The organism is Nitratireductor arenosus, from assembly GCF_009742725.1.
Classification (GTDB): Bacteria; Pseudomonadota; Alphaproteobacteria; order Rhizobiales; family Rhizobiaceae; genus Mangrovimarina; species Mangrovimarina arenosa.
In genome coordinates this window covers 57672-115342 of sequence record NZ_WPHG01000005.1, presented here as the reverse complement: position 1 = coordinate 115342, position 57671 = coordinate 57672, and the positions used below count along the sequence as shown (strand labels likewise).

At 65.2% G+C, this 57671-nt stretch carries 56 protein-coding genes (1 of these 56 only partly in view); 28 read left to right on the top strand and 28 right to left on the bottom strand.

Annotation, left to right across the window (positions count from 1 at the left end):
* Positions 1-306: 306 nt before the first annotated feature.
* The 5 genes from GN330_RS19290 to GN330_RS19270 are packed head-to-tail and all read left to right on the top strand — an operon-like array spanning position 307 to position 5789.
* Positions 307-1062: a GntR family transcriptional regulator gene (locus GN330_RS19290; protein ID WP_246188761.1), complete on the top strand. Its 756-nt coding sequence runs from the start codon at positions 307-309 to the stop codon at positions 1060-1062.
* A gap of 59 nt (positions 1063-1121) precedes the next feature.
* Positions 1122-1982, top strand: a complete 861-nt coding sequence (locus GN330_RS19285) for an FAD binding domain-containing protein (protein WP_156714515.1) — start codon at positions 1122-1124, stop codon at positions 1980-1982.
* Positions 1982-2467 (top strand): (2Fe-2S)-binding protein, encoded by a 486-nt coding sequence (locus GN330_RS19280; protein WP_156714513.1) that lies wholly within the window; start codon positions 1982-1984, stop codon positions 2465-2467. The genes GN330_RS19285 and GN330_RS19280 overlap by 1 nt, the downstream gene beginning before the upstream one ends.
* The gene (locus GN330_RS19275; protein WP_156714511.1) at positions 2464-4770 is read left to right on the top strand and encodes a xanthine dehydrogenase family protein molybdopterin-binding subunit; all 2307 of its coding nucleotides are present in this window, start codon (positions 2464-2466) and stop codon (positions 4768-4770) included. The genes GN330_RS19280 and GN330_RS19275 overlap by 4 nt, the downstream gene beginning before the upstream one ends.
* 2 nt (positions 4771-4772) lie before the next feature.
* On the top strand, positions 4773-5789 hold the full coding sequence (locus tag GN330_RS19270; protein ID WP_156714509.1) for a CobW family GTP-binding protein: 1017 nt from the start codon (positions 4773-4775) through the stop codon (positions 5787-5789).
* 184 nt (positions 5790-5973) lie between these two features.
* Here GN330_RS19270 and GN330_RS19265 read toward each other — a convergent pair whose 3' ends face one another.
* The 9 genes from GN330_RS19265 to GN330_RS19225 all read right to left on the bottom strand — a co-directional run bounded on the left by GN330_RS19265 (position 5974) and on the right by GN330_RS19225 (position 15150).
* Complete coding sequence (locus GN330_RS19265; RefSeq protein ID WP_343040935.1) at positions 5974-6585, bottom strand: UbiX family flavin prenyltransferase; 612 nt, start codon at positions 6583-6585, stop codon at positions 5974-5976.
* 12 nt (positions 6586-6597) lie between these two features.
* Positions 6598-7989 (bottom strand): UbiD family decarboxylase, encoded by a 1392-nt coding sequence (locus GN330_RS19260; protein WP_156714507.1) that lies wholly within the window; start codon positions 7987-7989, stop codon positions 6598-6600.
* Positions 7990-8063: 74 nt separating this feature from the next.
* Positions 8064-9005: an amidohydrolase family protein gene (locus tag GN330_RS19255; protein WP_156714505.1), complete on the bottom strand. Its 942-nt coding sequence runs from the start codon at positions 9003-9005 to the stop codon at positions 8064-8066.
* A gap of 41 nt (positions 9006-9046) precedes the next feature.
* On the bottom strand, positions 9047-9973 hold the full coding sequence (locus GN330_RS19250; RefSeq protein ID WP_156714503.1) for an amidohydrolase family protein: 927 nt from the start codon (positions 9971-9973) through the stop codon (positions 9047-9049).
* A 417-nt stretch (positions 9974-10390) separates the two neighbouring features.
* The gene (locus tag GN330_RS19245) at positions 10391-11158 is read right to left on the bottom strand and encodes an ABC transporter ATP-binding protein (RefSeq protein ID WP_246188771.1); all 768 of its coding nucleotides are present in this window, start codon (positions 11156-11158) and stop codon (positions 10391-10393) included.
* 181 nt (positions 11159-11339) lie between these two features.
* Positions 11340-12170: an ABC transporter permease gene (locus GN330_RS19240; RefSeq protein ID WP_425487184.1), complete on the bottom strand. Its 831-nt coding sequence runs from the start codon at positions 12168-12170 to the stop codon at positions 11340-11342.
* Positions 12171-12235: 65 nt separating this feature from the next.
* Positions 12236-13249, bottom strand: a complete 1014-nt coding sequence (locus GN330_RS19235; RefSeq protein WP_156714499.1) for an ABC transporter substrate-binding protein — start codon at positions 13247-13249, stop codon at positions 12236-12238.
* Positions 13250-13602: 353 nt separating this feature from the next.
* Positions 13603-14547, bottom strand: coding sequence for an acetamidase/formamidase family protein (locus GN330_RS19230; RefSeq protein ID WP_156714496.1), 945 nt, complete (start codon positions 14545-14547; stop codon positions 13603-13605).
* A gap of 144 nt (positions 14548-14691) precedes the next feature.
* Entirely contained in the window at positions 14692-15150 is a 459-nt protein-coding gene (locus tag GN330_RS19225; protein ID WP_156714494.1) for a DUF302 domain-containing protein, read from the bottom strand.
* A 163-nt stretch (positions 15151-15313) separates the two neighbouring features.
* Here GN330_RS19225 and GN330_RS19220 point away from each other — a divergent pair, with 163 nt between their 5' ends.
* Entirely contained in the window at positions 15314-16222 is a 909-nt protein-coding gene (locus GN330_RS19220; RefSeq protein ID WP_156714492.1) for an MBL fold metallo-hydrolase, read from the top strand.
* 2 nt (positions 16223-16224) lie between these two features.
* Here GN330_RS19220 and GN330_RS19215 read toward each other — a convergent pair whose 3' ends face one another.
* From GN330_RS19215 to GN330_RS19205, 3 genes are all read right to left on the bottom strand, one after another.
* Positions 16225-17322: a YeeE/YedE thiosulfate transporter family protein gene (locus tag GN330_RS19215; RefSeq protein WP_343040933.1), complete on the bottom strand. Its 1098-nt coding sequence runs from the start codon at positions 17320-17322 to the stop codon at positions 16225-16227.
* A gap of 65 nt (positions 17323-17387) precedes the next feature.
* On the bottom strand, positions 17388-17753 hold the full coding sequence (locus GN330_RS19210; RefSeq protein ID WP_156714490.1) for an ArsR/SmtB family transcription factor: 366 nt from the start codon (positions 17751-17753) through the stop codon (positions 17388-17390).
* Entirely contained in the window at positions 17750-18115 is a 366-nt protein-coding gene (locus tag GN330_RS19205) for a transcriptional regulator (RefSeq protein ID WP_156714486.1), read from the bottom strand. The genes GN330_RS19210 and GN330_RS19205 overlap by 4 nt, the downstream gene beginning before the upstream one ends.
* A gap of 102 nt (positions 18116-18217) precedes the next feature.
* On the opposite strand from GN330_RS19205, the gene GN330_RS19200 reads away from it, so the two are divergent.
* The 11 genes from GN330_RS19200 (at position 18218) to GN330_RS19150 (ending at position 28068) form a co-directional block, all read left to right on the top strand.
* On the top strand, positions 18218-18952 hold the full coding sequence (locus GN330_RS19200) for a cytochrome c biogenesis CcdA family protein (protein ID WP_156714484.1): 735 nt from the start codon (positions 18218-18220) through the stop codon (positions 18950-18952).
* Positions 18953-18962: 10 nt separating this feature from the next.
* Positions 18963-19550, top strand: coding sequence for a SoxW family protein (locus tag GN330_RS19195; RefSeq protein WP_156714481.1), 588 nt, complete (start codon positions 18963-18965; stop codon positions 19548-19550).
* Positions 19551-19680: 130 nt separating this feature from the next.
* Complete coding sequence (gene soxX, locus GN330_RS19190) at positions 19681-20139, top strand: sulfur oxidation c-type cytochrome SoxX (RefSeq protein ID WP_156714479.1); 459 nt, start codon at positions 19681-19683, stop codon at positions 20137-20139.
* Between the two features lie 23 nt (positions 20140-20162).
* A complete protein-coding gene (soxY, locus tag GN330_RS19185) occupies positions 20163-20618 on the top strand; it encodes a thiosulfate oxidation carrier protein SoxY (RefSeq protein WP_156714477.1) in 456 nt (151 codons plus the stop codon).
* Positions 20619-20637: 19 nt separating this feature from the next.
* Positions 20638-20964 carry a thiosulfate oxidation carrier complex protein SoxZ gene (soxZ, locus tag GN330_RS19180; protein WP_156714474.1) on the top strand — a complete coding sequence of 109 codons (327 nt, stop codon included), beginning with the start codon at positions 20638-20640 and terminating at the stop codon, positions 20962-20964.
* A 77-nt stretch (positions 20965-21041) separates the two neighbouring features.
* Positions 21042-21896, top strand: a complete 855-nt coding sequence (gene soxA / locus GN330_RS19175; RefSeq protein WP_425487183.1) for a sulfur oxidation c-type cytochrome SoxA — start codon at positions 21042-21044, stop codon at positions 21894-21896.
* A gap of 103 nt (positions 21897-21999) precedes the next feature.
* Positions 22000-23691 (top strand): thiosulfohydrolase SoxB, encoded by a 1692-nt coding sequence (gene soxB / locus GN330_RS19170; RefSeq protein ID WP_156714472.1) that lies wholly within the window; start codon positions 22000-22002, stop codon positions 23689-23691.
* Positions 23692-23788: 97 nt separating this feature from the next.
* A complete protein-coding gene (gene soxC / locus GN330_RS19165; protein WP_156714470.1) occupies positions 23789-25045 on the top strand; it encodes a sulfite dehydrogenase in 1257 nt (418 codons plus the stop codon).
* Entirely contained in the window at positions 25029-26171 is a 1143-nt protein-coding gene (locus GN330_RS19160; protein ID WP_156714468.1) for a c-type cytochrome, read from the top strand. Before soxC ends, GN330_RS19160 begins: the two co-directional genes overlap by 17 nt.
* Positions 26172-26213: 42 nt before the next feature.
* On the top strand, positions 26214-26636 hold the full coding sequence (locus GN330_RS19155) for a c-type cytochrome (RefSeq protein WP_156714466.1): 423 nt from the start codon (positions 26214-26216) through the stop codon (positions 26634-26636).
* A gap of 163 nt (positions 26637-26799) precedes the next feature.
* The gene (locus tag GN330_RS19150; protein WP_156714464.1) at positions 26800-28068 is read left to right on the top strand and encodes an NAD(P)/FAD-dependent oxidoreductase; all 1269 of its coding nucleotides are present in this window, start codon (positions 26800-26802) and stop codon (positions 28066-28068) included.
* Positions 28069-28174: 106 nt separating this feature from the next.
* Here the strand turns inward: GN330_RS19150 and GN330_RS19145 are convergent, their stop codons facing one another.
* The 11 genes from GN330_RS19145 to ehuB form a co-directional block, all read right to left on the bottom strand.
* A complete protein-coding gene (locus GN330_RS19145) occupies positions 28175-29272 on the bottom strand; it encodes a YeeE/YedE thiosulfate transporter family protein (protein ID WP_156714461.1) in 1098 nt (365 codons plus the stop codon).
* Positions 29273-29434: 162 nt separating this feature from the next.
* Positions 29435-30805: an aspartate aminotransferase family protein gene (locus GN330_RS19140; RefSeq protein WP_156714459.1), complete on the bottom strand. Its 1371-nt coding sequence runs from the start codon at positions 30803-30805 to the stop codon at positions 29435-29437.
* Between the two features lie 9 nt (positions 30806-30814).
* Positions 30815-31966: a M24 family metallopeptidase gene (locus GN330_RS19135; RefSeq protein ID WP_156714457.1), complete on the bottom strand. Its 1152-nt coding sequence runs from the start codon at positions 31964-31966 to the stop codon at positions 30815-30817.
* A 7-nt stretch (positions 31967-31973) separates the two neighbouring features.
* A complete protein-coding gene (locus GN330_RS19130) occupies positions 31974-33458 on the bottom strand; it encodes an NAD-dependent succinate-semialdehyde dehydrogenase (RefSeq protein ID WP_156714455.1) in 1485 nt (494 codons plus the stop codon).
* 116 nt (positions 33459-33574) lie between these two features.
* Complete coding sequence (locus tag GN330_RS19125) at positions 33575-34069, bottom strand: Lrp/AsnC family transcriptional regulator (protein WP_156714453.1); 495 nt, start codon at positions 34067-34069, stop codon at positions 33575-33577.
* Between the two features lie 11 nt (positions 34070-34080).
* Positions 34081-35073 (bottom strand): cyclodeaminase, encoded by a 993-nt coding sequence (locus GN330_RS19120; protein ID WP_156714451.1) that lies wholly within the window; start codon positions 35071-35073, stop codon positions 34081-34083.
* On the bottom strand, positions 35063-36073 hold the full coding sequence (eutB, locus tag GN330_RS19115) for a hydroxyectoine utilization dehydratase EutB (RefSeq protein ID WP_156714448.1): 1011 nt from the start codon (positions 36071-36073) through the stop codon (positions 35063-35065). The genes GN330_RS19120 and eutB overlap by 11 nt, the downstream gene beginning before the upstream one ends.
* Before the next feature lie 55 nt (positions 36074-36128).
* On the bottom strand, positions 36129-36905 hold the full coding sequence (ehuA, locus tag GN330_RS19110) for an ectoine/hydroxyectoine ABC transporter ATP-binding protein EhuA (RefSeq protein WP_281349460.1): 777 nt from the start codon (positions 36903-36905) through the stop codon (positions 36129-36131).
* Between the two features lie 10 nt (positions 36906-36915).
* Complete coding sequence (gene ehuD / locus GN330_RS19105) at positions 36916-37584, bottom strand: ectoine/hydroxyectoine ABC transporter permease subunit EhuD (protein ID WP_343040929.1); 669 nt, start codon at positions 37582-37584, stop codon at positions 36916-36918.
* Positions 37581-38252: an ectoine/hydroxyectoine ABC transporter permease subunit EhuC gene (gene ehuC / locus GN330_RS19100; protein ID WP_156714446.1), complete on the bottom strand. Its 672-nt coding sequence runs from the start codon at positions 38250-38252 to the stop codon at positions 37581-37583. Before ehuC ends, ehuD begins: the two co-directional genes overlap by 4 nt.
* An 87-nt stretch (positions 38253-38339) precedes the next feature.
* Entirely contained in the window at positions 38340-39185 is an 846-nt protein-coding gene (ehuB, locus tag GN330_RS19095; protein WP_156714443.1) for an ectoine/hydroxyectoine ABC transporter substrate-binding protein EhuB, read from the bottom strand.
* Positions 39186-39381: 196 nt separating this feature from the next.
* On the opposite strand from ehuB, the gene doeA reads away from it, so the two are divergent.
* Genes doeA through GN330_RS19080 form a run of 3 tightly spaced genes read left to right on the top strand, consistent with a single transcriptional unit; the run spans position 39382 to position 42475 of the window.
* Positions 39382-40566, top strand: a complete 1185-nt coding sequence (gene doeA / locus GN330_RS19090; RefSeq protein WP_156714441.1) for an ectoine hydrolase DoeA — start codon at positions 39382-39384, stop codon at positions 40564-40566.
* A gap of 5 nt (positions 40567-40571) precedes the next feature.
* Positions 40572-41732 carry an acetylornithine deacetylase gene (argE, locus tag GN330_RS19085; protein WP_156714439.1) on the top strand — a complete coding sequence of 387 codons (1161 nt, stop codon included), beginning with the start codon at positions 40572-40574 and terminating at the stop codon, positions 41730-41732.
* Positions 41729-42475, top strand: a complete 747-nt coding sequence (locus GN330_RS19080) for a GntR family transcriptional regulator (protein ID WP_156714437.1) — start codon at positions 41729-41731, stop codon at positions 42473-42475. The genes argE and GN330_RS19080 overlap by 4 nt, the downstream gene beginning before the upstream one ends.
* Before the next feature lie 31 nt (positions 42476-42506).
* Here GN330_RS19080 and GN330_RS19075 read toward each other — a convergent pair whose 3' ends face one another.
* The 5 genes from GN330_RS19075 to GN330_RS19055 all read right to left on the bottom strand — a co-directional run bounded on the left by GN330_RS19075 (position 42507) and on the right by GN330_RS19055 (position 47544).
* The gene (locus GN330_RS19075; RefSeq protein WP_156714435.1) at positions 42507-43778 is read right to left on the bottom strand and encodes an FAD-dependent oxidoreductase; all 1272 of its coding nucleotides are present in this window, start codon (positions 43776-43778) and stop codon (positions 42507-42509) included.
* A gap of 134 nt (positions 43779-43912) precedes the next feature.
* Positions 43913-44767: an ABC transporter permease gene (locus GN330_RS19070; protein WP_156714433.1), complete on the bottom strand. Its 855-nt coding sequence runs from the start codon at positions 44765-44767 to the stop codon at positions 43913-43915.
* Between the two features lie 6 nt (positions 44768-44773).
* Entirely contained in the window at positions 44774-45541 is a 768-nt protein-coding gene (locus GN330_RS19065; protein WP_343040927.1) for an ABC transporter ATP-binding protein, read from the bottom strand.
* A gap of 31 nt (positions 45542-45572) precedes the next feature.
* On the bottom strand, positions 45573-46607 hold the full coding sequence (locus GN330_RS19060) for an ABC transporter substrate-binding protein (RefSeq protein ID WP_156714429.1): 1035 nt from the start codon (positions 46605-46607) through the stop codon (positions 45573-45575).
* Positions 46608-46716: 109 nt separating this feature from the next.
* A complete protein-coding gene (locus tag GN330_RS19055; RefSeq protein WP_197435242.1) occupies positions 46717-47544 on the bottom strand; it encodes a shikimate dehydrogenase family protein in 828 nt (275 codons plus the stop codon).
* A 121-nt stretch (positions 47545-47665) separates the two neighbouring features.
* Here GN330_RS19055 and GN330_RS19050 point away from each other — a divergent pair, with 121 nt between their 5' ends.
* From GN330_RS19050 to GN330_RS19015, 8 genes are all read left to right on the top strand, one after another.
* Positions 47666-48562, top strand: a complete 897-nt coding sequence (locus GN330_RS19050) for a LysR family transcriptional regulator (protein ID WP_156714427.1) — start codon at positions 47666-47668, stop codon at positions 48560-48562.
* A gap of 159 nt (positions 48563-48721) precedes the next feature.
* On the top strand, positions 48722-49894 hold the full coding sequence (locus GN330_RS19045; RefSeq protein ID WP_156714426.1) for a chorismate-binding protein: 1173 nt from the start codon (positions 48722-48724) through the stop codon (positions 49892-49894).
* Between the two features lie 129 nt (positions 49895-50023).
* Positions 50024-51142: a 2Fe-2S iron-sulfur cluster-binding protein gene (locus GN330_RS19040; protein WP_156714425.1), complete on the top strand. Its 1119-nt coding sequence runs from the start codon at positions 50024-50026 to the stop codon at positions 51140-51142.
* Positions 51139-53478 (top strand): mechanosensitive ion channel family protein, encoded by a 2340-nt coding sequence (locus GN330_RS19035; protein ID WP_156714424.1) that lies wholly within the window; start codon positions 51139-51141, stop codon positions 53476-53478. Before GN330_RS19040 ends, GN330_RS19035 begins: the two co-directional genes overlap by 4 nt.
* Positions 53479-53701: 223 nt before the next feature.
* On the top strand, positions 53702-54922 hold the full coding sequence (locus GN330_RS19030; protein WP_156714423.1) for a glycosyltransferase family protein: 1221 nt from the start codon (positions 53702-53704) through the stop codon (positions 54920-54922).
* Positions 54919-56187: a glycosyltransferase family 4 protein gene (locus GN330_RS19025; RefSeq protein WP_156714422.1), complete on the top strand. Its 1269-nt coding sequence runs from the start codon at positions 54919-54921 to the stop codon at positions 56185-56187. The genes GN330_RS19030 and GN330_RS19025 overlap by 4 nt, the downstream gene beginning before the upstream one ends.
* A complete protein-coding gene (locus tag GN330_RS19020) occupies positions 56184-57335 on the top strand; it encodes a glycosyltransferase (protein ID WP_156714421.1) in 1152 nt (383 codons plus the stop codon). The genes GN330_RS19025 and GN330_RS19020 overlap by 4 nt, the downstream gene beginning before the upstream one ends.
* A gap of 52 nt (positions 57336-57387) precedes the next feature.
* On the top strand, positions 57388-57671 hold the start of the coding sequence (locus GN330_RS19015; RefSeq protein ID WP_156714420.1) for a glycosyltransferase family 4 protein. It continues 856 nt past the right edge of the window; only the first 284 of its 1140 coding nucleotides appear in the window; it begins with the start codon at positions 57388-57390; its stop codon lies beyond the right edge, outside the window.

Here is a 57671-nt window from a genome sequence, read left to right as displayed (position 1 = left end):
ACGCGGCCGAGCCGACATCGGCGAGGGCAATGCGTACGAATAAATAAATTTACGAATAATCATAGACCAGAAGATCGATCAACCTATAGAACGGGTTATATATATTTTATTATATGAAATATTATTTCGACACCAGTTGATATATACTTGCAATGAACGGAAATTATTCGCAAAATAGCCAAAATTACCCGACGATGCGGATATGAGAATTTAACTAATTGGTATCATTATATTTTTAGCCATTGAAAATTTTGTTGACAATCTGTACTTAATGAATAGATTGTCAACAATCTTGATGGAGGTCGCATGTCGGAATCCCCCTTTCGCGTCAGACCCGGTCACGCCGCTGCAACGCCCGGCGCATCGATGAGCGGACCGGAGGCCGAGGAGCGCGTCGTCAGCGCGGTGGTCGAGGCCATCCTCGGGCACAGGATCGCGCCCGGCACGCGGCTGATCGAACGTGAACTCGCCAGCTATGCCGGCGCCAGCCGCTCCGCCATCCGTAATGGTTTACTTACGCTTGCTCATGCCGGCCTTGTCGAACTCAGTCCCAACAAGGGCGCCACCATCGCGATGTGCTCTCCGGGGGAGGCACGGCAGATTTTCGAGGCGCGCATCGTGATCGAGGCAGCCGTGCTCGACATTGTCGCGCACACGCTCAACGACGCCGGTCGCGCCAGGCTCGACGCCTTCATCGACGAGGAAAGCACAGCCTACGAAGCCGGACGCATGGAGGAGGCCCGCCACTTATCGCGGCGTTTTCATCTGCTTGTCGCCGAACTCTCCGGCAACGACGTTCTGACGGGTTTCGTGCGCGACCTCATCAATCGCCAACCGTTGCTGTCGTGGACGCGCGAGGCGCGCAAGTCGCGATTTTGCGGCAACGAGGCACACCAGCGGATCGCCGACGCGCTGGCGCGCGGCGACGGCGCCGAGGCCGCGCGCCTCAACACCGAGCATTTGCGCGAGCTCGAACGGGAGCTTCGCACAGACCGCGACAGCGCGATCAAGTCTGTCGGCGGGGACGAGGCTGGGCAGGACCCGCGGCCGCGGCCCGCCTGACCACCCGCGCCCGCCGACAATGTCGCTAGAGAAAAAGCATATAAAGGGATGGAGCCGAGATGAGACGTTTTGACTATTACCAGCCGGAAAGCCTCGAAGAGGCTTCCGCGCTCATGGCCGATCTCGGGTCCGAGGCCAGCGTCATCGCCGGCGGCACCGACCTTCTGGTCGAGATCAAGGAGGAACTGCGCAAGCCGCTCCACGTCGTCGACATCAAGAAGATACCCGGTCTGAAAGACTACCGCTACGACGCCGAGGCCGGCCTGCGCTTCGGCGCTTTGGTCGCCGCGCGCGAACTGGAAATCTGGGCGCCGGTGATCGAACACTATCCCAACCTGCGCACCGCCGTCAGCGCGCTCGGTTCGATCCAGGTCCGCAACCGCGCCACCGTGGTCGGCAATGTCTGCCGCGCCTCGCCATCGGCCGACACGATTCCGCCGCTGGTCGCCGACGGCGCTTCGCTTTCCGTCTACAATCGCGGCCAGGAACGGCACATCCTGGTGGAGGACCTTTTTACCGGTCCCGGCCGCACCGTCCTGGTGCCCGGCGACATCGTCACCGGCATTTCCGTGCCGCCGTCACGCCCGCAAAGCGGCCGCGCCTACATCAAGCATGGCCGCCGCAAGGCGATGGAGCTCGCAACCGTCGGCGTCGCCGTCAGCCTCGAGCGCGATGGCAACACCTGTACGGAGATCCGCATCGCACTCGGCGCGGTCGCGCCGACCCCGATCCGCGCTCGCAACGCCGAGGCGCTTCTGCGCGGCCGCGCCATCGACCCGGCCGCCATCGCCGCGATCGCCGATGCGGCGATGGCCGAATCCACACCGATCAGCAATGTGCGCGCAAGCGCCGCCTACCGCCGCGAGATGGTCGGCGTTTTGACCCGGCGCGCCATTGGCCAGGCCATGGGAGGAATTTGATGACCCGTATCGTCACGATGACTGTTAATGGAGAGGAACGCGAGCTGCCCTCCCCCGTCAATCGCACCCTGCTCGACGTGCTGCGCGCCGAAGGCGGCTTGACCGGCACCAAGAAGGGCTGCGACGTCGGCGATTGCGGCGCCTGCACCGTCATCATGGACGGCAAGCCCGTCAATGCATGCCTGGTGCTGGCTGTCGAGGCCGAAGGCGCCGACATCCTGACCATCGAGGGCCTGCAGCACGGGCCCGACAGGCCGCATCTGCTGCAGGAAAAGTTCATGGAACACGGCGGCGCCCAGTGCGGTTTCTGCACGCCCGGTATCGTCATGATGGCCAAGGCCCTGCTCGACGAGACCCCCGCCCCGAGCGAGGACGAGATCCGCTTCGCGCTGGCCGGCAATATCTGCCGCTGCACCGGATACACCAAAATCATCGAGGCCGTTCAGGACGCTGCCGACGAGATGAACAAAGCGAGGGCCCAATGACTGTTCACGATCATCCCGTCGCGACCAAACAAAGCTTCTCGGTTGTCGGCAAGAGCGTCAAGCGCTCCGACACGCTGGAAAAGGTTACCGGCAGCGCCATCTATGCCGGCGACATCATCCTGCCCGGGATGCTGCACGGCAAGATCAAGCGCTGCGACATCGCCCATGCGCGCATTAAGTCGATCGACACGTCCAAGGCGCTGGCGCTCAAGGGCGTCAAGGCCGTGCTCACGCACGAAAACGTGCCGCGCGTGCTGCACTACGGCTCGCCGCATCCGCGCTCGGCCTCCGTCACCAAGGATCAGTACATCCTCGACGACCGCGTACGTTACTGGGGCGAGGGCGTGGCCGCGGTCGCGGCCGTCAGCGAAGAAATCGCCGAAGAAGCGCTCGGCCTGATTAAGGTCGAGTACGAGCCGCTACCGGCCGTCTTCACCGTCGAGGACGCGCTGAAACCCGACGCGCCAGCGATCCACGACAACGGCCTGGACAACAACAACGTCCTGCCGCCGGTGATCGTCGAACGCGGCGACATCGAGAAAGGTTTTGTCGAGGCCGACCTCGTCATCGAGGGTGAATACGAACTCGGCCGCCCGACCGCCGCCTATATGGAACCCAATATCTGCGTCACCCAGTGGGACGGCAACGGCAAGCTTACCATCTGGAGTTCGACCCAGACCGCCTTCATGGTGCGCGGCGCGCTGGCCGAAGTGCTCGGCGTGCCGCTGAACAAGGTCCGCGTCGTGGTCGACCACATGGGCGGCGGTTTCGGCGCCAAGCAGGACCTGTTCCAGCACGAATTCCTCTCGGCCCTGCTCGCCAGGGAGACCGCGCGCCCTGTCCGCATGGAGTTCACCCGCAAGGAGACCTTTTTCGGCGGCCGCTCGCGTCATCCCGGCAAGATCTGGCTCAAGCAGGGTTTCACCAAGGACGGCCGCATCACCGCCCGCCAGGCGCGGATCGTCTTCAATTCCGGCGCCTACGGCTCGCACAGTCCGGGCGTGACCAATGTCGGCACGGCGGCGATGACCTCGCTCTACCGCTGCGACAATATTCATCTGGAAGGCCGCGCCATCTACACCAACACGCCGATCGCCGGCGCCTTTCGCGGCTACGGCGTGGTCCAGACCTATTTCGCCATCGACCTGCAGGTCGACGAGGCGGCCGAAAGGCTGGGCTTCGATCCGGCCGAGTTCAAGCTGAAGAACGCGGTCCGCGAAGGCGACATCGCGCCGTCCAACCATCCCATCGTCGGCCACGGCCTGGAGGATTGCATCCGCCGCGGCATGGCCGAAAGCGACTGGTACACAGTGCGCAAGGCCCCGAAGGGCGACGGCGTCAAGCGTCGCGGCTGGGGCATCGGCTGCGAGATGCACGGTTCCAGCGCCTATCCCGGCATCAAGGAACAGGGCAACGCCATCGTCAAGATGAACGAGGATGGCACGGTGACGCTCCTGACCGGCACCGCAGGCCTCGGCACCGGCGCCCACACCGCGCTGTCGCAGATCGTCGCCGAGGAGCTCGGCGTGCCGTTCGAGGATATCGCCGTCGTCCAGGGCGACACCGACGTGGTGCCCTGGGACATCGGCGCGTTCGCCAGCCACACCACCTATATGGGCGGCCGCGCCGCCCAGATCGCGGCCGCCGACGTGCGTCGCCAGGTGCTGGCCCACGCCGCGCCGATGCTCGACGCCGCCCCCGAGGATCTGACGATCACCGACGGCGTCATCACCCGCACCGACGGCTCCAACCGCTCGATCTCGCTCGGCGAGGCGGTTGCCCCGCAGCGCGGCATGCCGGCGATCCAGCTCGTCGGTGTCGGCACCTACACCCCGACCAAATCATACTCGTTCGGCGCCCATTTCGTGGAGGTCGAGGTCGACACCGAGACCGGCGAGGTCGCCGTCCTCCAGGTGATCCCGGTGCACGAGATCGGCAAGGTCATCCATCCGATCGCCGCCGCCGGGCAGATCGAGGGCGGCATCCAGCAGGGCATCGGCCACACGCTGAGCGAGGACTACGTCATCGATCTGACGAATGGCCGCTCGCTCAATCCGAGCTTCGTCGACTACAAGATGCCGCTGTCGATGGACATGCCCCCGATCCGCACGATCATCCTGGAAACCGCGCCCGATCCGGGCGGTCCCTGGGGTGCCAAGGGTGTCGGCGAGGATCCGATCATCGCCATCGGGCCTGCCATCGCCAACGCCATCCACGACGCGATCGGTGTGCGCTTCCGCCACTACCCGATCACGCCGGAAAACGTCCTCAACGCCCTGCGCGTGAAATTGAAGGAGGCATGACCATGCCCGACATCCAGGCAACGGGCGGCGACAAGGTTCCCGTCACCATCCTCACCGGCTTCCTCGGCGCCGGCAAGACGACGCTGCTCAACTACATCTTGACCGAGCGCCACGGTCACCGCATCGCCGTGATCGAGAACGAGTTCGGCGAAATCGACGTCGATTCCGATCTGGTGATCGCCTCGGAGGAGGAGATTTTCCAGATGCAGAACGGCTGCATCTGCTGCTTCGTCGACGTGCGCAACGATCTGGTCGAGGTGCTGCAGAAGCTGCTTGCCCGCAAGGACAAGTTCGACCACATCCTGGTCGAAACCAGCGGCCTGGCCGACCCAACGCCGGTCGCCACCAGCTTCTTCATCGACAACGAGGTCGCCGGTCAGGTCGAGCTCGACGCCATCGTGACCATGGTCGATGCCAAGCACATCGCCCAGCATGTCGACGATCCGCTTCTGGACGGGCGCGACAACCAGGCGGTCGACCAGATCGTGGCCGCCGACCGGATCGTCATCAACAAGGTCGATCTGGTCGACGATGCCGCCATCGGCGCATTGGAGACCAATCTGCGCAAGCTCAACGAGACCGCGGACATTTTGAAGGCCAGCTATGGCAAGGTCGACCTGTCAAACATTCTCGGCATTAGCGGGTTCCAGCCTTCCTATGTCGCCGAGCGCGCCAAGCTCCTGAATCTCGACGACCACGATCATCACCACCACCATACGCACGACCAGACGGTGGGATCGGAATCTTTCACCTTCGACAAGCGCTTCGACCGCGCCAGGCTGGAGGCTACCCTGTCGGCCTATCTTCAGGAAAACGGCGACGCGATCTTCCGCACCAAGGGCATCCTGGCGATCGATGGAGACGACCGCTTTTTCGTTCTCCAGGCCGTCCACAAGCTGATGGATTTTCGCGCCGACCATGCCTGGGGCAAGGACCGCCCCTATTCCAAGCTGGTCTTCATCGGCCGCGACATCGACCGCGCCGAGATCGAGAAGATGCTTGAAACCTGTCTCGCCTGAGACCTGTCATTCTCCCAGGACTCCCCACCTGTCGCCGGCCTTCGCGCCGGCGATTTTTTTTGCTTGTTCCGGTGACGGGGCAAATGTCGGAACGGTCATCCGCCTGCCGTCGGGAGAAACAGGAATGTCAAGGAAAACAAGAAAATAAAAGAAGATTTGACCGACCAGGGCGCCGTTGACGGGTCTACTCGGTCACCGGCTGTTTGGCAGCGCCCTTCAACCCGTCCCAGCGCCGCACGAGGCCGGCATCGATGTCGAACAGGTCGAGCACGCGCCCGACTGTATGGTTGACCATATCGTCGAGCGTTTGCGGCTTGGCGTAAAATGCCGGCACCGGCGGGCAGATGATCGCGCCGGCCTCCGTCGCCTGCGCCATCGAACGGATATGGCCCAGGTGCAACGGCGTCTCGCGCAACATCAAAACCAGCTTGCGGCGTTCCTTGAGCGTCACGTCGGCGGCCCGCGCCAGAAGGCTGGAGGTCACGCCGGACGCGATTTCCGCCAGCGTCTTGACCGAGCACGGCGCGACGATCATGCCGAGCGTGCGAAACGAGCCGCTGGAGCAGGCTGCGCCGATATCCTTGTTGGAATGCACCACGGCCGCCAGCTGTTCGACCTCGGCGATCGTGCTGTCGGTTTCCATCGCCAGCGTGATCCGCGCCGCGTTCGACACGATCAGATGGGTCTCGATGTCGAGCGCGCGCAGGATCTCCAGAAGGCGAATGCCGTAGATCGCGCCGGAGGCGCCGCTGATACCGACGATCAGCCGCTTGCGGGAGGGATCGGCCGGCTTCACGGGACGCCCGCCTCAGCCCCCGGCCGCGCCGAGCCGGCCGAGCACGGCACGGGCGCGGGCGAAAGCCGCGTCGTCGATCCTGGCCAGCGTGCCGTGGAAATCGGCGCCGCGCGTGGCGTCGAGGCCCATGCGCGAGGTCGTGCCGATGCCCGACGCCGACGGGTCGAGCGCGTTGCCGGGCAGCCCTTCGATGATGACGACGTCGCGGTGGGGCTGGAAATGGGTCGACAGCGCCCAAAGCACGTCGCTGTCGCGGGTGACGTCGACATCGGCGTCGACGGCGATCACCGTCTTGAGATAGGCGTCCCAGCCGAGCAGGCCGAGCATGACCTGACGCGCCTCCCCTGGCCGCATCTGGTTGAGCGCCACATAGGCGTGGAAATGCGTTCCCGAGGCCGGGTAGTGCACGGCCGTCACGCTGGGGAAACGCTGCTTCAGCTTTTCCACCATCTCGGCCTCGCGCGGCACGCGCCCGAGATTGAGATGTTCGGCCGAATTGCCGCCGGCGACCGAAACCAGCATCGCGTCGCGCCGGCACATCACCGTTTCGACACGGAACAGATTATTGGTCGATCGGTCCGACGAATAGCCGGTAAACTCGCCGAACGGCCCTTCCTCCACATGGGCTTCCGGCTCGATCACCCCTTCCAGCACGATCTCGGCGAAGGCAGGCACGCGGATGCCGTGCCTGGGCGTGCGCACCACTTTGAGCGGTTCGCCCAAGAGCCCGCCGGCCACGTCGCGCTCGTCGGCGCCGAAGGCAAGCCGGGCCGAGGCCGCGATCATGAACAGCGGATGCGCGCCGATCACCATGGCGACCGGCATCGGCTGGCCGCGTTCCTTGGCCATGTTCAACAACCGCCACAAATGGCCGCGCGAATGCAGGCTGGTCGCCAGTTCGTTCTTCGAATGGATCATCGCCCGGTGGTAGCTCAGATTGCCGCCGCCGGTTTCTGGATGCTCGGCGATGATGACGCCGCTGGTGATGTATTTCGCCCGGTCGGTGGCGAAGTGCTTCAGCATCGGCAGCGACTCAAGGTCGATATCACTATCCTCGACCAGTTCCGTCACCGGGCCGCTCTTAAGCTCGACCGGCGCAACCTCGCGCCGCGAGCGCGCCTGATAGGCCTCGTGCAGCCGGCTTTCCTCAACGCCGAACAGATGTGCGATGCGTTCGCGAGAGCCGAATATGTTGGAGACGACCTCGGCGCCGATATTTTCGACCTTGCGGAAATGCAGCACCGGCGCGCGGTTTTGCGCCGCCAGCGCCCAGATGCAAGCGGTAACGTCCTGGTCGTCGGAGACGGGTTCGTCGATCGTCAGGATATCGTGCGGACAGGCCGCGCGATAATCGGCCAGGAAACGACGAATGTCCTGCGTGTCGTAGGGTGCCGGCTTGTCCATCAGGAATGCTCTTTGATCTTTACCTTGCGCGCGGAAAGAGCGGCGGCCCGGCTCGGCCGGGCCGCCGGCGGACATCAGGCGGGAACAGCCTGGCCCGCGCCGCGCTTGACGCCTGCATAGGTGTCCGTCAGGCGCGCCTTCGCCTCGTCCATGGTACGGGGCGGAGGGGTGGGGTCGATACCGACCAGCTTGGCGATATTGTTGCCGAGATAACCTTCCAGGTCGTCTTCCGAAAGACCGAGCCCCTGCGGCGGCTCGTGGCACAGAACCTCCAGTTCGCGCAGCCACATGCCCGGCTCGTTGGGCGGCGAATCGGTGCCGAACACGATCTTGTCCTTCGGCAGTTCCTTGGCGAACTCGACGATCCGCGACTGGAAGCACCAGCCGGATTCGCAATAAACGTTGGGCGTGTCCATCGCCATCCAGAAGGATTCGAAGGAATAGTTGCCGCCGGTCTGGATGCCGAAATGGCCGATGATGAAGTTGACCATCGGGAACTCGCGGATGATCGGGTAGAACATCGTCGGGATCGTGTAGGGTCCGTCGCCGGTGTGGATCAGCACGACGACGCCGAGCTCGGCGCATTTCTTCATCGCCGGCCGCAGCCATTCCAGAGCCCGGTCCGGCCGGTAGCCGTGCATGTTGGCGTGCAGCTTCAGCATCTTGAAGCCGTATTCCTTGACGTGGAATTCCAGCTCCGCCGCGCCGTTTTCCGGGCCCCAGCGCGGGTTGTAGTTGAAGTTGCCGATGAAGCGGTCGGGGTATTTCTGGCACAGCTCGGCGATGTAGGCCATGTAGTCGCGAATGCCTTCGCGGCCCATGCGATTGCCGTCGCGATAGCCGGTATTGCCGGGCGGCGGCTGGATGAAGCCCATGTCGATGCGGCGCGGCTTGCCGTTGATCCAGTACGGACCGTCCATCAGTTTGAGCATGCGCTCGCCGTTGAACGGCGTTCCCGTGTGCCGCCAGGCCTCGTCGACCAGATTGGTCGGGTGCAGGTGGGTGTCGATAATCATGATGATCTCCGGAATTTTTCGAGAGCGATCGCTGGACGGCCTCAGGCCGTTGCGAGCGTGGGCGTTTCGCCCTTCAGGCGTGCTTTCGCCTCTTCGACGGTGCGCGGCGGCGGCGTCGGGTCGAGACCGATCATACGCGCGATGTTGTTGCCGAAATAATCTTCCAGCGTGTCCTCATCGAGGTTCAGGCCCTGCGGCGGCTCGTGACACAGAACCTCCAGCAGTCTGAGCCACATGCCCGGCTCGTTAGGCGGCGTGTCGGTGCCGAACAGGATCTTTTCCTTCGGCAGTTCCTTGGCGAACTCGACGATGCGCGACTGCAGGCACCAGCCCGATTCGGCGTAGACATTGGGTGCGTCCAACGCCATCTGGAACGGTTCGAAGCAGTAGACGCCGCCGGTCTGCACGCCGAAATGGCCGAGGATGAAATTGACCTCGGGGAATTCGCGGATGATCGGATAGAATTCGGTCGGGATCGAATACGGTCCGTCGCCGGTATGCACTTTCACCAGAAGGCCGAGCTCGGCGCATTTCCGCATCGCCGGGCGCAGCCAGTCGAGCGCCCGGTCGGGCCGGTAGGCGTGCATGTTGGCCTGGAGCTGCACCATCTTGAAGCCGTATTCCTTGGCGTGGTGCTCGATCTCCTCGGCGCCGTTTTGGGTGCCGTAGCGCGGATTGTAGACGAAGCAGCCGAGAAAGCGGTCGGGATATTTCTGAACCAGCTCGACCGTGTAGGCCATGTAGTCGCGGATCGCGTCCTTGCCGGTCAGGTCGCCATGGCCGTCGGTGTAGATCGTGTTGCCCTGCGGCGGCTGGATGAACGCCTTGTCGATGCGCCGCGGCTTCCCGTTCACATAAAACGGGCCGTCCATCATCTTCAGGAGGCGCTCGCCGGTAAACGGATCGCCATCGTGCCGCCATGCCAGGTCGACCAGCTTGGTGGGGTAGCAGCTAATGTCGATTATCATCAGTTGTCTCCAAAATTGGCAATGTCCCGCCAACACGGAGTCCGTGCGCGGCGAAACCACCGCACCCGACAACAATCCTGCCGCAATCTCTGTCAGCTCTTACCGTCGGGCGCAGATCAAGTGATCTCTTGCCAGCAATTCCCGACCGGATTTTTCGCGTATTACGCGACCGAAATTCGGTGTTTTGCTTCTACTGACAATGTGGGGACCATACCCTATCCGAGCTTTTTGGAAAAGCCAAAAAAGTCCAAAAAGATCAAATATCTGATATAGTTATGACAGAATTCCGGCACATGAGGGTCGTTGCCTGCGGCCTCGTCCGCAAGCCCCGCCGCGATCCGGCGTGCGTATATCATCCGCGCCGTCAACAACACGCAAAACGTGCAGTCGAAACGCCCCCTTTTCCGCTTGGTCTTTCTAACCGATTGGCGGCGTGTCGGCCCGCGCCTCGGCGATCTTTTCTCTCAATTCATGCACGACGTCGTTGAACTCGCCTGTGTAGGTCAGGTCGATCGGCCGCGGCCGCTCGAACCCGATCTCGCGTTCCAGCACCACGCGTCCGGGCCGCGCGCTCATGACGAAGACACGGTCGGCCAGATAGACCGCCTCGCGCAGATCGTGCGTCACAAGCACTACCGTGAATTTTTTCCTCTGGTGCAGGTCGCGGATCACCCCCCACAATTCCTCGCGGGTGAAGGCGTCAAGCGCCCCGAAGGGTTCATCCAGCATCAACAGGCCCGGCTCGTGGATCAGCGCTCGGCACAGATTGGCCCGCTGCTGCATGCCGCCCGAAAGCTGCCAGGGGTAGTTTGCCCCGAAGCCGCCAAGGCCGACCAGATCGAGCATGGCTTCGGCGCGCGCGACGTACTCCGCCTTGTGCTTGCGCAGCCTCTGGGCGTGCGGCGATACGATCTCGAGCGGCAGCATGATGTTGTCGAGCGTACGCCGCCAAGGCAGAAGCGAAGGGTTCTGGAATGCCATCCCGACAATGTCGAGCGGCCCCGTGACCGGCTTGCCGTCAACGGCGATGCGGCCCTTTTGCGGGATCACCAGACCGGTCGTCAGCTTCATCAGGGTCGACTTGCCGCAGCCGGACGGCCCGACGACGGCGGCGAATTCGCCCTTGCGCACCGACATGGTCAGGTCCTCGACGGCGGTCACGCCCTCGTCGCCGCCATAAGACAGCGTCACATCGGAGATCTCGACGAAATCTGTTGCGGCCTGACCGGCGCGCGACGGATCCACTGCAGCCAGCTTGGCCGTCGCGTCATTGGATTGGTACAGCGAGCTTTCGGTGTGCAGCAAAGTCACGGCGCCTGTCTCCTGTCTTGGGTGGTCCGCGAAACGGCGGCCCGGTGTCTCGGGTTCAATGGTTCTGCGAACGATGGGCCCAGCCGGTAAAGCGCTGCTCGATCAGCGCGGTGATCGCATAGAGCAGGATGCCCAGCACCGACAAAACCAGCAGCGCGGCGAACACGATCGGCACCTGGAAGGCGGCCTGGGCGTCGAGCATCAGCTTGCCCAGCCCCTTCGACGCGCCGGAGGTTTCGGCCACCACCGCGCCGATGAAGGCAAGCGTGATCGCCACCTTGAGCGAGCCGAAGAAATGCGGCAGCGAGCGCGGAATGCCGACCTTGGTCATCACCACAAGTTTCTTGGCGCCAAGCGCGCGCAAAACGTCCTCGAGCTCCGGTTCGACCGTGGCGAGCCCGGTCGCCACGTTGACCACGATCGGAAAGAACGAGATCAGGAACGCGGTCAGGATCGCCGGAACGGTGCCGAGCCCGAACCACAGGATCAGAATCGGCACGACGGCCACTTTCGGAATCGAATTGAACGCGATCAGCGCCGGATAGACCGCCGAATAGACGGCGCGGTGCCAGCCCACGGCGACGCCCAGAAGCAGGCCGATGACGATCGCCAGTGCGAAGCCGAGCAGCGTCGTCCACAAGGTCACGATCATGTTGTCGAAGATGACGACCCGGAACTCCCACAGCGCGGCGAGCGTCGCGGAGGCTGTCGGCAGGATCGATTCGGGGACGTTGAACAGCCTGCAGCCGACTTCCCATACCAGGAACAAGCCGAGCGTGAACAACACCGGCGAGCCGATGTTCTCCGCATGCCAGACCCAGTCCGGGCCGCTGCGCGCGGCCTTTGCCGGAGGCGAGACGATATCGGTTTGTGCCATCTTATCCACCTATCTGTGTCGCACCGGTCGCAAGGGCGCTGCAACGAGCGCCCTTGCGCAGGGTTGCTTCAAGCCTATTGGATCATCCGCTCATTCTTCGCCGGCAGAAAATCGCCGGTATAGATGTCGGACGCCTGCGGCTTGTTGGTGAACGAAAAGGTTTCCTCGAGCTGGTCGATCGAGCGCGACAGCCGTCCCGCATCGACGTGGCCGAAACCGTTCTCGCGCACGTCGTCGGTGAAATAGCACTCCTCGGCGACCAGCTTCAGCCGCTCGAGTTCGATGTCGCGCTTGGCGATCGGGTTGTGCTTCATGACGCTGTCCATCGCGCCTTCGGGATCGTTGATGGCGTCCCGGAAGCCGCGGATCGTGGCGCGCACGAATCCGGCCACCGCCTCGGGATGCTCGGCCATGAACGATGGGCTCGCCATCACCGCGCTGCCGAACAGGTCGACACCGTATTCGCTCATCATCATGCCGACGATCTGGTCGTCGGGCACGCCGGCGGCCTTGACCGCGAGCTTATTGGAGATGAAGGCCGTCACCGCGTCGACCTGGCCCTGCGCCAAAAGGGTCTCGCGCACCGGAAAGCCGACATTCTCGACCGTGACCGTCGACGTGTCGATGTCATTCAGCTTGGCGAAGATCGGCCAGTGCGAATAGGCCGCGTCCGCCGCAGGCGCGCCGAGAATCTTGCCCTCCAGGTCCTTCGGCTCAGCGATGCCGTTTTTCTTGATCGTCAGGATCGAAAAGGGCGGGATGTTATAGGTCACCAGCACCGCCTTGATCGGCACGGCGTCGGCCGCGTCGCGATATTTGATCAACGCGTTGAGATCCATCTGGCCGATATCGTAGGACCCCGAGGCGATCCGGTTGATGCCGTCAACGCTTCCGGTTCCCGGATCGATTGAGACGTCGAGCCCCTCGTCCTTGTAATAACCCTTGTCGAGTGCGACCAGATAGGGCGCGACATGGCCCTCGAAACGCCATTCATGAATAAACCGGACTTTGGTCAGCTCCTCCGCGGCAGCGGGCAGCGTCGCCATCGCCATAGCCATCGCACCGAGTACGTAAACCAGTTTGCGCATCGTCTCCTCCCAAAGACCGGCCGGTAACGACCGGTCGAATTCGCGCCAACACCAAACCCATGTCCGAAGGACTGCTCCAACGATCACCGAACATGGTCGCCGGGGGCCGAAAGCCCCTATTGTCTACAACGAGTCGGGAAGAACCAGTTTCGTAAAGCGCAACCCATCTCGTTGGTATTCCAACAAGTGAGCAATTATCTCCCCCGCCCTTCAGGCGGCCGGGATTAAGTGCGCTTCTACTCACGCGGCAAAAAGGAGGCTACATCAAGCCGCCACGCACTGTCAAAGTGAAACTCTTGCTAGCCAAACCGATGCAATCGCTTTGATTGCAATGACTTGCGCATATACAGCCCTTACGCGAACACCGCGCGGGGAAAGTAGAACGCAACCACCCAGTTCGGCGCGTCGACGATCTCGCTGATGCGCAGGTCGCCGCAGACCGAGCACAGCATATAGGCGTCGACGGGGGCAAGGCCGTGCTCACGGACGATCAGGTCGATCATGCCGGCAAGCGCCGCCCGCGCCCCTCGGTAAAGGTCCGGGCCCACACCGGTCGTCGCCTCGTAGCCCGCCCCGTCGAGATGACGCGTCACCGGACCCGGCGTGGTAAAGCGCGGCGCCGAAAGCCCCGCCTGCTTGACCAGATCGAGCGTCAGGGCGACCGTCATCGGGCTTTCGATCGCGGTGCCGCACACCTCGCCATCGCCCTGGGCGGCATGGGTGTCGCCGATCGAAAACAGCGCGCCCGCCACCTCGACCGGCAAATAGAGCGTCGTGCCGGCGGCGAGGTCGCGAATATCGAGATTGCCGCCCACACGGCGCGGCGGCACCACCGAATGCTGCCCGGGCGCTGCCGGTGCGACGCCGATCGTGCCGGCAAACGGCTTCAGCGGCACACGCGCATGCGCGCCGAACAGGGCCGGCTCGCGCGCCGTCACGTCGTAACGCCACAGATGCAGCGCAGGATCGGGAAACTGGTCGGCAAGCAGGCCGAAGCCGGGAATATTGGCAGTCCAGCCGAAGCCGGACGGCTCGAAAGCCTCGATCGTCACCTTGAGCGCGTCGCCCGGTTCGGCTCCCTCGACGAAGACCGGTCCGGTAACCGGGTTGATCGTTTCTGATGCTAGCGTCGCGATGTCGGCGACCGTGCTTTGCGGTGTGAAATGGCCGCCCGCGGCGTCAAGGCATTCGAAGGTCAGCCGCGCGCCGGGCTCCACATGCATGACCGGCGCGATCGCGTTGTCCCAGCCGAAATGATGCCGGGCGCGATGGATGGTGTGGTCGGCATGTGTGCACATGGCGCGTCTCCAAACTGGCCGAGATCGCGGCACGCCGCCTGCCGCGCTCCTGGTCTCGCCACACAGAATGGCCGTTTGGCGCGGACGGTTCCACCCGCCCCGGAGATTTTCCCGCCCCTGGTTGGCGCCAACGGTCCGGCTCGGCTATTCGCCAACCGCCTCGCGCGCGATCTCCTCGAGCAGGGTGTTGACCTGATCGCGGCCGCCGCCCTCCGGCAGACGCCGGAAGCCGACGCGCACGGTTCCAGGCTCTGCCTCGGTCTCGTATGCGAACACCACATAGGGGCAATAGGCGATATTGGCGATATCCTCTTCCATCGGGCGGCGCGAGATGACGGCCGAGCAGAACTGGAAGAACTCGGCATTCTTGTAGAGCGCCTTCTGCGCCCCGACATCGGCGGCCGTGCGCTGCAGCATCTCGCCGATGAAGCCGTGATAGTCGACGACGTAGCCGCGATTGACGATCGCGCCGCCAAGGTCGAAGGCAACGTCGGCGAACGGCGTATCGGTTTCGTACACGGTGACGTCGTCGGCCGCGACCGCCGGCAAGGTCGGAACGAGCGAGACGAGAACAAGCGCGGCGATCCGCGAAAGACGTTTCATTGCATGGCTCCTTTGCTGAGTCATTGTCGCTTGCTTCGCCGCGCCTGTCCATTCACATAGAAAACCTTGAATGCTTCATCCCGTTCTCTGGCGCGGCGATTGACGCGCCTGGCGGGCCATGAAATCATTCGAAAAATTGAATATGTAGCCGGGAGGCTCGCCCATGCCTACACGTCGCGCCGTTCTGACCGGTGTCGCAACCGCCGCCGCCGTCGCACTCGCCAGGCCAGCACTTACAGCCACCCCGCTCGCGGCCGGAGACGGCGAGATCACGGTCGTCAGCGACGGCCACATGAACCTGCCGCTGGGCTCCGTCTTTCCCGGCATGTCGGCCGAGGACCGCACCGCCCTTCTCGCCGAAAGCGACATGTCGACCACCGACTACAAGCCGGACTGCAACGTCACCCTGTTGCGGGCCGGCGACCGGCTGGCGCTTTTCGATGCCGGGGCCGGGCCGAATTTCCTGCCGACCACGGGCGAGCTTCTCGCCAGGCTGGAGGACGCCGGCGTGGACCCCGCCGAGGTCACCGACCTCATCTTCACCCACGCTCATCCCGACCATTTGTGGGGCGTGCTCGACGATTTCGACGATCTTGCCTTCCCCGAGGCCACGCCCCGGATGGCGCGCGCGGAATGGGATTTCTGGCGCGCCGACGATACGCTGGCAACGATGCCGGAGGACCGCAAGAGCTTCGTTGTCGGCGCCCGCAACCGGATGGCCGCGCTGGAGGACCGCATCGCCCTTTTCGCGCCGGGGCAAGAAGTGTTCCCGGGCGTCGAGGCGATCGACACCGCCGGCCATACGCCCGGCCATGTCGCCTTCATGATCCATGGCGGCGACCGGCCGGTGCTGGTTGCCGGCGACGCGCTGACCAACGCGGTCTCCTTCCTGCGTCCCGCGCTGCATTCCGGCAGCGATCAGGACCGCGAACGGGCCGCGCAAACCCGCCTGCGCCTGCTCGATCGGATGGCCGCCGAGCGGGCGCGGCTGATCGCCTATCATTTGCCGTATCCGGGCATGGGCACGGTCGAGCGCAAGGGCGAGGCCTACCACTTCGTGCCGGCTGCCTGAGCCTATCGCGCAGGCGCGTCGTCCAGGCGCCGGAACGCCGCCATGATCGATCCCTCGATCAGATAGGCGAGACCCAGCCGCGCGCCGGCCATGATCGCCACGATCACGACGGGCGCCGAAAGCGCCATTGCCGACAGGGCGGTGATACCCTGGCCGACCGTACAGCCGAGCGCGAACACGCCGCCGGTGCCCATCAGGAAGCCGCCGGCGAAATGCCGCCCCAGTTCGCGCGCGTCGTCGCAGGCTTCCCAGCGCACGTCGTGGCTGCGCCATGCGCACAGGCTGGCGCCGACCACCACGCCGATCACCAGGCCGACGCCATAGTCCGGCCCGATACCGGTGAACAGGATCGCCTGCAGGATCGTATCGGCCACCGGGACCACGAAGGAACCGGCCTCCACCTGGACCGGAAAAAAGGAATGGCGCGCCGCGAGCGTAGTCGCCACCCAGCCGAACGCGATCACGGCGCCGACCGTCAGGCTGGCGCCGATCGCCAAACGGGCACGACGATAGGCGCGGTCGCGGAAAACCCACCAAGTCAGCCCCGCCGCGATCAGCGCGGCTACCGCCGCATGAAGGTCGAGGCCCGTCACGGCGCTGGCGATCGCGCCCATCGACTGGCCGCCGACCAAGGAAAAGTCAATCGCCAGATCGTCGACCAGTTTGACCCGGGCTAGCGCCGAGAGACCGCGCTGCGCGGCCATCGCCGACAGGCCGAGCACCAAAAGCACGACCAGCGAGCGCAGACTGCCGCCGCCGAGCCGGACCAGCGCGCCGAAGCCGCAAGTGCCCACCAGCGCCATGCCGAACCCGAAGGCGAGCCCGCCGATGACGGCACCGGTCAGGCCGAAAAGCGGCATCAGATAGAAGCTGCGGCCGGGATCGGCGAGACCGACCGCGACAAGCGTCTGGGTCAGGACCAGGGCGACGGCGGCGGCGAGCGCCCAACTGCGCACGCCGTGGCTGTCACTCGCATACCAATGGCGCTCGAGCGCCGACATGGCGCAAAAATGCACGCGCCGCGCGACGAAGCCGAGAACGGTGCCGGCGACAATCCCCGCCAGCGGCAGGAAAAACGGCGATCCTACGACATTTTGCACCTGCGGTTCCTCCCTGGGGCCGCCGTCCTCGCCAGCCGGGTCCCTAAGCCGCAGGCTGCCTTGCGTCAGGTTTTCCGGATTTTCGGCTCTCCCTGCCGAACCGGGGCGCAAAACAGCCCGTAGAGGGTCTCGATCACCGAGGCGACCTCCGCGCTGGCGATCGAATAATAGATGACCCGTCCTTCGCGTCGTGTGTTGACCAGGCGGTCGAAGCGCAGCCGCGCAAGCTGTTGCGACACCGCCGCCTGCGGCATATCCATGATGTTTTCCAGTTCCGAGACCGATTTCTCGCCCTCCGCCAGGAGGCACAGGATCAACAGCCGGCTTTCATGCGACAGCGCCTTCAGGAGTTCGCTGGCTTTGCGCGCCTGGACCAAAAGAGCCTGGAAGTCCTCCGGTGGCTGGTCCGGGTTGAGTTTCGGAAGGGTCATTCGCGCACGGTCTCGTCAAGCTTTGCGATCAGGTCGCCGAGAAGATACCAGAAAAATTCGTCGCCCGGATAGCCGCGGATGCGGCCAAGCTCGCGGCCGTCCTCGACCAGGACGAAGGTCGGCGTGAAGCGTTCGCGCTGGATGAAATCGAGATCGGGCGGCCACGCGTCGGTGATGTCGACCCGGCGCAACGGCGCCCTGCGGCCTTCCTGCGTCTTCGCATAGGCTGGCGCGATTTCCTCGTTGAAGCGCGCGCACCACGGGCAGCCGGGCTGCTCGAGCATGAGGAGCTCGGCCGCGCCGGCGGGCCATATAGTGCCCGCGAAGATCAGGAAAACCAGATAGAAAGCTGGCCCGCGCATGCAAAGTCCTTTCGTCGATTGCAATATATATAAATTTCCGCATATCTTCCAAGGTAATTGTCGCCAGCCCTGCGGCACGGATCATCCGAAGGAAGGAACGCAATGCTGGACGTAAGCCTCGGAGGCGCCCTTTTGGCGGGACTGTTGTCGTTTGTCTCGCCCTGCGTCCTGCCGATCGTTCCGCCTTATCTGGCCTGGCTCGCCGGCCTGAGCTTCGAGGAACTGCGCACCGACGACATGGCCGCGGCGGCGCGGCGGCGCATCGTCACGGCGGCGCTCGCCTTTGTGCTCGGCTTCACCACGGTCTTCGTCGCCCTCGGGGCGACCGCCAGCGTGATCGGCAAGACGATCGCGCAATATTTCGACGTCTTGTCGCTGATCGCCGGCGTCATCATCATCATCATGGGGCTGCATTTTCTCGGCGTCTTCCGTATCGCCCTGCTCTACCGCGAGGCACGGGTGCAGGTGGCCAGGAAGCCGGCCGGCATCGTCGGCGCCTATATTATGGGCCTGGCCTTCGCCTTCGGCTGGACGCCGTGCGTCGGCCCTGTGCTGGCCGCCATCCTGTTCGTCGCCGGCTCCGAGGGCACGGCCGCCCGCGGCGCCCTTTTGCTGGCCGTCTATTCGGTGGGCATCGGCATTCCGTTCCTGCTGGCCGCCGCCTTCGCCGGCCGTTTCCTCGGCTGGGCGGCGCGCTTTCGCCGGCATATGCGCAAGATCGAGATGGCCATGGGCGGGCTGCTGGTCGTCACCGGCATCCTGTTCATGACCGGTCAGATGGCGACCATTTCCTACTGGCTGCTCGAGACCTTCCCCATTTTCCAGACCATCGGCTAGGAGCCTTGTCATGATCCGTTCTCTGCTGTTGACCGCCCTGTTCGCCCTCGCCGGGACATTTTCTGCCGCCGCCGTCGAGATCGGTGATGACGGCCTGCACAAGCAGCCCTGGTTTTCGCTGACCTTTCGCGACGTCGCCGAGGACATCGAGACGGCGCGGCAGGACGGCAAACGCCTCGCCATCGTTTTCGAGCAGCGCGGCTGTATCTATTGCGCCAAGATGCACGAGGAATTGTTGAGCGACCCGGAAGTGCGCGACTACGTCAAGGCCCATTTCAATGTCGTGCAATACAACATGTTCGGCGACGAGGAGGTCACCGACCTCGATGGCGAAGTGCTGACCGAAAAGACCGCCGCGCGCAAATGGGGCTATGTCTTCACCCCGACCATCGTCTTCTTGCCGGAGAAGGCGCCGCACGGCAAGGTCGTCGGCGAAGCGGCAGTCGCCACTATGCCCGGAGCCTTCGGCAAATGGACCTTTCTGCATATGTTCGAATGGGTGTTCGAAAAGGGCTACGACGGTGACGAGCACTTCCAGAAATACCACGCCCGCAAGCTTGACGAGTTGCGCGCCGCCGGCCGCCTGGAAGGCGAGTAAGGCCGGGCTTGAGACGACATATGCAAATAATCATATTTTTTTATTGAAGATTTGCGTGGACATGGATAGCGTGTTGCGGGACAAAATATCCGCCTAAAAAGAGCGGTGAACAGGGGAGGAAATCGGGCCGATGATTCGTGCGACAGCAATTGTGACGGCGGTCTTCGCGGTCACTGCCGCCAGTGCCCTGGCGGATGAGACCGCGCCTCAGGATGTGAATTTCGAGGACCTCGCCGTTATGGCCTCGCTCACCGGCACGCCCGGCGACCCGGTCACCGGCCGAGACATTTTCAAGGACCGCAAGCTCGGCAACTGTCTTGCATGTCATACCAATGCCGACATGCAGAAAGAATTGTTCCATGGCACGGTCGGTCCGGCCATGGACGGTGCCGGCGACCGCTGGGAACCGGCGCAGTTGCGCGCGATCATCGCCGACGCCAAAGAGGTCTTCGGCGAACAGACCGTGATGCCCGGCTTTTATTCGGTCAATGTCGGCAAGGACGTCCGCGAGGACCTAGTCGGCAAGACCATCCTGACGGCACAACAGATCGAGGATGTCGTGGCCTATGTGGCCACGCTGAAGGAATAGCGCGAGCGCAAGGAGAACGAGTGATGTCCATCAACAGACGCCAGGCGCTGGGTCTTGCCGCGGGAGCGGTCGCGTTTGCCGCCGCGGGCCTGCCCGGTCGCCCTGCCTGGGCGACGCCGGAGGAGACCGAAAAGCGCATCGCCGAATTCACCGGCGGCAAGACGCCCGAAACCGGCCGGCTGACACTGACGGCACCCGAGATCGCCGAAAACGGCAACACCGTGCCGATCTCGATCGAGGTCGAAAGCGCGATGGAAGGCGACGATGTCGTCGAACAGGTCATGATCCTGGCGGAAGGCAATCCCAACCCCGACGTGGCGATCTTCAATTTCTCCGAAGCCAGCGGCATCGCCGCCGCGACGACGCGCATGCGCCTGGCCAGGACGCAAAATGTGATCGCCGTGGCGAAGATGAAGGACGGCTCGACCTTCATCGACAAGAAGGAAGTCAAGGTGACGATCGGCGGCTGCGGCGGCTGATCAGAGAGGAAACGACAAGATGGCCACACCGAAACCACGCGTGAAGCTCCCCAAGACCGCCTCGGCGGGGGAGATCATCACCATCAAGACATTGATCAGCCACCAGATGGAATCGGGCCAGCGCAAGGACAAGAACGGCGATCCGATCCCGCGCCAGATCATCAACAAGTTCAGCTGTGAATTCAACGGAAAGCCGGTCTTTTCCTGCGACATCGACCCGGCGATCTCGGCAAATCCCTATTTCGAGTTCAGTGCCAAGGTCGCCGAGAGCGGGACGTTCAAGTTCTCCTGGGTCGACGACGACGGTTCGGTCTACGAGCACGAGGCCGGCATCGAGGTCAAATAAGACGGGCGGAGAAACAGGGATCCGTCGCGTGAACGGGTCCCGCCCCGAACCGCAAGGGAACGATTGGGAGGAAGGCCGTGAAGAATAGATACGCAACTGTCGGGCTTGGTGCGGTATTGGCTTTCGCCACGGCCTTGCCGGCCGCGGCCGAGCCGGTCGACGACGCGTTGGTCATCGACGGGCAGACCATGACGGTGCGCACCGCCGCGCCCGAAGGTCATCCCTTCGACGAGGTGTTGTCGGGCTGGCTGTTCCGGGAGGCGGAAACGCGCGAACTGGAGGCTGATTCGTTCCAGAACCCGGGCATGCTCTATGTCGATCTCGGCGCCGAGATCTGGAATACGGTCGACGGCACGATGGGCAAGTCCTGCGCAACCTGCCACGACGACGCCGCCGACACGATGAAGGGCATCGCGGCCAATTATCCCAAATGGGATGCCGACGCGAAGCGGCCGATCAATATCGAGCTGCAGATCGATAAGTGCCGGGTGGAGAACATGGGGGCGGAAGCCTACAAGTTCGATGCGGCCGACCAGAAGGCGCTGACGACCTACATCAAGCATCAATCGCTCGGCACGCCGGTCGCCGTCGACTTGAGCCAGGGCGAGCTTCAGACCTGGTGGGATCGCGGCAAGGATATCTACTACACGCGCACCGGCCAGTTGAATTTCGCCTGCGCGTCCTGCCACGAGGCCAATTCCGGCCAGCGTATCCGCGCCGACCATCTCAGCCAAGGGCAGGCGAACGGCTTTCCCACCTATCGTTTGAAGCAGGCCAACATGGTGTCTCTGCACAACCGCTTCCGCGGTTGCATCCGTGATACCAGGGCTGAGTTTCCGAAAGCCTTTTCCGACGAGTTGATGGCTCTGGAAGTTTACGTCACCTGGCGCGGAACGGGATTGTCGGTCGAAACGCCGGCCGTACGCCAGTAGCGGGACCGGGCGCAGGCAGGCACCGCCGCGCAGCAGAGCCAATGCAGAACGAGTTCCGCGCCGGCCGTCGTCGGGCGGACGTGAGCGCCCTCGGGGTCGGATCATGATTTCAAGACGCGAATTCCTTATGGCGACGGCGGCACTTTCGGCCGTCGCCGGCCCCGGCCTTGTCGGGCGCTGGTCGCAGGCCGCCGCCCAGCAGGCGCTCACCGAAGACACGCTGCTCGACTTTCAGGCACACGGCAATGTCACGCTCGTGCACCTGACCGACATCCATGCCCAGCTTCGCCCGGTCTATTTCCGAGAGCCTTCGGAAAATATCGGCGTCGGCGCGGTCGCTGGCCTGCCGCCGCACGTCACCGGCGCCGACTTCCTGAAACTCTACGACATCGCCCCGGGCAGCCCGCATAGTTACGCACTGACCTCGGAGGATTTTTCCGCGCTCGCCCGCACCTATGGCCGCATGGGCGGTCTCGACCGCATCGCCACCATCGTCAAACGCATCCGCGCCGAGCGCGGCGACAACATGCTGCTCCTGGACGGCGGCGACACCTGGCAGGGCAGCTACACCGCGCTGAAGACCAACGGCCAGGACATGGTCGAGGCCATGAACGCGCTGGCGCCCGACGCCATGACCGGCCATTGGGAATTCACCTACGGCGCCGAGCGGGTCACCGAGATCATCGAGTCTTTGCCCTTTCCCTTCCTCGGCGGCAACATCTACGACGCGGAATGGAACGAACCAGCCTTCGAGGCCTACAAGATGTTCGAGCGCGGCGGCGTCAACATCGCCGTCCTCGGCCAGGCCTTTCCCTATACGCCGATCGCCAATCCACGCTGGATGTTCCCGAACTGGTCGTTCGGCATCCGCGAGGAGGACATCGCGGCCAATGTCGCCGCCGCGCGCGCCGCCGGCGCCGATCTGGTGGTGCTTTTGTCGCATAACGGTTTCGACGTCGACCGCGCGCTCGCCTCGCGGGTTTCGGGCATCGACATCATCCTGACCGGCCACACTCACGACGCCCTGCCCGAGCCGGTCAAGGTCGGCTCGACGCTGCTGATCGCCAGCGGCTCGCACGGCAAGTTCGTCACCCGGCTCGACCTCGATGTGCGCGACGGCGCGCTCAAGGGGTTCCGCCACCGCCTGATCCCGGTCTTTTCCGACGTGATTTCAGCCGACGCGGAGATGGATGCGCTCGTCACACGGCTGCGGGCGCCGTTCGAGGACGAGTTGAAGCGCGAGCTGGCGACCACCGAAACGCTGCTTTACCGGCGCGGCAATTTCAACGGCACCTTCGACGATTTGATCTGCCAGGCGCTGATCGACGTGCGCGAGGCCGATATCGCGCTCTCGCCAGGCTTTCGCTGGGGCACCTCGGTGCTGCCGGGCGAAACGATCACGGTCGAAGACCTGCACAATGCCTGCGCTATGACCTATCCCGCCGCCTATCGCTCGACGATGAGCGGCGAAACCATCCACGCCATCCTGGAGGACGTGGCCGACAATCTGTTCAACACGGATCCCTATTATCAGCAGGGCGGCGACATGGTGCGCGTCGGCGGCATGGCCTACACGATCGATCCCGGCGCCACGATGGGCAACCGCATCACCGACATGACGCTGGTCAAGACCGGCGAGGCCATCGAGCCGGGTCGCGACTATATCGTGGCCGGCTGGGCCTCGGTGAACGAAGCCACGGAAGGCCCGCCGATCTGGCAGGTGGTCGAGGACTATCTCGCCCGCAATCCGGTCGTGCGGCTGGAGGAAAACCGGCTCGTCACCCTGAAGAGCTGAGCGACTGGAAACGGTGGCGATGGACAGTCCGTCTCCGATTTGATATATAGATAAATTCATATGTGTACATAAGTACCTGGCCGGACGGAACCGAACCATGCCTGATCAGCCATCGAGACGCGGCTTTCTGAAAGGCGGCCTGGCCGCCGGCGCCGCGATCGCCACGGCGACAACCGCCGCCCGCGCGGCCGACGACCCCGCCATCACCGAAATCCAGGACTGGAACCGCTATGCCGGGCCAGGCGTCGACGCCGAGCCTTACGGGGTGCCCTCGCCCTACGAGGCGCATGTCGTGCGCCGCAACGTGCCGTGGCTGACGGCCGATCCGATCTCCTCGGTCAATTTCACGCCGCTGCACGAACTCGACGGCATCATCACGCCCAACGGCCTGTGCTTCGAGCGCCACCACGCCGGCATTGCCGAGATCGACCCCGCGCAGCATCGGTTGATGATCAACGGCATGGTCGACACGCCGCTGGTCTTCACCATGGCCGATTTGATGCGTTTCCCGCGCGAAAACCACGTCTATTTCCTCGAATGCGCCGCCAATTCCGGCATGGAATGGCGCGGCGCCCAGCTCAATGGCTGCCAGTACACGCACGGCATGGTCCATTGCGTGATGTATACCGGCGTCAAGCTGCGCCATCTGTTGGAGGAAGCCGGCATCCGCGCGGGCGCGGCCTGGGTGATGCCCGAGGGCGCGGACGCCTCGGCAATGTCGCGCTCGCTGCCGCTCGAAAAGGCGCTCGACGACTGCCTGGTCGCCTTCAAGATGAACGGCGAGGCGTTGCGGCCCGGCCAGGGTTATCCGCTGCGGCTGGTGGTGCCCGGCTGGGAAGGCAATCTGTGGGTGAAATGGCTGCGCCGTCTCGAGATCGGCGACAAGCCCTGGCAGCTACGCGAGGAAACGTCGAAATATACCGACCTGCTCGCCAACGGCAAAGCCAGGCGCTTCACCTGGGAGATGGACGTCAAATCCGTCATCACCAATCCGAGCCCGCAGGCGCCGGTCATCCACGGCCGCGGCCGGCTGGTTCTGGCCGGCCTTGCCTGGTCGGGCGGCGGTCGCATCAGCCGGGTCGACGTCTCGATCGACGGCGGACGCAACTGGACGACGGCGCGTCTCGACGGGCCGAGCCTGCCCAAGGCGCTGCACCGGTTCTACCATGCGTTCGACTGGGACGGTTCGGACCTGTTCCTGCAGTCGCGCGCCATCGACGAAAACGGCTTCGTGCAGCCGACCAAGAACGCTCTGCGCGCCGTGCGTGGGGAAAATTCCATCTACCACAATAACGGCATCCAGACCTGGCATGTGGCGAAAGACGGAGTGGTGGAGAATGTCGAGATTTCCTAGGCTCGCCGCCGCGCTCGCCCTGCTGCTGCTGCCGGCGACGGCCTTTGCCGGCGACGTCGACGCGGGCGAGAAGGTCTTTGCCAAATGCAAGGCCTGCCACGCCGTCGGCGACGGCGCGAAAATCCGGGTCGGGCCTCACTTGAACGACCTTTTCGGCCGCATCGCCGGCACGGCCGACGGCTTCCGCTATTCGCCCGCCATGGTGAAGGCCGGCGAGGACGGGCTGATCTGGAACGACGAGACCCTGGCAGCCTATCTCACCGCCCCGCGCGCCTTCATCAAGGGCAACCGGATGGCGTTCGCCGGTCTGAAGAAGGACGCCGAGATCGACGACATCCTCGCCTATCTGGCGACATTTTCGCAATCGGGCAACGATGACGCGGCGTCCGCCGAACCGGCGCCGGCCGATACGCCCGATACACCGAACGAGGATACCGCGATCGCCGAAGCCCAACCCAAAGCCGACGAGCCCGACGACGCCGTGGTGGAGGCGGACGCTGCGGCCGAGCCGCCCGCCCATGGCGTCTTCCATCTCGGCCGGCCCGCCACCGAGGCGGAGATCGCGGCCTGGGACATCGACATCCGTCCCGACGGCGCCGGCCTGCCGGTCGGCAGCGGCACGGTTCTGGAAGGCGAGACGGTCTACACCGAGCAATGCGCGGTCTGCCATGGCGATTTCGGCGAGGCGATCGGACGCTGGCCGGTGCTGGCCGGCGGCTACGACACGCTGACCCGCGAGCGCCCGGTCAAGACGATCGGATCCTACTGGCCCTATCTGTCGACGGTCTACGACTATGTACGCCGCGCCATGCCGTTCGGCAATGCCCGTTCGCTGTCGGACGACGACGTCTACGCCCTGACCGCCTATGTGCTATATTTGAACGATATCGTCACCGACGAGGCGTTCGAGCTGAACCAGGACAATCTGGCCACGATCCGGCTGCCGAACGAGGACGGCTTCATCGCCGACGACAGGCATGAGGAACCGCATTACGCGGCCGGGGCCGAGCCCTGCATGAACGACTGCAAGCCCGGCAAGGCCGAGATCGCCCAGCACGCCGCCGTGCTGGACGTGACGCCGGAAGGCGACGGCGACGAGGACGGCACCGGCGGCGGCATCGACTGACCGGCAATGCCAGCGCCGGTGACGCAGCACGGGAGAAACGACGTGCCGAAGAATACCGGTATCGTGTCGCAGCGCCCGATACTGGGCCCGCTATTGGGCCTGATGCTCGGTGCCGTTGCCCTGTTCCTGTGCGCGCCTGCCGTGGCGGGCGAAGCCGGCCCACCGCCGCCATCGGCCGAGGATCTGCTGCGGGCCGAGCATCTGGAAACCGAGATTCTATCCCTCGACGGCGACCCCGCTTTCGGCGAATATCTCGGCGGCGAATGCGTGACCTGCCACCAGTCTTCCGCCGCCGGCGGAACCATACCGCCGATCGCCGGCCTGCCGGTCGACCACACGGTGCGGGCGCTGGTGGAATATAAGCTCGGCCTGCGCGCCAACGAGGTCATGCGATTGATGACGGCGCGGCTTGGGGCCGACGAAATCGCCGCCCTTGCCGCCTATTTCGCCGAGCTGTCGCCGTAGAGCGTTTTGAGGCGAAGGGGATGCCGGTTCGCCGTTCGGAAACGCGTTGAAACGAGAAGGTTAAGCCGGCCTGCGATTTCGTGACAAGCAGAACGGCACTTGGATTTGGAGCACGACGCAAAAGAACGTCTTTCGCTTGAAAACCGGTACTCGGGAGGATGCCATGACCGGATTGACGAGAAGGCAATTTACAACACTGGTCGGCGCCGGCGCGGCCGGCCTCGCCGCGCCAGCCTATCTCAGGGCCCAGGGCAAGCCGCGCGTGGTCGTGATCGGCGGCGGCGCGGGCGGCGCGACGGCGGCGAAATATATCGCCAGGGATTCCAACGGCGCAATCGACGTGACCCTGGTGGAGGACAGCGACAGCTTCACCACCTGTTTCTTCTCCAACCTCTATCTGGGCGGCTTGCGCGACTTCCAGTCGATCACCCACAGCTACGACCAGCTGGTCTCGGCCTACGGCATCACCAAGGTGACGGGCCGCGCGAGCGCCGTCGACCGCGCCGCCAGGACCGTGACGATGGCGGACGGCGCCACGCTTGCCTATGACCGGCTGATCCTGTCGCCCGGCATCGACATGATCTGGGATTCCGTGCCCGGCTACTCCGAGGCCGCGGCCGGGATCGCCCCACATGCCTGGCAGGCCGGCCCGCAGACCGAGCTTTTGAAAGCCAGGCTCGACGCCGTCGCCGACGGCGAGACGATCGTCATGGTCGCCCCGCCCAACCCCTATCGCTGCCCGCCCGGGCCTTACGAGCGCGTCTCGATGATGGCGCATGTGCTCAAAGCCAAGGGTTACACCGGCGCCAAGATCGTCGTCGTCGATCCGAAGGAAAAGTTCTCCAAACAGGGCCTGTTTCAGGCCGGCTGGGAAAAACACTATCCCGGCATGGTCGAGTGGTACGGGCCCGACATCCATGGCGGCATCAAGAACGTCGACGCCGACGCCGGCACGGTCGAGACCGATTTCGACACGTTCAAGGGCGTGCTTTTAAACGTCATCCCGGCGCAGAAGGCCGGCGCCATTGCCGACGGCTTCGCCGATGACAGCGGCTTCTGCCCGATCGACGCCGCCTCGATGCGCTCGACGATGGATGAGGCGGTGTTCGTGATCGGCGACGCCTCGATCGCCGGCGAGATGCCGAAATCCGGTTTTTCGGCCAACAGCCAGGCCAAGATCGCGGCCATGCACGCCCGCGGCGACCTGACGGATTCGAAGGTCTTTCCGGCGAAATATTCCAACACCTGCTGGTCGCTGATCGGGACGAACGACGGGGTCAAAGTCGGCGCCCAGTACGAACCCAAGGACGGCAAGATCAGCTCGGTGGCGAGTTTCATCAGCCAGACCGGCGAGGACGCCGCGCTGCGCAAGGCCACCTACGAGGAATCGCTCGGCTGGTACTCCGGCATCGTCGCCGACATGTTCGGCTGAGCGGGCGCCGCTTTCGGGGATTAAGCCGGCCTCGTGCCGCGGACGACCGGGATGGCGAACCGATCACGCCATCCCGCTTCGGGACCGGTCGCGCCCGGCTTCGGGTCTATTCGGCCGGCACCGCGTGCGAACGCGTCGACACGGCGGTGGCCGCCGGGCGCGCGTCGATCAGCCTGTCGGCTACCGCGGCGCCGCCGATCATGGCGGCAAGGCCGAGCAGCGACGATAGCGCCAGCACCGCGCCGCCGGTGAAGCCGGCGCCGATGGTGCAGCCGACGGCCAGGATACCGCCGAACCCCATCAGCACCGCGCCGAGCGTATAGCGCAGGATCGAGGGCGTTCCGGGTTCGGAAAAGCCGGCGATACGGAAATCACGGAACAGCAGCGCCGCCGCGAAGGCACCGGCGAGCGTGCCGATCAGCACACCCTGGTCGAGACCCGGGCCGTCGCTGCCGGCTTGCGCCAGCCCGCCCGTCGTGGCGAGCGGGCGGATATAGGACAGGCTCTCGGCCTGGATCGGGTCGAACACCTGCAGCGACAGCGTGTAGGTGAACCACCAGCCGGCGACCACCGACAGGCCGACCCCGATCCCGCCGACGACCCGCCACGGCGACGGTCGCGCCTTCACCGCCAGCAGCAGCGCCGCTAACGCCAGCGCCGCGCCGATGACGACACCGGCCTGCTGGCCAAGACCGGCATGGGCGAGAACGTCGTTGCCGCCAAGCTGCGCCGTGCTCCACAGTCCACCGATCGCATCGCGCGCCGGCACCAGCACGCCGCTATAGGTGGCCAGGCCGACTACGGCGATCACCACCGATGTGTAGAGCGCGCGCAGATTGCCCGAGGCCGACAGCACGATCAGCCGCGACACGCAGCCGCGCGCCAGCACCATGCCGACGCCGAACAGACCGCCGCCGATCAGCGCGCCGGACAGGCTCTGCGCAGTGGAAAAGAACCGCGTTTCCAGGACGTCGAGCCGGCCGCTTGCCAGCAGATATTGCACGCCCAGAATGGCCGTCGCGAAACCGGCCGCCCACACCGCGAGCGCCTTCAGGTCGCGGCCCCGCGTCAGGTCGAGCACGGCCGAACGGGTACAAAAGGCGCTGCGTTGGGCGAAGACGCCGAAAAGCGCGCCGATCAGCGCGCCGCCGGCGATCGCGGTTCCGCGCTCGCCCAGTTGATCGATCAGGGGAACGAAATCCATGGCTCAAGGCTCCGGATGACACTGCTCGAAAAATAGGTCATCCGGACCGGATTTTCAGGAAACCGTCCTCTCAAGAAAACCAGGCGGGCGAAACGACTTTGCGCGCTTCCGTCGGCAAGGGGCAATTTTTTCCACCCCTTGCCGGATCGCATCAGCAGTCGTTCAGCCCAGCACCTCGGCAACGGCTTCGGCCGTCTTGGAGACGATCTCGTCGGCTTCGGCCGGCGTCAGGCAAAGCGGCGGCGCGAAGCCAAGAATGTCGCCCTGCGGCATGGCCCGTGCGATCACCCCGCGCTTCAAAAGCGCGGCCGAAACGGCCGGCCCGACCTTCTTGGACGGATCGAAGAAGGTCCGCTTGTCCTTGTCGTCCATGAACTCGACGGCGGCCAGCATGCCCTCGCCGCGCACCTCGCCGACGTGACTATGGTCGGCAAGCGCGTCGCTCATCGCCGCGTTGAAATAGGCGCCGGTTTCGGCGGCGTTTTCGACCAGGCCGAGACTGTCGATCAGCTTCAGATTGGCAACACCGGCCGCCGCCCCGATCGGGTGCGCGGAATAGGTCCAGCCATGGCCGATCGGACCGTTCTCGTCGGTCCCCTGTTCAAGCACCGTCCAGACCCGGTCGCCGATGATCGAGCCCGACAGCGGCGCGTAGGCCGAGGTCAGCCCCTTGGCGATGGTGACGATGTCGGGTTTCATGCCGTAATGGTCGGAGCCCATCATCGTGCCCAGCCGGCCGAACCCGGTCACCACCTCGTCGGCGATCAGCAAGATGTCGTGCTTTTCCAGCACCGCCTGGATCGCCTGCCAATAGCCTTGCGGCGGCGGCACGATGCCGCCGGTCCCAAGCACCGGCTCGCCGATGAAGGCCGCGATCGTGTCGGCGCCCTCGCGCGCGATCAGCGCTTCGAGCTCGGCCACGCAATGGGCGACGAAGTCGGCCTCGCTCATTGCTGCGTCGGGCCGGCGGAAATAATACGGCGCCTCGGTGTGCAGGATGCGGTCGAGCGGCAGATCGAACTTCTTGTGGAAGAGCTCCAGCCCGGTCAGCGACCCGGTCACCAGGCCCGAACCATGATAGCCGCGCCAGCGCGAGATGATCTTCTTCTTTTCCGGCCGGCCGAGAATGTTGTTGTAATACCAGGTAAGCTTGACATTGGTCTCGTTGGCGTCGGAACCGCCAAGGCCGAAATAGACCTTCGACATGCCCTGCGGCGCGCGCTCCAGCACCATTTTGGCAAGCGTGATCGAGGCTTCGGTGCCGTGCCCGACATAGGCATGGTAATAGGCGAGTTCCTTGGCCTGTTCGGCGATCGCTTCGGCGATCTCCGGTCGCCCATAGCCGACATTGACGCAATAAAGACCGGCGAAGGCGTCGAGCAGCCTGTTGCCGTCGCGGTCCTCGATGAACACGCCCTTGCCGCCGGAAACGATGCGGTTCGGCGTTTCGCCGCGCGCGTGCTGGGCGAGATGGGTGGAGGGATGGAAGAAATTCTCCCGGTCCCACTGGTCGAGCAGATCGTTTCTGAGCATGGTTTTCTCCTATGTCACGATCGGGCCGAAATCCGTTGTGGTCAGGATATCGGCGCCGTTTTCGGTCAACAGCACGGGGTTCGACACGAAATAGTCGCCCCGGCCGGTTCCCATCAGCCAGGAGAGTATGTGGAAACTCATCCCGGCCTTGATTTCCATATCGCTGTCGGCGCGCAATCCGGTCACGCGGTTGCCGCCGGTCCACGATGGCGGCACGCCGATGCCGACAGCGTAACCGCAATGATGACGGCGATAATGCGAAAGCCCGGCCGCGTCCACCACGTCCTGCCAGGCGCGGTAGACCGCGCCCGCCGTCCGTCCCGGTCTGAGCGCGGTCAGAACCGCGTCGAAGCCTGCCTTGGCCGTCTCCGCCATCGCCGCGTCGTCGGCTTCGATCCCGCCGACATGGACCAGCCGGCCGATCGGCGCATGATAGCGCGCCACGCAGCCCGACAGTTCCAAAAACACCGGCTCGCCGGCCGGGTAGCGCCCGTCGCCCCAGGTCGCATGCTCCTCGCCGAGCCGCGCGCCCGGCCGGATGAAGGGACCGAAGCCCGGCGTGTCGCCGCCGGCGCGGATCATCGCCGCCTGGCATTCCGCGGCCACCTCGCGTTCGTTTGCCCCGGCGCCGATCGCCACCATTGCCGCCGCCATCGCCGCATCCGTCACCCGGGCGGCCTGGCGCATCAGCGCCTGCTCGGCCGGCGACTTGACCAGCCGCATGGCATCCACCAGCCCGGTCACATCGTGCCAGTCGACATGCGCCAGACCCGCGCCGAGCGCCCGGCCGAAGCCGAGGCTCAGCCCGGCCGACCAGTGTTCGAGGCCCAGCCGCGCCCGGGCGGCGAACCGGCCGCGCAGGATCCGGACCGCCAGATCTGCCGCCGTCTCGGTGTCGGCATGCCCCTCGAAGCGGGCATTGCGCACATAGGTCTGGATCGAAACGCGTTCCATCGCCCGCGTGACCAGCACCAACTCGCCATCGGCCGGCACGATCAAAAGATGCGGGGCGAAATAACCCCAATGATCGAGACCGGTGAGGTAGAAGATGTTTTCCGGCGTGGAGATCAGCGCCGCGTCGAGGGCGAGCCCTGCCAGCGCCTCGCGCAGTCGCGCCACGCGCCCGGCCAGTTCCGCGTCGGAAAACGGGTTGCGGTGCATCGGCGCCTCATTCGCTTTCGCTGCAGATATATTTGATCTCGGCATAGGCTTCCATGCCGTGGCGCGAGCCCTCGCGCCCGAGGCCGGCCTGCTTGACGCCGCCGAACGGCACCGGCGCGCCGGTGATCTTGGTGCGGTTGACCGCGACCATGCCGAACTCGAGCGCCCGCGCCAGGCGCGCCGCGCGGGGGCCATCGCCGGTGTGCAGATAGGCCACCAGCCCGGTCTCGGTGGCGTTGGCCCTGGCCAGCACCTCGTCCTCCGCGTCGAAGGGCGCGAAGGCGGCGACCGGGCCGAAGGTTTCCTCGCGGAAGATCAACGCGTCGTCGCCGACATCGGCAAGCACGGTCGGCGTGAAAAAATTCTCACCGGCCGGATGCGGCTCCCCGCCGGCCACCAGCCGCGCGCCGCGCGCCAGCGCGTCGGCCACGTGCTCGCGCTGCTTGGCGACCGCGCGGCCGTTGATCAGCGGCCCGATATCGGGATCGGCAAGGCCCGGCCCCACCGTCAGGCGGGCCACACGCTCGGCGAAGGCCGCCACGAAGCGCGCATAGATCGGCCGTTCGACATAAAAGCGGTTGGCGGCCAGGCAGTCCTGTCCCGAGGTGGCGAACTTGGCCGCGACGGCGCGCTCCACCGCGCGCTCGAAATCGCAATCGGCGAAGGCGATGAAGGGCGCATGCCCGCCGAGCTCCATCACCAGGCGCTTCACCGTCGGCGCCGATTGGGCGTAGAGCAGCCGGCCGATCTCGGTCGAGCCGGTGAAGGAAACGACACGCACCAGCGGCGAGGCCGTCATCGCGCCGACCACCTCGGCCGCGCGTCCGGTCAGGACGTTGAAGACGCCGGCCGGCAGCCCGGCCCGTTCGGCCAGCTCGGCCAGCGCCAGCGCCGAAAACGGCGTCTCGGACGACGGATGGGCGACCACGGTGCAGCCGGCGGCGAGCGCGGCGGCCGCCTTGCGCGTCAGCATGGCGGCGGGAAAGTTCCACGGCGTCACAAGCGCCGCGACGCCGGCAGGCTGGCGGATCACCGACATCTCGGCACCGGGAAGATGCGAGGTCACGCTTTCCACGTTGAGTCGTTTCGCCTCCTCGGCGTAGAACTCGATGAAGGAGGCGGCGTAGTCGATCTCGCCGCGCGCTTCCGACAGCGGCTTGCCCTGCTCCTCCACCATCAGCCGGGCGAGGTCGTCGCGCGCCGCGCAGACCAGTTCGAACCAGCGCCGCAACGCGATGGCGCGCTCCTGCGGCAGTTTCGCCGACCAGGAACCGAAAGCACGATGCGCGGCCGCGATCGCCGTCTCGGCATCGCCTGCCGTCAACGCCGGCACCGCGCCAATCCTGCGGCCGTCGGCAGGGTCGGTGACGTCGATCGCCGTTCCCGACGCCCCTGCGACCCACGCGCCGTCGACATAGGCGAACTCACGGAAAAGCCGCGGGTCACGCAGCGCGGACAACGATGTCTTTTCCAGTTTGGCGACCGCATTCATGGCAGGGCTCCTCCGCTCCGGTTCCGCCTGAACTGTCGACCGCCGGCCGGCGAAGTTTTTCTTGAAGACCCCGCCCCGCGCAGACGGTTTTTCCGTTTTGCCCGCCCTGGGAGCGCTCATTCGTCTTCCGGGGCCGGCGGCACCAACGCGGCGAAGGGCAGCCGCGCCGAAAGCTTGACCGGCTTGGTCACCACATAGGTGAAATAGCGCGCCAGCCCGACCTGGCTTTCCAGCAACTCGTCGACCAGGCGCTGATAGGCGTCGATGTCGCGCGCGATCACCTGCAAGATGTAGTCGAAACCGCCGCCCACCGCCCAGCAGGCAACGATTTCGTCGTGACGGGCAACCGCGCGCTCGAAAATCTGGAAATGTTCGGCCCGGTGTCCTTCCAGCTCGGCCGCCATGAAGATCACGATATGCGACGCGATCTTCTTCAGCGCCACTTCGGCCCGGTAACCGGTGATGATGCCGGCCTCTTCGAGCCGCTTGAGCCGCTCCCAGCAGGGCGCCGCGGTCAGGTTGACGCGCCGGGCGAGCTCGGATTTCGAGATCCGCCCTTCCTCGCGCAGAATGGCGAGGATCTTCATGTCGCGGTCGTCGAGTTTCAGCATGCGCGCGCCATTCAGGTCGAAATCACCGTGCCCGCGCCGCCGGCGCGCGCCGCCGCCAGCGCCACGCTGGCGATCGCGGTATCCTGCGCGCCGGTGCCGGTCAGGTCGCAGACCGTCACCTGCGCTTCGCTCGCCCGTCCGGGCCTGGCGCCGGTGACGATGTCGCCCAGTTCCGGCGGCGTACCGCCCTCCCACAGCCCGGCCGCGATCGCAGCGCGCAACTCGCCAAGCCGCTCGCACTGGCTCACCCGATCGGCGACGTAGAGCCCGGCCTCGACCAGCACGCGCGGCTCGATCTCGTTCTTGCCGCCCTGGTCGGAGCCCATCGCCGTCACGTGCAGGCCCGGATGCAGCCAGTCGGCCAGGAAGATCGGCTCCTCGGCCGGTGTCGTGGTCACCACGAGCTGCGATTGCGCGGCCAAGTCGGCCGGATCGGCGATGGCGCTGGCCTCGATGCCGAGTGCGGCCGAAATGTCGGCCGCACAGGCCGCGGCCTTGGCGCCGTTGCGCGCCCACACGAGCACACGCCGGAACGGACGCACCAGATGAGCCGCCTGCATCTGAAGGCGCGCCTGGACGCCGGCGCCGTAGACGCCGGCGGTCGTCACCGTCGCCGGCGCCAGATGCCGGGCCGCGACCGCGCCGGCGGCGGCCGTGCGCACGTCGGTCAGATAACCATTGTCCAAAAGCACAGCCTCGACCAGCCCGGTCTTCGCCGAAAACAGCACCATCAGCCCGTTCAGGCTCGGCAGGCCGAGCGCCGGATTGTCGAAGAAGCCGGGGCTGACCTTGATCGCGAAACTCTCGAAGCCCGGAATATAGGCGGTCTTGACGTCGACCTCGCCATTGGCGTCGGGAATCGCCATCGACAGAACCGGCGGCATCACCACCTTGCCCGAGGCGAGCGCAGCGAAAGCCCGCTCGACCGTGTCGACGGCGGCGAGATCGAGCCGCACCGCTGCGCGCAGCTCGTTTTCGGTCAGGATGGTGATGTCATGCGGCATAAGGCGCTCCCGTGATGCGATAGTCGCCAAGCGTCACATCCGCGCCGCCAATGATGGCGCTGAACACCGCCATATCGACATTGCGGCCGGTGATGATGGTGGCGACCGGGCCGGCGAGATCGCCCAGCCTGCCGGCGATGAGGGCGGCGGCGCCGACCGCGCTCGCGCCCTCGCACACCAGCCGGTCCTCGAAATAATGCGTCTGCAAGGCGCGGTAGATCTCCTCCTCCGTCACCAGGATCACGTCGTCGAGATGATCGCGGCAAAGCCGGAACGACAGCTTGTTGTCGAGCCCGATGCCGCCGCCGAGCGAATCGGCCAGGCTCGCCACTTCCTCGACCTCGACCGGACGACCCGCCGCCAGCGAGGCATGCATGGCGGCTCCCCGGTCCATCGATATGCCCACCACCCGCACGGACGGCTTGATCGTCTTGGCCGCCAGCGCCACCCCGCCGGCAAGCCCGCCGCCCGACAGGGGCACAAGCAGCGTCGCGATATCGGGCCGGCGCTCCAAAATCTCCAGCCCGATCGTACCCTGGCCGGCGATCACGTGCGGGTCGTCGAATGGCGAAATCTCCGTCAGTCCCTCGTCCGCGCACAGGCGCAGGCTTTCCGCCAGCGCCTCGTCCTGGCTCCGGCCGACGATGCGCACCTCCGCGCCCAGCGCCTTGATGCCGTCGATCTTGGTCTGCGGCACCAGCGACGACATGCAGATCACTGCCCTGATGCCGCGCGCCCGCGCCGCGAAAGCCACCCCGCGCCCGTGATTGCCGGTCGAACAGCAGGTTACGCCGCGCGTCGCGTCCTCCAGCTTGAAGACCGCGTTGACCGCGCCGCGCAGCTTGAAGGCGCCGACCGGCTGCGTCGTTTCCAGCTTGAGCAGGAATTCGCCGCCGGCGAGCGCGCCCAGATGCGGCGACGGCACCAGCGGCGTGTCGCCCGCCGTCCCGGCGATGTTACGCCGCGCCTCGAAAATATCGGAAAGGGACAGGGAAATCATGGAAACAACGATCGAAAAGGGAGGTGAACGCGATTGCCGGATAGCCGCCCGTCCCCTACCCCGCCTCCAGCACAGCGCTCAAAAACTGGCGCGTGCGGTCGTTGTCGGGATCGTTGAACAGCTTGTCGGGCGGCCCCTGCTCGGCGATCTTGCCGCCGTAGAAGAAGCAGACCCGGTCGGAGAACTCCTTGGCGAAGCCCATCTGGTGAGTAACCATCAGCATGGTGAGATCGTGCTCGGCGCCCAGTTGCCGGATGACGTTGAGCACCTCGCCGACCAGCTCTGGGTCGAGCGCAGAGGTCACCTCGTCGAACAGCATCACCTTCGGCCGCATCGCCAGCGCCCGGGCGATCGCCACGCGCTGCTTCTGGCCGCCCGACATCTGGATCGGGAAATGCCCTTTCTTGTCGCCGAGGCCGACCATGTCGAGCAGTTCGGCGGCCCGCGCCTCGGCTTCGGCCCTGGAAAGGCCGAGTACCGAAACCGGCGCCTCGATGCAGTTCTGCAGCGCGGTCATATGCGGGAACAGGTTGAAGTGCTGGAACACCATGCCGATCTTGCCGCGTACGCGCCGCAGATGGCGCTCGCTGGCCTTCACCATGGTGCCGTTCCTGTCCATATGGGTCAGCGGTTCGCCGTCGACCCAGATCACGCCGTCATTGATGCGCTCGAGCGTCATCAGCATCCTCAGCACGGTGGTTTTGCCGGAGCCGGACGGCCCGATGATCGACACCTTCTCGTTGCGCTCGATGTCGAGATTGAGCTGGTCGAGCACCGTGAGAGCGCCATAGCTCTTGGTGACGTTTTCGAAACGGACCATCGGGTCGCTCATGACGGAGTTCCTACTGCAGATGGTAGCGGCGATTGAGCCACAGGCTGATCATCTGGACGATCACCGAGGCGACCAGGCTGAACAGCAGGTAAAGCGCGCCCGCCATCGTGATCGCCTCGATATAGCGATAATTCTCGGCGCCGAAATTCTTGGCGCGCTGCAACATTTCCAGGATCGCGATCGCCGCCAGGATCGGTGTGTCCTTGAACATGCCGATGAAATAATTGCCGAGGCTGGGCACGATCGGCGGGATCGCCTGCGGCAGGATGATCACCCGCCAGGCCCGCGCCATCGACAGGTTGAGCGCGGTGCAGGCCTCCCATTGGCCGCCGTCGACATTCTCGATGCCGGCCCGGTAGCATTCCGAGCAATAGGCGGCGTAGTGGATACCCAACACGCCGATGCCGGCCGTCCAAGCCGGAATGACGATGCCGAATTGCGGCCCGACGAAATAGACGAAGAATATCTGCAAAAGCAGAGGGGTCGAGCGGATGAATTCGACGATCTCGGCCATCACCCCGGAAATGATGCGGTTTTGCGACTGTCGAACGAGGGCGAACACCAGCCCGAGCACCAGCGCGATTGCGAAACCGAGGAAGGTCGCCTGAACGGTGACGATCGCGCCCTGATAGAGATAGGGCATCGCCTCCCAGACATAGTCCCAGTCCCAGATGCTCACGCCACCGCCTCCCGGATGAAGCCGCGCGAGAAGCGGCGCTCCAGCCAGCGCACCAGCGGCGTAATCATCGCCCGCGCAATCACGTAGTAACCGAACAGCGCGATGGCGAAAAACAGCAAATAGTTGCCGGTGGCGTCTGCGGCGAGCTTCGAGGCCGTCGTCAACTCGGTGATGGTGATGAAGAAAATCAGCGACGTACCCTTGAGCAATTCAATCAGAAGGTTGCCCCAGGGCGGCAGCATGCCGCGGATCGCCTGTGGCACGATAATGCGCCGCATCATGGTTAGCCGCGGAAAGTTGAGCGCCGTCGAGGCTTCGTACTGGCCGCGGTCGACGCTCTGGATCGCCGCGCGCACCAGTTCCGCCCCGTATCCCGAAACATTCATCCCGACACCGACGATCGCGACGGTCCACGGCGACAGTGACAGGCCGAAGATCGGCAGGACGAAGAACCACCAGTAAAGCTGCACCAGCATCGAGGTCCCCCGGAAGAACTCGATATAGGCCACGGCCAGCCAGCGCAGCGGCGCCAGCGTCGACACGCGAACCAGTCCGACGGCCAGCCCGAGCGCGACGGCCACCAGCGAGGCGCCGGTTGTGACGAGGAGCGTGACGACCACACCCTTGAACAGGGCGGCGACGCTGAAGCCGAGGGCGAACTCGTTCATATGGCCGATCCCCACCTCGCGTCTCCCGGCTCGGGGCCGGAAGACGCCTCGGGTTCAAGTCCGATACGACGCGGCGGACCTGTCGCGTCAGCCCTTGCAGAGTTCCGCCGTCGGGGTGCCGTCAGGCAGATTGGCCTTGGAATAGCCGTAAGGCTCGACCGCCTTCATCATCTCGTCGGACCCGATATAGTCCTTGAGCGCGGCATTGAAGGCATCGACCTCTTCCTGTTGGGTAGGCAGGAAGGCAAGGCCGGGATAGCCGTCGATCACCGGCGGAGTGAACGGATCGGCGAGTTCGACCGCCTCGTCCTTGTCGGCGAATTCCTTCATGGTGAAATAGGTGCCGCTGCCGGCGGCTGCCCGTCCGGCCTTGACCGCCTGCAGGATCTCGGCCGGGCCGGCAACCTGCATGATCTTGTCGTCGGTGATGCCGACCTTCTTGGCGTTCTTGACCGTATTGTAGCCGGCGCCGGTGACGAACATCAGTTCCTTGTCGCGCACGTCGTCGAAGGAATGCAGGTCGTCGGGATTGCCTTTCGGCACGAGAAGCGCGTCGGCGAAGGTGCCGAGCGGTTCGGTGAACAGCGCATTGCGGCAACGCTCCGGCAGGATATACATGCCGCCGGTGATGATGTCGAAACGGCCGGCCTGAAGGCCCGGAATCAGGGAGCCCCACTCGGTCACCACCGGCTCGATCTTGGTCGTGCCCATCTTCTTCAGAATGTCGATGGTGATCGCGTTGACGAAGCCAAGCGGCTGGTTGTTATCGCCCGGATAGGCCCAGGGAACTTCGTTCGAGAAGCCGACACGAATCGTCTCGCCCGCCTTGATCTTGTCGAGCAGGTCGCCCGCCGATGCCGACCCGGCCCACGAGCCCACCGTCAGCGCCGCGACACCGAGCGCGAGAGCGCCTTTCAGGATTGCACGTCTCATAGCAATTCTCCCCTTGTGAGGTTCACCCATTATCGATTTTATTGTTGTGTACAACATCACGCAGATGCCGAAGATGTCAACGGTCTTTCGCTTCGAACATCGGTATTTTGTACGTTTTTCGCCTTGCATACGAATAGATGTACACATTATCGTCTCAGAGCTGGCGGCGTTCGCTTCCGTCGCCGAGGGAGGAACCATGCCGGCCGCCGAATTACCATTCACCAAAACCGAATATCAGCGCCGCCTGACCAAGGTGCGCGCGGCGATGGCCAAGGCCGACATCGACGTGCTTTTCGTCGAGGATCCGTCCAACATGGCCTGGCTCACCGGCTATGAGGGCTGGTCGTTCTATGTGCATCAGGGCGTGGTCGTGTTCCACGATGCCGACCCGCTGTGGTGGGGCCGCGTCCAAGACGCCAACGGCGCGCTGCGCACGGTCTGGATGGAGGATCGCGATGTGGCCGGTTATGCCGACCGCTACATCCAGTCGACGCGCTATCACCCGATGGAGGATCTGGCCGAGCAATTGCGGGCGCGCGGCTACGCCAACAAGCGCATCGGTGTCGAACTGGAGAACTATTATTACTCGGCCAAGGCGCATCTCGTGCTGACGACGAACCTGCCGAACGCCACCTTTGTCGACGCGACCGCGCTGGTCAACTGGCAGCGCGCGGTCAAATCGTCTGAGGAGATCGTTTTCATGCGCCGCGCCGCAGCGATCTCCGAAAAGATCGTTGACGGTATCCTGGCCCGGGTCGAGCCGGGATTGCCCAAGAACGAACTCGTCGCCGAGATCTATGCCGACGCGATCCGCGGCACCGGCGAGGCCTGGGGCGACTATGCCGCCATCGTGCCGCTGCTGCCGAGCGGCGCCGACGCCACCGCGCCGCACCTGACCTGGGATGGGCGGCCTTTCGCATCCGGCGAGGCGACCTTTTTCGAAATCGCCGGCTGCTACCGGCGCTATCACGCCCCGTTCTGCCGCACGGTCTTCCTCGGCAAGCCGCCGCAGGAAATGTTGGACGCCGAAAAGGCGCTGGTCGAAGGGCTCGAGGCCGGCCTGGAGGCGGCCCGGCCAGGCAATCTGGCCGGCGACGTCGCCCGTGCCCTGTTCGGGTCGCTCGAACGCGCCGGCATCAAGAAGGAAGGCCGTTGCGGCTATCCGATCGGGCTTTCCTATCCGCCCGACTGGGGCGAGCGCACTATCTCCTTCCGCCACGAGGACGAAACCGTGCTCGAGGCCGGCATGACCTTTCACTTCATGCCGGGGCTGTGGATGAGCGACTGGGGCCTGGAGATCACCGAAAGCATCCTGATTCGCGACGGCGGGCCGGCCGAATGCCTGTGCGACCGGCCGCGCAAGCTCTTCGTCAAGGACTGACCGCCATGGCCGATCTCGATCGCACCTGCGCGATCCTGGCCGATCTGGTCGGCTTCCCCACCGTCTCGGCGGATAGCAATCTCGACCTGATCACCTTCGCCGCCGACCTGTTGAGCAGTGCCGGGGCGAGCATGTCGATCATGCGCGACGAAACCGGAGGCAAGGCGAATCTGTTCGCCACGCTCGGTCCGCCCGGCGATGGCGGCATCGTGCTTTCAGGCCACACCGACGTCGTTCCGGTCGAGGGCCAGGACTGGTCGAGCGATCCCTTCGTGCTCGATGAGCGTGCCGGCCGTCTCTATGGCCGTGGCACCTGCGACATGAAGGGGTTCATCGCCTGCGCGCTCGCCATGGCCCCAGCCTTCGCCGAAACCGACCTCGCCCGCCCGGTCCATTTCGCCTTCACCTATGACGAGGAGATCGGCTGCTTCGGCGCCCGCGCGCTGGTGCGCGAACTGGTCGAGGCCGGCCTGCGGCCCGCCGTGGCCATCATCGGCGAACCAACCGGGATGGGTGTGATCGAAGGCCACAAGGGTTGTTACGAATACACGACCGAATTCACCGGTCTCGAAGGCCACGGCTCGGCGCCCGAACGCGGCGTCAACGCCGTCGAATACGCCGCCCGCTACATCGCCCGCCTGCTCGATCTGGGCGAACAACTGAAAGGCCGAGCGCCGGAAGAAAGCCGGTTCGAACCGCCCTGGACGACCGTCCAGGTAGGCCGCATCGCCGGCGGTGCGGCCCGTAACATCATCGCCGGCCAATGCGCCGTGGAATGGGAAATGCGCCCGGTCAGCACCGAGGACGCGGATTTCGTGAAGGCCGATCTCGGCGCCTATGTCGACCAGGTGCTGCGGCCGGCCATGCGCGCCGTCTCGGCCGATGCCGAGATCGTCACTCATGTAATCGGCGAGGTCGAGGGCCTGCGCGCGGTGCCGGACTCCGAGGCGCGCCGCATCGTCTGTGAACTCACCGGCGAGACGCATGCCGGCGTCGTACCGTTCGGCACCGAGGCGGGCCTGTTTCAAAGCGCCGGCATCTCGTCGGTGATCTGCGGCCCGGGATCGATCGATCAGGCCCACAAGCCGGACGAGTTCGTCGCCCTCGACCAGCTCGACGCCTGCCTGGGCATGCTGGAGCGATTGCGGCGGAAGATGAGCCGATGACCGCCATCCCGACCCTGGGCAGACTGCCCGCCGCCGACGGCGCGATCCAGTCCGGAGGGTCGCGCGAACGCATCGAGCGTATCTATGCGGTGCTGCGCAAGCGGATCTGCCTGCTCGACTACGCGCCGGGCGAACGGCTGCGCGAGGAAACGCTGGCCGACGAGTTCGACGTCAGCCGCACCCCGATCCGTCGGGTCCTGGCCCGGCTCGAGGACGAGGGCCTGGTGCGCTCCGTCCACGGCGTCGGCACCATCGTCACCGATATCGATATCGACGCGCTCGAACAGGTCTATCAGTTGCGTGTCGAACTCGCCGAACTGATCGGCAAGCTGAGCCCCGTCCGGCCGGACGCACAAAAGATCGCCGCCTTCCAGACACTGCTGGCGCGATGCGAAACCCTGGTGGCGACGCCGGACGCGCGCAAGTTCGCCGAGATCAACATGGATTTCTTCCACCTGCTGAATTCGCTAACCGCGAACGAACCGTTGCGCGCCATCAGCGAGCTTCTTTATTACCAGACGACACGCATCTGGCTGAAGACCGCCTCACGGCTGGAAAGCTACCAGGCGGTGCTGAATGCCGAGATCACCATCTTTCACCGCGAGATGGCCGACATCGTCGCAGCCGTGGAGATCGGCGACCTGGAGGTCGTCGGTCATATCCGCCGCGCGCATATCTCGATGAGTTTTTTGCGACTGCGCGACAGCGCCCACGCCGACGCGACCCGCACAGGCGACGATTGAAGCATACGCTTTGGCCGCAACACTATCGCGGTCAGATCATCGCCCCGTTTTCGATCAGCCTGGCCCGCACGGTCGCGGCATCCGGCGCCTTGCCGGCTTCTGCGGCAAGCGCCGCAGCCGTGCCCGCCGCCTCACCGGTGGCAAACGCCGTGCCCATCACCCGGATCGATCCGTAAGCGAGACTGTCGGCGCCGACCACGCGGCCCGCATACCACAGATTGTCTAGCCCGCGCGCGGTCACCGCATCGAGCGGCACGTGAAAAAAGCCGTCGGCGCCGATGCTCTGGTAAAACGGCTTGCCCGCCTCCTTGTGCAATTCGATCGGCCAGGCCGCCCGCGCCACCCCGTCCTCGCGCTGGCGCCCGCCGACGACGTCGTCATAGGTGATCTCGTAGCGCGCGGCCGGATGCCGGCTTTCGCGCACCCCGATCTGCGGCCCGGTCTGGGCGAGCCAGGCCCGCTCGAAGCCGGGCACCTTCTCGCGCAGCACGTCGACCAGCAACAGCGCCATTTCGCGGCCGCTCTGCTCGGCACGGGTGAAGGTACGCGAGCCGAGATCGGCCATTTCGCGGTCGATCACCAGCCACCAGAAATCGCTGCTGCCCGGTACCCGCGTGTAGATGCCGCCGTCGCTGCGGTTGATCTTGAATTCGGCGCGTTCGTTATAGGTATCGACGGCCGCCTTGATCGCGTTGCGATCGATCTTCAGATCAGGGTCGAGACCGCCAATGCGCACCGGCATGGTCGCCGCCTGCAGCCGCCGTTCCTCATCGCCGACGCGAAAGTCGAGCCCGGCGACAAGCGCCAGATTGGCGTCTCCACTGGCATCGACGAAGGCCTCGCCCGCAATCCGGCTGCGCCCGTCCATGCCCGCCAGCGTCGCCGCCTCGAGACGATTGCCGGTTCGCGCCACCGCGGCCAGCCTGGTGTGCAGCATCACGTCGACGCCGTGCGCCGCGCACAGCCGGTCGAGCGCCACCTTGAGCCGTTCCGGATCGAGCAGCACGATCCAGTTGCCGGTGGTTTCGGAATGATAGGGCTGGGCCTTCACGCCGAGCCCGCGCAGCGCTTCCAGCACCTGCTCGCCGGCGCCCGCCACCGCCTGTCGGGGCTCGCCGCCCTGCTGGAAGAACCCGCAATAGGCGAGAACCTGCGCATTGGTCGCCGCGCCGCCGAGAAAGCCGTATTTTTCCACCAGGCACACTTTCGCGCCCGCCTTGGCAGCACCGAGCGCGGCACCGACGCCGCCCGCACCACCGCCAATCACGATCACGTCATAATCTGCTTCGGGGCGCCTGGTCATGATCGCATGCTCCTTCGTGTCGCGTTCGCCCGCAAAGACCCGTCTCCACGCCGCCAGCCGGCGCGGAGCGTCCCTGCGTTGTGATGTGAGACGGCCCCCGGCGGCACCGCGCCGGCAGCCTCATGCGCCGGCGTTCAAGCCCGCCAGCGCAGGAAATAACGTTCCGCGAGCGAGATCAGCCAGCTCACGATCAGCCCCAGGATCGACAGTGTCGCCACGCCCGCGATGAGCTGGTCGGTCGCCATCAGATTGCCGGCGAGCAGCACATAGGCGCCGATACCGTATTCCGCACCGATCATTTCCGCCGCCACCAAAAGGATGATGGAGATCGAAGCGGCGATGCGCATGCCGTTCAGTATCGCCGGCAGCGCGCTCGGCAGGATGATGTTGCGCACGATCGCCACGCGGCTGAGATTGAAGCTCTGACCCATGCGGATCAGGTTGCGGTCGACGGCGTCGATGCCGCCGTAGGTAGCGATCACCATCGGAAAGAACGAACCGAACAGGATGGTGGCGACCTTGGAGCCCTCGCCGATACCGAACCAGATGATGAACAGCGGCAAAAGCGCGATCTTGGGGATCGGAAATATCGCCGCGACCAGCGGTTTGAAGGCCGAACGCGGGATCGAATAAAGCCCGATCGCGACCCCGACCAGCACCCCCAGCGTCGCGCCGCAGGCAAAGCCGATGACAAGACGCGTGAGCGAGGCCTGCAAATGCTTGGCAAGCATGCCGCTGCGCACCAGGTCGCTGAAAGCGCCGAGAACCTCGGTCGGCGCCGGCAGAACCAGCGGCGAGATATAGCCATTGCTGGAGCCGAACTCCCACAACAACACCAGGGCCACGAACATCAGCGGCGCCACATACCACACCGGCTTGGGCGCGAAGCCGCCGCCGCGAAACGGCACGGAACGCCGGCCGCCTGCCTCTGTGGCCGGCGCGTCATCGGTGATCGGGGCCCCTGCGGTCCCGGAAACGGAATCTGTCATGATCGGTCACGCATCGGCGAGTTGTCGGTCCGCCGTCAGCGCCTCCTCGCGCATCATTTCCCAAAGCTTGGTCTGCGTCCTGGCAAGTTCCGGGCTGTCGACCTTGCGTTCGGACAACGGGATGTCGATATCGACGGTCTCGCGGATTTCACCCGGCCGCCGCGACAGGACAACGACGCGATGGCCAAGGCGCACGGCCTCGTTGAGGTTGTGGGTGATGTAGCACGCGGTGAATCTCTCGCGTTCCCACAACGACACCAGGTCGTCCATCAACAATTCGCGCGTCTGGCTGTCGAGCGCCGAAAGCGGCTCGTCCATCAACAACACCGCCGGATTGACCGCCAGCGCCCGCGCGATCGCCACCCGCTGCTTCATGCCGCCCGAGAGCTGCTTGGGGTAGACATGGGCGAAGTCGGATAGCCGGGTGCGATCGAGCACGTTGGCGATCCGCGACGCCACCTCCTCCCGGCTGATCGGATGGCCTTCCAGCACCAGCGAGATGTTGCCCTCGACGGTACGCCACGGCAGCAGCGCGAAATCCTGGAAGATGTAGGTCAACGGATTGAGCGAGCCCTGCGGCGGCTCGCCGATCTGATTGATCTCGCCCTCGGCGGGCTGTTCGAGCCCGCCGATCAGCCGGATGAGGGTGGACTTGCCGCAGCCCGACGGCCCCACCACGCACACCACCTGTCCGCTCGGAATGGTGATGTTGATGTCCCGCAGGACCTCAAGCTTGTCGTAGTGATGCGACAGGTTTCTGATTTCCAGATCCACGGCAGTCAGCCCTTTTCCCGCGGCCAGCCCGTCAGTAGGTTTCGACGAACGAGGTGTCGGCCAGCTTGTCGAGCGTCAGGCTGGTCGGCACGAGACCGGCGTCCTGGAACCACTTCATCTGCTTCTCGACATCGGTGATGTCGAGCGCGCCGGCATCGTTGAGATTCATCGCGCCGGAGATGATCAGCGGCGCGGCGTCCTCGTAAGGGCGCTCGTTGTAGACATATTTGTGGATGATCTTGACCATTTCGTCGCGCTCGGCCGGATCGGCATCGGCGGCCAGCATCACGCGATTGAAGTCGGCGATGCCCTTGGCGTAGGCGCGCACGAACCGCTCGACCATCTCCCGGCGTTCCTCGATGTTCTTGGTCGAGGTGAACAGGCCCGAAATCTGGTACTCCGCGTAGTCGTAGAGCCAGCCGAGCTGCTTGGCGTCACCCGCCCCCACGATGCCCTTGGCGATGTGCGGCACCATGATCATGCTGTCGACCTGGCCGCTCTTGAGAGCGCCGATCATCGAGCCGACCTTCTGCAGCGGCACCAGCTTCATCTCGTCGAGCGAAAAGCCGACCTTCTCCGCGATGCGGGCAGTCATATAATGGAAGGTCGATCCGACCTGGGTCATGGCCAGCGAATGGCCGGGCAGCTTGTCGACCGCATCGAGCCCGGCCTCATAGGCCTGGTTGGACGCCAGGATCATCATGCCGTCGACGCCCTTCTTTTCATGCAACACGCCCGCGACCAGGCGCACGGCACCCTTGTCGGCGAGATTCATGAACCCGCCGGTCACGCCGGCGATGCCGAAATCGACGTCGCCCGACGCGGTTGCCACGGCGATCGGCTGCGCCGCCTGGAAGAAGGAGAACTCGGCGTCAATACCCTCGTCCTTGAAATAACCCTTCTCATACGCGATGAACCCGGCGGCGTGCGAGGTGAACCGCAACGCGCCGATCACCACCTTGTCGGCCGCCGAGGCGATCGAGGAGACGGCGCCGACGGTGGCGGTCGCCAGAACGGCGGCCAGCGTAAAGCGTCGCCAGAAGCCGGATGTTTTCTCTTGGGTCATGGATACCTCCCTTAACGTTTCAACGAGATCGGCAATTTCACTGCGGCATGACTGTTGCAATCGAACCCCGTTGGAAAGACAAGATCGATGGCCTTGCGATAGCCTCAAGCTATACAGGCTCTTCCTTGTCGCCAAACAGACCGAAACGGCGGGCGATCAGGCCGAACTGGGCCTCCGCCATCGCGGCCCCGTCCTGGATCGTACACCCTCGCCCCTCCGCCTCGCGCAGCCAGGCAGTTTTTTCCGGCCGCGCCAAGACATCCGCGACCAGGCTTCCCGCGGCGACGGTGTCGAGCGGGAACACGGTTTGTTGTCCATCATAACCGATCGCCGTCGCATTCACGACCAGATTATAGGGCGCGAGCATGTCGGGCGGCCCGGTCTCGGCGCGCGTGGCGCTATTGGCCTCGATCAAACGGGCGAGCGCGGCAGCCCGCGCCGTGTCGGTATCGACCAGCCTCACCCGATCGAGGCCGGCACGGGCGAGGGCGAGCGCGATCGCGGACCCGGCCCCGCCGCAGCCGAAAACGAGCGCGCTTGCCCCGTCCGGATCGAATCCGCCTGCCCGTGCCGCGCGCAGAAATCCGGCGCCGTCGACATTGTCGCCTTCCAGCGTTCCGTCATCGTGTCGCGTCACCACATTGACGGCGCCGAGCAGCCCCGCTTCCAGGCTCGCGCGGTCGACATGCGTCAGGCAGGCCTGCTTGTGCGGCGCCGTCACAACCGCGCCGCGGCAGTTCGCCCAGCCCCTCATCGACAGGAAGAAAGCCGGCAGCGCTTCGGCGGCGAGATCGACCGGCGCCATCAGCGCGTCGAGGCGGGCCCGCAGGAAGCGGCGGTTGAACACCGCCGGCAGATGCGCATGGGCGATCGGCGAGCCGATCATCATCGTCAGCAGCGCCCCGGCTCCCGGCGCGAACATCTCTGGCTTGGCCATCACCTGCCCCTCGGTGGCTTTAATGCCCCTTCTGGCCGCGCGTTGAACCCGGCGCAACAAAGCGATTGCGTGTCCGCCATAGCCCGTTGGAATAGTACCAGCCCACCCCTATAATGGCCCAATGCTTTCATTCCGCCAGCTCGAAATATTCCGCTCCGTCATGGTATGCGGCTCGATCAGCGCCGCCGCGCAGCAGATGAGCATCGCCCAGCCGACCGTGACCAACACGATCAAGCGGCTGGAGGATGTGCTGGGCGTGGAGTTGTTCGAGCGCGGCGGCGGCCGGCTCACCCCGACCCGCGTCGCCCAGCAGATTTTCGAGGTCGTCCAGCCCTCAATCGTCAGCATGGAGCAATTGTCGCTGACGGTGAAGGAGATCGCGGGCGGGCGTCACGTCAAGTTCCGCCTCGGCGTCTCGCCGAGCGTTTCCCAGGCTCTGGCCCCGCGCGCGCTGCGCTTCCTGGCCGAGGCCAATCCGGGCGTCAGCCTGCGCATGGACACGCTGTCGCTCAAGCAGATCAAGGATTATCTCCTGTTGGCCGAAGGCGATTGCGCGGTCACGATCTTCCCGGTCAAGGACGCCTTCCTGGTTTCGCAGCAAATCGCCGAGATCGCGCTGGTCTGCCTGGTTCCGATTGACCACCCGCTGTCGCAACACGCCTCCCTGTCGCTGGCCGACATCGCGTCCGAGCCGTTGATCTTCTTTCATCCAAACACGCCGCACGGCAAGATGCTCAGGGACACGTTCGAGACGCTGGCCGTCCAGCCCAACATCGCCATCGAGACCCGTTTCGCCGAAAGCGCGATCAATCTGATCTATGAGGGCTTCGGCATCGCGGTCGTCGACGAGTTGACCAGCAAGGGTGTGCGCCAGACCGACATAAAGGTCGTTCCGCTCGCCGGCACGCCGCGCCTGCCGGTTTTGTTGCATCATCACAAGGACCATGGCTCGCCGCGCGTGCTCAATATGATGCGCACCTGCCTGATTCGCGCCGCGCGCGAACTCGACCTGCTCTGATCCCGCCCCGAACCGGCCCGTGCGCCGGCCGCCGGTTCGCAAGCCATAGCTTTTTGCTATGAAATCGACCGCAATTCTTTCTGGTCACTCCGGCCGAAGCCGATCATCAATCGGCGCGCTGTCCGCCCCGGTGGCGGCGCGACGATTGTGGAGTGTGACATGAGATTGCCCGGTAATATCGGTGCCGCGCTGCGCGCGGCGGCCGCATATTCCATGCCCTTCGCCGTATGGCGCCGCCCCGGCGGCACAGATTTCGAGGCGGTGATATCCTGCGGCGCCACGGCCAGGCGCGCGGTCTTCGGGGCCGGCACCGCCCAGCCCTTCTTTGCCCTCAACCGGTTCGACAGCCCGGACGCCAATATCAGCGATGCCATCGTCGCCGACATCGTCGTGCAAGGCTCTGCGTTGCGCTACCGGAGCGGCGAGACCTATGCGTCGGAGCCTCTCGACGACGCGCAGGACAGGATCGCCCGGGCTGCGGCCGAAAGCGCGGCCGCGCAACCCTTGCTCCGGGCCGGCGCCGGCGCCGAACGCCCGCAGCAGACCGGAGAGGCCGCCTATCGCGATCTCGTCGCCCGCGCGACCGCGGCGATCGGCGACGGCGCCTTCCGCAAGGTCGTGACCTCGCGCGCCGAAGCGCGCCCGCTTGCCGCCGACCACGACCTGCTCGCCCTTCTGGAAGCGCTCGCCGCCAAGCTGCCTGAGGCGTTCGTGGCGCTGGTTCACCTGCCCGGTGAAGGCGCCTGGCTGGTCGGCACGCCCGAATCCCTGCTTTCGGTCCGTAACAACCGCGTCAGCACGGTGGCGCTCGCCGGCACGCAATGGGCCAAGGAGGACACCGCCGCCGGCGATGTCTGCTGGCCGGACAAGATCATCGAGGAACAGGCGCTGGTGGGCAGCTATATCCGCCGCGCCTTCGAGGCCGGCGGCATCCACGAATTCGACGAGCGCGGACCCCGGACCGTGCGTGCCGCCAATCTCGTCCATCTGCGCTCAGAGTTCGAGGCCGACATTGCCCGCAATCCGCGCGCGGCCCTCGATACGCTGTTGCGGAAACTGCACCCGACCTCGGCCGTGCTCGGCATGCCCAAAGAGCCGGCCCATAGCTTCTTGCTCGAAAACGAGGGGTACGAGCGCGGTTATTATACCGGCTTTCTCGGCCCCGTCGGCCTGGACGGCGCGACCGATCTCTACGTCAATCTGCGTACCGCCCAGATCATCGGCGATACCGCCTACCTCTATGTCGGCGGCGGCATTGTCGGCGATTCCAGACCCGAAGTGGAATGGGAAGAGACGGTGCAGAAAACCAAGACGGTCGGTTCGATTTTCTGATCCCTCGCGTCGACGGACCTATCCTGTCCCTGCGGGCAGGATAGGTCCGTCGCGTCCATTGCCCGCGCCTGTTGCTATGCTGCCGTTATTTGCGGCAAGGTGAACGCCGCGCGGACGCGAGGGGGAACGATGGCACGCCGCATCAGGATCATTTCCGGCCTGGTCTTGTTCGTCTTTGTGACGATCCATCTCCTCAACGTGGCGCTCGGCCTGCATTCGATCGCCCTGATGGACCGGGCCAGACCGGTCCTCATGGGTTTGTGGACGAACCCGCTCGGCACGACCGTCCTGGCTTCGTCCATGATCGCGCATGCCGTGTTGGGCCTGGTCGCGATCTATCAGCGCAATACGCTTCGCCTGTCCCCGTCCGACAGCGTCCAGCTTCTGGCGAGCCTCGCCATCGTGCCGCTTCTGACCCCGCACGTCGTCGGCACGGTCGTCGCCGCCCGCTTCGGCGTCGTGCCGAGCTTCGCCCTGCTGATCCCCTATTTCTGGATCGACCAGCCCCAGGAAGGCCTGCGGCAGGTCCTGCTTCTCGCCTTTCTGTGGGTTCACGGCTGCGTCGGCGTCTATACCTGGGCACGCATCCAGCCCTGGTGGCCGCGCATCGGCGGTTTCCTCTATCCGCTCGCCGTCGCCGTTCCGGTGCTGGGCCTGCTCGGTTTCGTGGAGGCGGGCAACCAGGCAATCGCCTATTTTGACAATCCCGCCGCGTTTCCGGGTGCCGTACCCCCGCTCGAGGCCCCGGTGCTGACCCTTCCGTTCGACGAGATCCTGGCCCTGCTGAAGCGGATCAACTGGACCGTCTTTATCCTCTATCTGATCCTGCTCGCCGCCGTTTTCGCCGCCCGCCAGTTCCGCGTCGCCGGCAGCCACGGTCGCGCGCGCGTCACCCTTGCCGGCGGGCCGGTCATGACCGGCTCCACCAGCCTGAACCTGCTCGAAATCGCCCGGTTGAACCATACGCCGATGGCCAATCTGTGCCGCGGTCGCGGGCGTTGCGGAACATGTCGCGTGCGCGTGCTTGCCACGACGGAAAAACTGCCCGAACGCACAGAGGCGGAGGAAAAAACGCTTGCAAGGCTGGCCGCGCCGCCGGACGTCCGGCTTGCCTGCCAGCTTAAGCCTCCGGCCGGCGATATGACGGTCGAGCGGGTGTTGTCGCCGTTCCTGCGGCCGCGCGACATGCATGACCACGACGCAGAGGCGGCGGACGGACCGCACCACGGCGAGCCGAGCACGGCATGATGATGCGCTCGGCTCGTGCCCTCGCCGCCTTGCTGATGTGGTTCGCTTGCATGGCGCCGGCGGCGGGCCAGGTCGCTCAGCCGGCCGCGCAGACCCAGGCCCAAGACGAGGCCGTCGGAGACCCCTCCGCCAACGATGTCCAGGAATTGCTGCGCATTCTCGGCGACCCGCGCGTCGTCGTATGGCTCAAGAACCGCCTTGCCGATCTGCCGCAGCCGGAGACGGCGAACCGGTCGTTGCGCGCCGAGATCGAGGACCGGCTGAAGGCGGCCCGTCGGCGGATCGCCGAACTGGGCGAGGCCTGGTCCAATTTTCCCTTTCTTCCCGATGTGCTCGCCGAGGCCTGGCGCGCGCAGCTCGAGCGCGGCGCGGCGCTGCGCAGCCTGACCTATGTCATCATTTTCCTGTTCATCGGTGGCGGGCTGGAATGGCTGTTCTGGCAATATTTCCACCCGGTTCTGCTGCGGATCGAACACACCCCGCCGCTCACCCTTGCCCAGCGCCTGCGTGGCGCGGCGGCCCGTCTGCTGCTTCAGGCGAGCGGTCTGCTGCTGTTCGCGCTCGGCAGCATCGGCGCCTTCCTGAGCTTTGCCTGGCCGACCTTTCTGGAACGGGTCGTCGTCAGCGTGCTTTTGACGGTGATCGGCATCCGGGCGCTTGCCATGCTGTCGCGCTTTGTCGTCGCGCCGCGCAACGCCCAATTGCGGCTCGTTCCGCTCGAAACGCCGATGGCGGCGCGCGTTCATCGCTGGCATCTCGTTGTGGCGGGCGTCTACGCCAGCGCGATGATGCTGTCCGACACGTTCGCCTTCCTGGCGCAGGGCCCCTCCGGCTCGCCGCAGGCCGTCAATGCCGCGCTCGCCGTCGCCGTCGTGCTCGGCGCCATCGCCACGGCGGCGGTAATCGCCATGATTTGGACGCTGTCGCGCGGACTCGCTCGCGACCGCGCGCCGCAAGCAGGGACCACGCGGCGTTTCGAAACGGCCCGCCTGCGTGTCCAGCCGACGGTGATGACCGTCATTGTCCTTACCGCCTATCTGTTGTGGGTGTTCGACGCGAACGAGTTGATGTGGACCGTGCTCGTGCTCGGCATGTTCGTGCCGGCGGCTCGGCTGATGCGGGTAATGGCCGACCATTTCGTCGACCGCGCCGAACAGAGCGCAAGAGAAGACGCACCCGTCGCGCAGCAGGCCGATGCCGCCGGGTCCGACGACGCAAGGCAGGCAGAACCCGCCGACGGCACGGTCGCAGACGACCCCTCGGACGCGCGCGACCCGGCCCAGGCCGAAGACGAACGCTACGTTATCTACAGGCCGCTGATCCACCGCATCGCCCGGTTTGCCCTCGCAGGCATGGCGCTGCTGGTGCTGGCTGCCGCCTGGAACACCAATATCGCCGCCCTGTCGGACTCGCCGCGCTTCGCCGGGCGTCTGGTCAAAATCGCCATCGACATCGCCGCCGCCGCGCTGATCGCCGATCTGGTCTGGGGCTGGGCCAAGACCGCGATCGACCGCCGCATGGCCGGCTACGTCGCCCCGCCGCCCGGCGAGCCGCCGGGTCCCGAAGCACGCATGGCCACGCTCTTGCCTTTGACGCGCAACATTCTTCTGGTCGCCCTTATCGCGCTCGTCGGCCTGACGGCGCTATCCTCGCTCGGCGTCAATATCGCGCCGCTGATCGCCGGGGCCGGCATTCTCGGCGTCGCGATCGGCTTCGGCGCGCAATCGCTGGTGCGCGACATCGTGTCGGGCATCTTCTTCCTGATCGACGATGCCTTCCGGGTCGGCGAGTATGTCGAGATCGGCGACCTGCGCGGCACGGTCGAATCGATGTCGTTGCGCTCGATGCGCGTGCGCCACCACCGCGGCGCCGTACATACGATTCCGTTTGGCGAACTGAAATCGCTGACCAATTACAGCCGCGATTGGGTGATCATGAAGCTGGAGTTCAGGGTTCCCTTCGACACCGACCTCAGACTGGTCAAGAAGCTGGTCAAGAAGGTCGGCGCCGAGCTCCAGGCCGACGAGAATTACGGCCACTATCTGATCGAGCCGCTGAAATCCCAGGGCGTGCGCCGCATGGAAGAGTTCAACATGGTCGTCGGCGTCAAGTTCATGGCCAAACCCGGCGCGCAATGGGTGATCCGTCGCGACGCCTACCAGAAACTGCGCGACACGTTCGAGGCCAACGGCATCAACTTCGCCCAACGCAACGTCAAGGTGGAGGTGCTGTCCGACCGCCCCCTGTCGAAGGAAGAGACCGACGCGGTCACCGGCGCCGCGCAGGACGCGATCGACCAGCCGCGCCAGCAACAGCCGACCCCCGACGAGCCATGAGCCCGAAACGCGCCGATTTGACCAATCGGACAAAAAACCTCGATGCCAAGCCTTGAAACGGCGGCTGTGAATGGTCACTTGGCGCAGGAACCAGGTCGGATCGAAGCTTCCGCGGCAGCGGGAAAAGGGTCTGTTTGGCCGAACGCGCGAGCGTTTCATTGCGCTTGAGAGTGATATCGCCTATCACCAGCTAATCGTTGGTGCCGAACCTTCCGGGCTGTGCATGGACCCGTTCGACAAGTTCAAAGTGCTCATGTACAGCCATGACACCTTCGGCCTGGGGCATTTGCGCCGCAGTCGCACCATCGCGCATGCGCTGGTTTCCCATTTCCCCAATGTCGAAGTGTCGATCATTTCAGGCTCGCCGGTGGTCTCCGCGTATCCATTCGAGGACCGGGTCGACTATGTCCAGATTCCGGCCGCGCACAAGCTGTCGGACGGCTCCTATGTCTCCGGCAGCACTACCTCCACCTTCGACGACACCATCAGCCGGCGCGAAGCGCTGATCGACGAGGCGGCCGACCGGATCGACCCGCAACTTGTGATCGTCGACAAGGAACCGCTCGGTCTGGCGCGCGAAATGCTGCCCGCCTTGCAGCGGCTCAAGGAACGCGGCGCCACGACGGTGCTGGGCCTGCGCGACGTCCTCGACGCACCGGAGCTTCTGCGCGAGGAATGGGCCCGCAAGCATATCCTCGATCACCTCGAAACCCTCTACGACGAGATCTGGATCTACGGACCGGGCAGTTTCTATAATCCGCTCGCCGGCATCGACCTGCCCGAGGCCGTGCTCTCGCGTACACGCTATACCGGCTTCCTGCCGCGGGCGCTGCCGGAGACCGGCGTCGCGCCAAACGATTATGGCAGCGGCTACGTGCTGGTGACCGCCGGCGGCGGTGGCGACGGTTACGAGTTGATGGCCGCCGCGCTCAATGTCATCAAGCAGGGCCTTTGCGACCATCTGTCCTTCCTGTTCGTGCTCGGACCCTTCATGACCGACGGACAGCGCTTCGAGATCATGGCGCGCGCCTCGGGCGTGGCGAATGTGCGGCTCGTCGACTTCGACGCCAATCTCGAAGTGATCGTGGCCAATGCGCGCGCGGTGATCGGCATGTGCGGCTACAATACGTTCTGCGAGGTTATGTCCTTCGACAAGCCGGCGCTATTCATCCCGCGTACCGCGCCGCGCCGCGAACAGTCGATCCGCGCCCATCGCGCCGAGGAATTCGGCTGGGTCGACGTGCTCGACATCGAAAGCGCCAAGAACCCGCACCGCTTTCTGGCCGCGATCAACCGGTTGCTGGAGCGCGCGCCGCCATCCACGGCGGTCGCCCGCCCGGACATGGACGGTCTCAATCGCATCTGCGCGCTGTCGGAAATCCTGCTCGATCACCGAACCGACGCGGCGACCGTGGCGGCCACGCTCAGGGCCGCCAGCCTATGAATTCACATATCGCCGTCGTCTTGAAGTGCTATCCGCGCTTGTCGGAGACATTCGTGGCGCAGGAACTGCTCGAACTCGAGCGGGCCGGCTTTGGCCTCACGCTGGTATCGTTGCGCCACCCGACCGACAGCAAGACCCACCCGATCAACGACGAGATCCGGGCGCCGACGCTTTATCTGCCCGAATATCTGCATCACGAGCCCGGCCGCGTGTTTTCGGCCTGGCGAAAGGCCCGCCGCCTGCCCGGTTATCGGCTGGCACGCAACAATTGGCTGCGCGACCTGCGCCGCGACCCAAGCGCCAACCGTATTCGCCGTTTCGGCCAGGCACTGGTCTTTGCCGCCGAATTCCCGCAAGGCGCGACCTGGATCTACAGCCATTTCCTGCATACCCCCTCCTCGGTCGCGCGTTATGCCGCCGAGATGCAACACATGCGCTGGAGCGCATCGGCTCACGCCAAGGATATCTGGACCTCGCCGGACTGGGAGGTCAGCGAAAAGCTCGCCGCCGGCGACTGGACCGTCACCTGCACGGCGGGCGGCGCGCTGCATCTGAAAAATCTCGCCGACGATCCCGACAAGGTCAGCCTCGTCTATCACGGCATCGATCTGTCGCGCTTTTCACCGCCACCGGCGCCCTCCTACGCCCGCGACGGCGGCAACCCGCGAGACCCCGCGCGCATCCTGTCCGTCGGCCGTGCCGTGACCAAAAAGGGGCTCGATACGCTCGCCGCGGCGCTCGCCCGGCTGCCTGCCGAGATCGACTGGCGCTGGACCCATATTGGCGGCGGCGAATTGAGCGAGGCGCTGAAGGCGCAGGTGACAGAACTCGGGCTCGCCGGGCGAGTTAGCCTGCACGGCTCGATGCCGCAGCGCGAGGTGCTGGCCGAGTACCGCAAGGCCGACCTGTTCGTCCTGCCCTGTCGGATCGCGCCGAACGGCGACCGCGACGGGCTGCCCAACGTGCTGGTGGAGGCGCAGAGCCAGGGACTGGTCTGCATTTCGACACCCGTCTCAGGCATTCCCGAACTGATTCTCGACGGCGAAACCGGCTTTCTCGTCGCCCCCGACGACCCGGCCGCGCTCGCCGCGACGATCGAAAACCTCGTTCGCGATCCGGGCCTGCGCCGACGCATCGGCGAGGCGGCCCAGACCCGCGTGCACACGGCGTTCGACCATCGCGGGGCGATCGGCCGCCTGATCGCGCGTTTCGTGGCCTCCGGCGTCGTCCCGTCCAAGCCGTCCGCGGAGAAAATAGCCTCGTGACCCAAAAGGTCTTTTTCTACGTCCAGCACCTGATGGGCGTCGGCCATGTCTTCCGGGCGGCGCGCATCGTGCGCGCCCTGGTCGCGGCCGGCTTCGAGGTCGATCTCGTCTTCGGCGGCGTGCCCATCCCCGATTTCGACAGCGGCGCGACGCGGACCCATTTTCTGCCGCCGGTGCGTGCCGGCGAGGCGGTCTTCAACAAGCTGGAACTGCCGGACGGCACGCCGGTCGACGACGCCTGGAAGGACAATCGGCGTAAGATCCTGCTCGATCTGTTCGAGCGCGCCCAGCCGGACATCGTGCTCACCGAGGCGTTTCCGTTCGGACGGCGACAGATGCGCTTCGAACTGTTGCCGCTGATGGAGGCCGCGCAGGCGCGCAGGCCGCGGCCGCTGATTGTCGCCTCGATCCGCGATATTCTGCAGGCAAACACCAAGAAGCCGGAACGCGACCACGAAGTGGTCGAGATCATCCAGTCCTATTTCGACCACGTCCTGGTTCACGGCAACCCGGCCTTCACGCGTCTCGACGATACGTTCCGCCTGACCGGCGAGATCGCCGACAAGATCGCCTATACGGGCCTCGTCGCGCCCGAACCGCCGCCCGCGTCCGAGCGCGCCGGCGTGGTGGTTTCGGTCGGCGGAGGCGCACTCGGCCACACCCTTCTTAAAACCGCGCTGCAGGCCAAGCCGCTCTGCAGCCTGCGCGACGAGAAGTGGACGGTAATCACCGGCCTGAGGACCAGCGAGGCCCAGAAGGAGGAATTGAGCGCGCTCGCCTCCGGCAGGCTCGAATTCCTGTCCTTCGTGCCCGACCTGCCCGCCCTTCTCGCCGCCGCCAGGCTGTCGATCTCGCGGGTCGGCTACAACACCGTGGCCGACATCTACGCCGCCGGCTGCCGTGCGGTGGTGGTGCCCTTGTCGGACGGCATCGAGACCGAGCAGATCACTCGCGCCACGCTGATGGGACGCCACGGGCTCGCCGAAGCCGTCGCCCACACCGACGAAACGCCGGGCGGGATCGCGGCTGCCATCGACCGCGCGATTGAAGCGCCTATGCCCGACCGTGCCGCGATCCGCCTTGACGGCGCCCCGGAAACCGCACGGCTCCTTGCCCGCTACACCCGCGTCGCGGCCGCATCCGCGTGAGACCGCGACACGGCTTGACCGCGCCGCCGCGTTCTCTCTAGCGTTTGTGCCGATGTCCGGGAAAATCGCCTTTTACGCCCCGTTGAAATCACCCGAGCACCCGATCCCGTCGGGCGATCGCGAGATCGCCCGCGCGATGATGAAGGCGCTGCGCCTGGCCGGCTATCGAGTGGCGCTCGCCACCGAGACGATCTCCTATCAAAAGCGCCCCTCGCCGGTGCTTTTCCAGGATCGCAAGGCCGCATGCGAGGCCGAGCGCGACCGGCTGATTGACATGTGGTCGCACAAGCCGGCCACCGCGCCCGATCTGTGGTTCACCTATCACCCCTATTGCAA

Bases quoted from the DNA above. Each gene is read 5' to 3' on its own strand.
- GN330_RS19030 (WP_156714423.1), top strand. From the start codon at position 53,702: ATGGACCCGTTCGACAAGTTCAAAGTGCTCATGTACAGCCATGACACC.
- GN330_RS19150 (WP_156714464.1), top strand. From the start codon at position 26,800: ATGACCGGATTGACGAGAAGGCAATTTACAACACTGGTCGGCGCCGGC.
- soxX (WP_156714479.1), top strand. From the start codon at position 19,681: ATGATTCGTGCGACAGCAATTGTGACGGCGGTCTTCGCGGTCACTGCC.
- GN330_RS19230 (WP_156714496.1), bottom strand. From the start codon at position 14,547: ATGTGCACACATGCCGACCACACCATCCATCGCGCCCGGCATCATTTC.
- GN330_RS19135 (WP_156714457.1), bottom strand. From the start codon at position 31,966: ATGCACCGCAACCCGTTTTCCGACGCGGAACTGGCCGGGCGCGTGGCG.
- soxY (WP_156714477.1), top strand. From the start codon at position 20,163: ATGTCCATCAACAGACGCCAGGCGCTGGGTCTTGCCGCGGGAGCGGTC.
- GN330_RS19250 (WP_156714503.1), bottom strand. From the start codon at position 9,973: ATGATAATCGACATTAGCTGCTACCCCACCAAGCTGGTCGACCTGGCA.
- GN330_RS19060 (WP_156714429.1), bottom strand. From the start codon at position 46,607: ATGACCCAAGAGAAAACATCCGGCTTCTGGCGACGCTTTACGCTGGCC.
- GN330_RS19195 (WP_156714481.1), top strand. From the start codon at position 18,963: ATGATCCGTTCTCTGCTGTTGACCGCCCTGTTCGCCCTCGCCGGGACA.
- GN330_RS19220 (WP_156714492.1), top strand. From the start codon at position 15,314: ATGCCTACACGTCGCGCCGTTCTGACCGGTGTCGCAACCGCCGCCGCC.
- ehuC (WP_156714446.1), bottom strand. From the start codon at position 38,252: ATGAACGAGTTCGCCCTCGGCTTCAGCGTCGCCGCCCTGTTCAAGGGT.
- GN330_RS19050 (WP_156714427.1), top strand. From the start codon at position 47,666: ATGCTTTCATTCCGCCAGCTCGAAATATTCCGCTCCGTCATGGTATGC.
- GN330_RS19120 (WP_156714451.1), bottom strand. From the start codon at position 35,073: ATGCCGCATGACATCACCATCCTGACCGAAAACGAGCTGCGCGCAGCG.
- GN330_RS19145 (WP_156714461.1), bottom strand. From the start codon at position 29,272: ATGGATTTCGTTCCCCTGATCGATCAACTGGGCGAGCGCGGAACCGCG.
- GN330_RS19205 (WP_156714486.1), bottom strand. From the start codon at position 18,115: ATGCGCGGGCCAGCTTTCTATCTGGTTTTCCTGATCTTCGCGGGCACT.
- GN330_RS19285 (WP_156714515.1), top strand. From the start codon at position 1,122: ATGAGACGTTTTGACTATTACCAGCCGGAAAGCCTCGAAGAGGCTTCC.
- GN330_RS19200 (WP_156714484.1), top strand. From the start codon at position 18,218: ATGCTGGACGTAAGCCTCGGAGGCGCCCTTTTGGCGGGACTGTTGTCG.
- GN330_RS19130 (WP_156714455.1), bottom strand. From the start codon at position 33,458: ATGAATGCGGTCGCCAAACTGGAAAAGACATCGTTGTCCGCGCTGCGT.
- ehuA (WP_281349460.1), bottom strand. From the start codon at position 36,905: ATGAGCGACCCGATGGTCCGTTTCGAAAACGTCACCAAGAGCTATGGC.
- GN330_RS19275 (WP_156714511.1), top strand. From the start codon at position 2,464: ATGACTGTTCACGATCATCCCGTCGCGACCAAACAAAGCTTCTCGGTT.
- GN330_RS19210 (WP_156714490.1), bottom strand. From the start codon at position 17,753: ATGACCCTTCCGAAACTCAACCCGGACCAGCCACCGGAGGACTTCCAG.
- GN330_RS19040 (WP_156714425.1), top strand. From the start codon at position 50,024: ATGGCACGCCGCATCAGGATCATTTCCGGCCTGGTCTTGTTCGTCTTT.
- doeA (WP_156714441.1), top strand. From the start codon at position 39,382: ATGCCGGCCGCCGAATTACCATTCACCAAAACCGAATATCAGCGCCGC.
- soxB (WP_156714472.1), top strand. From the start codon at position 22,000: ATGATTTCAAGACGCGAATTCCTTATGGCGACGGCGGCACTTTCGGCC.
- eutB (WP_156714448.1), bottom strand. From the start codon at position 36,073: ATGATTTCCCTGTCCCTTTCCGATATTTTCGAGGCGCGGCGTAACATC.
- GN330_RS19290 (WP_246188761.1), top strand. From the start codon at position 307: ATGTCGGAATCCCCCTTTCGCGTCAGACCCGGTCACGCCGCTGCAACG.
- GN330_RS19070 (WP_156714433.1), bottom strand. From the start codon at position 44,767: ATGACAGATTCCGTTTCCGGGACCGCAGGGGCCCCGATCACCGATGAC.
- GN330_RS19080 (WP_156714437.1), top strand. From the start codon at position 41,729: ATGACCGCCATCCCGACCCTGGGCAGACTGCCCGCCGCCGACGGCGCG.
- GN330_RS19160 (WP_156714468.1), top strand. From the start codon at position 25,029: ATGTCGAGATTTCCTAGGCTCGCCGCCGCGCTCGCCCTGCTGCTGCTG.
- GN330_RS19035 (WP_156714424.1), top strand. From the start codon at position 51,139: ATGATGATGCGCTCGGCTCGTGCCCTCGCCGCCTTGCTGATGTGGTTC.
- soxZ (WP_156714474.1), top strand. From the start codon at position 20,638: ATGGCCACACCGAAACCACGCGTGAAGCTCCCCAAGACCGCCTCGGCG.
- GN330_RS19075 (WP_156714435.1), bottom strand. From the start codon at position 43,778: ATGACCAGGCGCCCCGAAGCAGATTATGACGTGATCGTGATTGGCGGT.
- GN330_RS19055 (WP_197435242.1), bottom strand. From the start codon at position 47,544: ATGGCCAAGCCAGAGATGTTCGCGCCGGGAGCCGGGGCGCTGCTGACG.
- GN330_RS19270 (WP_156714509.1), top strand. From the start codon at position 4,773: ATGCCCGACATCCAGGCAACGGGCGGCGACAAGGTTCCCGTCACCATC.
- GN330_RS19255 (WP_156714505.1), bottom strand. From the start codon at position 9,005: ATGATTATCGACACCCACCTGCACCCGACCAATCTGGTCGACGAGGCC.
- GN330_RS19280 (WP_156714513.1), top strand. From the start codon at position 1,982: ATGACCCGTATCGTCACGATGACTGTTAATGGAGAGGAACGCGAGCTG.
- GN330_RS19125 (WP_156714453.1), bottom strand. From the start codon at position 34,069: ATGCTGAAACTCGACGACCGCGACATGAAGATCCTCGCCATTCTGCGC.
- GN330_RS19235 (WP_156714499.1), bottom strand. From the start codon at position 13,249: ATGCGCAAACTGGTTTACGTACTCGGTGCGATGGCTATGGCGATGGCG.
- soxC (WP_156714470.1), top strand. From the start codon at position 23,789: ATGCCTGATCAGCCATCGAGACGCGGCTTTCTGAAAGGCGGCCTGGCC.
- ehuB (WP_156714443.1), bottom strand. From the start codon at position 39,185: ATGAGACGTGCAATCCTGAAAGGCGCTCTCGCGCTCGGTGTCGCGGCG.
- GN330_RS19140 (WP_156714459.1), bottom strand. From the start codon at position 30,805: ATGCTCAGAAACGATCTGCTCGACCAGTGGGACCGGGAGAATTTCTTC.
- GN330_RS19025 (WP_156714422.1), top strand. From the start codon at position 54,919: ATGAATTCACATATCGCCGTCGTCTTGAAGTGCTATCCGCGCTTGTCG.
- GN330_RS19045 (WP_156714426.1), top strand. From the start codon at position 48,722: ATGAGATTGCCCGGTAATATCGGTGCCGCGCTGCGCGCGGCGGCCGCA.
- argE (WP_156714439.1), top strand. From the start codon at position 40,572: ATGGCCGATCTCGATCGCACCTGCGCGATCCTGGCCGATCTGGTCGGC.
- GN330_RS19225 (WP_156714494.1), bottom strand. From the start codon at position 15,150: ATGAAACGTCTTTCGCGGATCGCCGCGCTTGTTCTCGTCTCGCTCGTT.
- GN330_RS19260 (WP_156714507.1), bottom strand. From the start codon at position 7,989: ATGGACAAGCCGGCACCCTACGACACGCAGGACATTCGTCGTTTCCTG.